The organism is Candidatus Delongbacteria bacterium, assembly GCA_041675285.1.
GTDB lineage: Bacteria > CAIWAD01 > CAIWAD01 > CAIWAD01 > CAIWAD01 > CAIWAD01.
On record JBAYTZ010000012.1, the window covers coordinates 1 to 57,187 of the forward strand.

Sequence of the window (57,187 nt, forward strand, 5' to 3'; positions counted from 1 at the left end):
CCGTCCTGCGCCCACTCGTGAAACCAAGTCGGGATTCGCTCAACGCCTTCATCTCAAAGAACCGAAGAATGATCGGAAGGAATCTCTGCGCCCCCTTGACTCTGGAGACCTCATAAGTGTTAGATGCGCGTTATCGTCATTAGCATTAGGCGATGTCGAAGACCACTAATTACACTATCAAATCGCCGATTTCTTGCTCAGCTCATCTGAGCTGGCACTTAAATTAAATTTTTTGATAACATTTACGGAGATGTTCTCATGAAATATCATCTTTAAATCATCCTCCACTTTCCTCCAAGTGTCACGCTGAAATGACTGCGCAACACCACGCTCCAGCTTTCCATTATCGCTTTTATATGTGATATCTCCAGTGTCTATCCATTCAACAATCACTTCACCGCTGCCCATAACCTTGATAGATTTCAGCTCAATTTTATACGAATTCACCATTACTATTGATTCGATCGCTTTGAGCTCTTCCGAAATCGCTTGATCCCTCGTAATTAACTTGCCATTTATATCCTTTTCTTTGTAGTCAAAGGATAAATCCTTCTGCTTCTCTTTCAAATTCATCTCAGCTACGGCAATTTCTCTACTTTTATAGATTCTTTCAATTTTATTTTCAATTGATTCTTTTGTCGATTTTAATGTTGCCATACCAATTGAAATCAACAACAAAGCGAAGAGTGAAATTCTTTGCATTCGCTTTGATGCTTGACTTTTCAAATTCTCATGAGCCGTCAAGGAATACCTCCAGCTGCATCTAACATCCTTTTCGATCAACGCTCGTCGCCCCGCTGCAACTTCAGGCGCTCGTTCCGGGGTCTGGATTTGCGGCGTATGTCCGCGGGGAGGGGCGAAAAGCGTAGGCAAGCTACAATCGAGGCTGTTCGGATTCAAGGCATTTTTGATGTTCTGGACGGTTGGTCGTCGTTGGTTGTCAATCTCTTCGGTCAGCTTGGGCCGGAGTCTACCGTTCATTCTCGTCGGCCGGCACTTCTTGCGCGTGGATGCGTTATCCGTGCCCTTATCGGGGAGGGAACATGGACGGTCCCCCACGCCTGCTGGAGCAGGTCAGCCAGGAATTGCGCAAGCGCCATCGCAGCCCGCGAACGGAAGAGGCCTATCGCCACTGGGTCCGCCAGTTCGTCCTCTTTCACGGAAGGCGGCATCCGCGGGAGTTGGACGCCCGGGATGTGGAGGCCTTTCTGGGCTGGTTGGCCACCACCCGTCACGTGGCGGCGTCCACGCAGAACCAAGCCCTGGCCGCCCTGCTGTTCTTGTACAAGGTCGTGCTGGAGACTCCCCTGGGACCCGTGGAGGCCTTTTCGCGCGCCCGCGTGCCGGATCGGCTTCCCGTGGTACTTTCCATTGAGGAGGTCAGGCGGTTGTTGGTGCTGTTGCCGCGGCTGCCGCGCCTGATGGCCTCGCTGCTCTACGGATCCGGCCTGCGGGTTCAGGAATGCATGACGCTGCGGATCAAGGATGTCGATTTCTCTCGTCGGCAGATCATCGTACGGCGCGGCAAGGGCGCCAAGGACCGCTCCGTGCCCCTGCCCTCTGCGGTGCAGGACTCCCTTCGCAACCAGTTGCAGCGCGTGGAGACCTTGCAGGCCCGGGATCAGGCCGCGGGAATCCGGGTGCCGCTGCCCGACGACCTGCGCAGCAAGTACCCGCGGGCGAGCGGCGAGCTGGCGTGGATGTGGCTCTTTCCGTCGTCCGTCACCCGCCCAACCCCGACGGGCGAGACCTTGCGTTGGCACCAGCCGCCCGATCGCTTGCAGCGCGCCGTCCATTTGGCCCTGCGCCAGGCCGGAATCCACAAGCACGCCAGCTGCCACACCCTGCGCCATTCCTTCGCCACCCACCTGCTGGAGGGCGGGGCGGACATCCGCACCATCCAGGAGCTGCTGGGCCACCAGGATCTGCGGACCACCATGATCTACACCCATGTGCTGGCCTTGAACCGCTCGGGTGCCGCCAGTCCGCTGGATCGCCTGGCGCTGGCCCCTCCGGGGGATTGAGGGTTGGTCTAGGCCTGCAAGGTCGATGGCTTGAAAAGGAAAAGCCCCCGTGGCGCGGGGGCTTGAAGAGCGGACCGGACGAGACTCGAACTCGCAACTTCCAGCGTGACAGGCTGGCGCTCTAACCGATTGAACTACCGGTCCGGAAATGGGCGATACTGGGCTCGAACCAGTGACCCCCTGCGTGTAAAGCAGGTGCTCTGACCAACTGAGCTAATCGCCCTTGCTCTTCACAAGGATGGCCGCCGGCAGCACCACCAGGTAGGCGGCCAGCAGCAGCAGGGGCGACAGGGTCAAGGAGACGAAACCGTCGTGCGGGCCTTGGGCCGAGCAGACGAAGCCGATCATCAGCAGCGCCACGCCCAACAGAAACAGCAGAAAATTGACTCTGCCGAACGGCAGGGCGCTCTTCATCATGCTCTCCAACGCCAACAAGGCCCCAAGTCTATCTTACCTGAATCGGTTTGTCAAGTCCGCCGCCCGAAAGTCCCTGCCGGCCCTCGGGATCGGCCGTTCTCAGGCCTCGAAATCCAGCAGGTCCCACTCGCGGCCCAGCTCCCGCGCGGCGGGCGTCAGCAGCATGCCGCGGCTGATCCGGATCCGCAGGCCCTGCTCGCGCGCGGCCCGGATGTCCTTCTCGCTGACCAGGCGGCCCGTGGCCAGCCGGCCCACGCCGCCCTCGTTCAGCCCGCCGCCCAGCAGGCGCGCCGTGTCGCCCTCGGCCAGCCGCAGCGCGTGGGCGTCGTCGCTGTCCAGCAGCAGCTCCAGTTCCCAGTCGTCGGAGACGTGGACGAAGATCTCGCCCAGGATGGCGTCGCGCACGGCCTCGCGCACCTCCGTGCGCCGCCGGCTGCGCAGGGCGCAGAGCACGCGGTCGCCCTCCAACAGGCCCAGCCGCCGGGCGTTCTCCCGGCTGCACTCCAGGCGGCGCGTCAGGCTGATCACGCCGTGCTCCAGCTCCAGGTGGCCGCGCGGCCCCAGCAGCGTGATCCGCGGCGCGCCCTCCACGTCGCCGCTGTGGCGGACGGGCGGCTCCAGGCCCAGCGCCATGGCCGCGCCCGCGGGACACTCCAGCCGCGACGGACCGCCCAGCGGACCCACCACAGGGATGCCCGTCAGACGGCCCAACGGCGAGGCGGCGGCCACCTCCTGCACGCCCAGGAAGCCCGCCTGCGCGCCCAGGGCCTGGCGGAATTCCAGCCGGGCGTCCGCGCCGAACAGCCGCGCGAAGTGCTCCTTGCTCAGGAACACGCGCGGCCCCAGGATCCGGATGCGCGGCAGCAGACTCACCAGGCGTCAGTCCTTCAAAAGCTTGAGAATGTGTTTGGCCAGACTTTCCTGGATTTCGCGATGCCGTGGAATGGGCTGGCTGATCTTTGTGGTTGGGTTCTGATACCAGTCATGTCGACCACCGTGGCGAAGCAGCACACAGCCGGCCTGCTCCAGCGTTCGGATCAGGTCCTGGCGCTTCATGCAACCTTCAACTCCCCTGCGTGCAATACGTGGGGAATCTCACCGGAAACCAAATCGTGAAGCAGGTCACGCAGGTTCTCCTGCAGTTCGTCCAGTGTCTCCGCCTGGGTCCGATAGCTCGGAAACTCATCCAGCCAACCGATAAAGGCCGGGCCTTCTTGATACCACGTGAATTTGCGCGTTTCCATGACTAATACTCCACAATCATGGCTGCGTTCAGCGCTTGAATTCCTTGACGATGCGGTCGATCTCCTCGTCGGACATCCCGCTCTTGCCGTACTGGTGCGCGGCGCTTCCTGGAGTCGGAGTCGCGACCCCGGCGCCGGCGGCCTGGGCCTGCACCTCGGTCTTGGGCCGGAAGCGGAACTGCTCGTCGTAGCCCCACTTGGTCTCGGCGCCCTTGGCCGGCCCGTCCAGCGGGTTGATCTCCCAGGCCACGCGCTTGATGTTGACCAGGTGCAGCGGACCCACGTTGTCGCTGGTGATGCTGCCGCCCCAGGTGCCCGGCCCCAGCGTCAGCGAGGGAATCAGGCCCGTGGTGTAGCCGATGGCGCCGTGGGTGGAGGAGGAGTTGACGACGATGCGGAAGGCCGGCTTGTGCAGGCCGAATTCCATCACGATGTCCGGGTCCTGGCAGTGGATGGCGAAGGTGTGCCCCACGCCGCCGTACTCCAGGATGCGCGCGGACAGGTCGCAACCAGCCTTCCAGCCGTCCACCACGTAGAAGCCCAGCACGGGGCTCAGCTTCTCGCAGGAGAGCGGATCTTTGGGGCCCACGTCGTCCAGCATGACGATCAGCGCGCGCGCGGCGGGCGGAATCTTCAGGCCGGCCAGGCCGCCGATGTGCTGCGGGCTGCGCCCCACGATCTCGGGGTTCAAGTGTCCGCGCTTGTCCACCATCACGGCCTGCAGGCGGGCCTTTTCTTCGGCAGTGAGGAAATGACCGCCGGCACGCCGCAGCTCTTCCATCAGTTTGCCGGAGATGGGCCGGTCCGCCACCACGCTTTGCTCGCTGGCGCACACGGTGCCCCAATCGAAACTCTTGCCGGCGATGATGTCCCGCGCGGCCTTGGGCACGTCCGCCGTGCGATCCACGTAGGCGGGCACGTTGCCCGGCCCCACGCCGTAGGCCGGCTTGCCCGAGCTGTAGGCCGCGCGCACCATGTCGCTGCCGCCCGTGGCCAGGATCACGCTGGTGAGCTTGTTGCGCAGCAGTTCCTGCGTCCCTTCCAGCGTGGGGATGGTCATGCACTGGACCAGGTCGCGCGGGGCGCCCACGGAGCAGGCGGCGTCGTGCAACAGGCGCGTGGTCTCCAGGATGCAGCCCCGGGCCTTGGGATGCGGGCTCAGGACGATGGCGTTGCGGCTCTTCAAGGAGATGATCGATTTGAAAATGGCCGTGGAAGTCGGATTGGTGCAGGGCACCAGCGCGGCCACGATGCCCATCGGCACGGCGATCTCGTGGATGCGGCGCTGCTCGTCGCGCGAGATGACGTCGCAGGTCTTGAGCGGACCCACGTACTCCAGCAGGTTCTTCGAGCTGAAGGTGTTCTTGACCGTCTTGTCCTCGATGCGCCCGAAACTGGTCTCTTCCACGGCCATGCGCGCCAAGCGCTTGGCGTTGGCCAACGCGGCGGAGGCCATGGCGTGGACCACGCGGTCCGTTTGGTCCTGGGAGAAATGCTTGAAGACGTCCGCCGCGGCCCGGGCCCGCGTCAGCATGTCCCGCACTTCCTGGATGGAGGCCAGATCTCGGTCCATGGGAACCCTCTTGATCAGCTGGAAAGTCGGGGCTCAAGGTAGGAAAGGGCTCCGGCAGAGCGGAGCGCGGCGGCGGGGTTGTGGGAGCCGGCGCGGAACCTGAGCTTGCCCGCGTTCGCCCGGCTGCTTGTCGCCGCCGGCTTTCGACGGTCCAGCGGAAGGGATGGGGCATGCACTCCACAAGCGCGCCGGCCACGGCGCTGATCACCGGCGGCGCCCAGCGCGTGGGGGCCGCCCTGGCCCGCCATTTGACTGGCCGGGGCTGGCGCCTGCTGCTCCACTGGCACCGCTCCCGCGCGGCGGCCGAGGCTCTGCGCGCCGAGCTGGGTCCCGAGCGTGTGACCCTGCTGCAGGCGGACCTCGCTTGCGCGGCCGGCCGGGTGGATCTGCTGCGGCAGGTCGGTGAGACATTGGGCGAACAGCCACTCCAGCTGCTGGTGCACAACGCCTCGCTCTTTCCCCACGTCCGGCTGGAGGAGCTGGACGACGAGCTCTTCGACACGCTCTTCACCCTGCACGTGAAAACGCCCCTGCTGCTCAGCCGGGACCTGGCGCCCCGCCTGGCGGCGGGCCACGGGCTGATCATCACCATGCTGGACGCCGGAGCCGGCCTGCACTGGCCGGGCTATCTTCCCTACGCGCTCTCCAAGCAGGCCCTGCGTGAGGCCACCATCGCCCTGGCCCGCCAGCTGGCGCCGGGCGTGCGCGTGAACGGCATCGAGCCCGGCTTCATCCTGCCGCCCCACGACGCCCCCGACGCCTACCGCCAGGCGGAGACGCGGCGCCTGACGGAGGAATCCGGCGGACCCGCGCACATCCTCAAGGCCGTGGACTATCTGCTGGAGGCCACCTTCGTCACCGGCGAGCTCCTCACCGTGGACGGCGGGCGGCGCTGGATCCGCCCCTAAGTCTGTGACACAGGGTCTAGAAGGGCTTGAGGTGCGCCAGCGCGATCGCCGCCAGGCCCAGCAATCCGACCACCGGCGTGAACCAGACTCCACCCAGCCGGCCACGGGCCATCAGCACGTGCAGGACCACCAGCACGGCCGCCAGCGTCAGCTTCACGTGGAACCAGCCCGTCAGGGTGCCGGAGTGCGCGCGGGCCATCAGCCCCAGTCCGCCCAGCACGGTCAGCACCAGGCCGGGCAGGGCCAGCGAGTTCATCAACCGGCGTCGGCTGGACGGTTGCCCGGCTTGCTCGGGGCCGCGCACCAGACCGGCGGCCAGCAGGGCGCCCAGCCACAACACCACGCCCAGCAGGTGAAGCACCCATTCCATGAAAAACTCCTTCGCCTATGGCAATATTTGATTGTATCAATTAATTTGCGGGCCGGTCAAACGAGGTCCACCATGCCCTTCTTCGTCTACCATTGCCCCGACTGCGAGGCCGAGATCGAACTGCTGCGGCCCGCCAGCCAGCGCGACGAGCCCGTTCGCTGCGAGACCTGCGGCAGCGGGCGACCCACCCGCAGCGCGGCGTCCTATGCCTCGGCGCTGGGCTCCGGCAGCGCGGGCGGCCGCGCTTCGGCGTCCTCGTGCGGCGGAGGCGGCGGATTCACCTGAGCCTGAACCCCGTCCGCGGCGCGGACGAAGGATCCTCTCAGGGCTGCGCCGGGCTGGACGGCTCCGGCGGCGCGTCCCTCAGCCAGGTGTCACACCAGCTGCTCAACTCCCACAGGACGTGGCCCACGCTCTCCCGGGCACGATAGCCGTGTCCCTCCGCCGGCAGGCGCACCAGCCGTACGCTGGCTCCCAGACCTTTCAACGCCTCATAGAAGCGGTCGCTCTGCAGCGGGAAGGTCCCCGGGTTGGGATCGTCCATGCCGTGTACCAGCAACAGGGGCCGCGTGATCTTGTCTGCGGCCAGGAAGGGCGACATCTGCAGATAGGTGTCCGGGGCCTGCCAGAGCGAACGATCCTCGCCCTGGAACCCGAAGGGCGTCAGCGTGCGGTTGTAGGCGCCGCTGAAACAGAGGGCCGTGCGGAACAGCCCGGTGTGCGCCAGCAGGTTGGCCGCCGTGAACGCGCCGTAGGAATGCCCCCCGATGGCCAGCCGCGTGGTGTCCCCCACGCCCAGACGCGCCACCTCCTCCACGGCGGCCCGCGCGCCCGCCACCAGTTGCTCCAGATAACTGTCGTTGGGCTCGCGGCCCGCTTCGCCCAGGATGGGCAGCGCGGGATCGGCCAGCACGGCGTAGCCCTGGGTGAGCAGGAAGAGCACCGAGGTGCCCACCGGTCGGCTGAATGTGAACTCGGACGTGGTCACCCGGCCCGCCGCCTCGCGGTTGCGGAACTCGCGCGGATAGACCCAGAAGACCATGGGCAGCGGCGGGTCCACGCCCCGCCGATAGCCCGGCGGCAGGTAGAGCGTTGCGGAGAGCTCCACGCCGTCGGCCCGCGTGTAGGTCAGCACGTCCTTGGTCAGGCCCGCCAGCATGGGGGCGGGATCCGTGGCCTGTGTCACACGGCGCGCCCGGAAATCCGCCGTGCCCAGCGGCCGCTTCCGCCCCGCCCGGGGCCGGTCCAGCAGCCAGCTGTTCTCGGGCTCGTCCGGCGACTGGCGCGAGACCAGCAGGCGTTCGCCCGTGTCGTCCAGCAGGGCCTCCACGCTTTCATACCAGGGGTCGCGGCACTCCCACAGCCGCTCGCGCCGCCCGTCGCGGATCCGCATGCGGTCCAGGAAGGGGTGCACGCCGGCGGGGCCGGCGCCGCGGCCCGACCAATAGAGCCAGCCGCCATCGGGCGAGCGGCGCAGCACAGAGCGCCCGTTGGCCGTGCGCCGGGTCAGCGGTCGGCCCGGCTCGCTGAAGGCGTCGTCGCTGTCGCGCTGCAGCAACAGGCTCTTGCTGCCGGTGGACGGATTGAGCTGCCAGATGCGCTCGCGGCGTTCCTTGAACCAGGACTCCCAGGCCAGCGCCAGTTCGTCGTCGCCCCAGACCAGCCCGCTGAAGCGGTCCTGGAAGCGCGCCAGCTCGCGCGGCGCGCTGTCGAAGGGTTTGGCCAGCTGCCAGAGGACGTCCCGCTCCGCGGCCGGAACGCCGGCGTCGCCGCCATCCAGGGCCTCGGCCCAGCAGAGCGTGGCCGGCTGGTCCGCCCGCCAGTGGACGAAGCGCGGCCCGGGGCGCACGGAGCCGAAGCGGATGGAGACCTCGTCCGCCAGGGGCAGGTCGGCCACCAGGTGGAGTTCGCGGCCCTGGCGATCCAGCACCACCACGCGCTGGGGAAAGTCCTCCAGCGGCAGGCTGCGCGACCAGGGCGGATGGGCCGTGGTCCAGAGGATGCAGGAGCCGTCCGGCGAGACGTTGAAGTCCAGCGCGAGCTGCGGCCCGGCCAGCACGCGCTCCTGGCCGTCCAGCGAGACCTCCACCAGTTCGGCCGTGGCGTGGTGCTCCAGCAGGCGCTCATCGTGCTGGCTGCGAATCAGGAAGGGATAGGTCCGCGCCGCCGCCGCCCGGCCCTGGTTCTCCAGGATCACCGGGCCCTCCGGCGGACCCGCGACGGGAGCGGCGCCGCGCCCGGGCGGAATGCGCAGGCAGAGCAGGCCGCGACTGTCGGGCAGCCACTGCAGGGGCGTGGTCACCGCCGGATTGAGCAGCAACGTACCCAGGCGCGCACTCAGCCCGCTGGCCACTTCCGTGTGCCAGAGTTCGGTCCCGGAGTCCGTGGCGCGGCACCAGGCCAGTTGCCGACTATCCGGCGACCACTGCAAATCGTGCAGGCGCACGTTCTCGGGCAGCGTCAGGACGCGCCGCTCCTGGCTCTCCAACTCCAACAGGGTCAGCCCGGTCAGGTGGCCTTCGTCCAATGGCCCGCCCGTGAGCGGGTTCAGGCGCAGGCCGGCGGTCTCCACCGCGGGAATGGCCAGTTCAGCCACGGGCGGCAGCCGGCGCCGGGTGCTCTCCACCGCCCGGCGGCCATCCGGCGCCAGCGTGAGTCCGGCGGGCTGGGGCGCGTCCAGGATGGCGGGAATGGGATCCGGCGGCTGGCGATAGGTGGCGGCGTCCTGGGCGTGTGACACGGCGGTTCCCAGCAGGCCCAGCAGCAGCAGGCCCGCGCAAATGGAAGATTGTGAAGGGTGGTTCATGGCTGCAATATAGCCAGCCGCCAGGCGGCTTGGGATCGGCGCCTCATTCTCCCCAGCGCCCCACCACGCCGTCGGCCTGGACGCTGACGCTCTCGCCGTCGCAGAGGCAGCCGGGCACCGAGCGCACGGGCTCGCCGTCCTCCTTGATCTGGATCCAGAGGCCGGCATTGAGGTTCGCCGAACGGGCCAGGACCATCACGGGCGTGCCCTCCTTGGCCTCGAAAGCCACGCGCCAAGGCAAGTCCACCGCGCCGGCCTGGTGGAGCCCGGCGCCGTCGCGCCAGAACAGCGTGGCCCGTTCCACGGTTCCGTCCACCACGAATTCCACCGTGGGCAGCTCAGGCTCGATGGCGCATCCGCCCAGCAGCCACAGCGGCAGCAGGAGCGCGAGCCAGCGGGATCGCGTCTTCATGTGACCTCCCAAGCGGGTTCGTCCAGGATGCGCCGGTCCCGGGCGGAAAAGCCCAGCCGCGCGCAGTCCGCCGGCTCCAGCCAGACGCTGCCGGCGGGGGCCTCGGCTTGGCCCGGCTGCTCCAGTCGCCGGGCCAGCACCTGGGCCTGGAAGTGGCTGTAGACGTGCCGGAAGCGCAGGGCGCCTGTCTCACGCACGTCGGGATCGGCTACCAACGCGAGGCGCAACTCCGACTCGAGCACCGACCAAGCCTCATCCAGACCGACCGGATCCACGGGCCGCTCGGCACTGGGCAACTCCCACAAGCCGCGCAGCATGCCCTCGTCCCCGCGGCGGCGCGCCAGCACGCGCCCGGCGGCGTCGCGAACCAGCAGCACCAGGACAGCCCGCAGCGGTGTCCGGGGCCGCTCCGCGCGGCGCGGCAAGTCCTCCTGCCGGCCTAGGGCGCGGGCCCGGCACTCCGGGGCCAGCGGACACTCCGCGCAGCGCGGGCGCCCGGGCAGGCAGACCCGGGCCCCCAGCTCCATCAGCGCCTCGTTCCAGTCGCCGGGCGCCCCGGTTTCCAACAGCCCGTCGGCCAGTACCTGCAGCCGCCTGCGCACGGCCGGGCGGGCGGGCGGATCCTCCAGTGCGAACAGCCGGCAGAGCACGCGAATCACGTTTCCATCCAGCGCGGCCAGCGGCAGACCGAAGGCCAGGCTGCCCACCGCCGCCGTGGTGTAGGGCCCGAATCCGGGCAGGCCGCGCAGCGCTGCCGGGTCGGCCGGAAACTGTCCGCCGTAGCGGGTCTGGACTTCGCGCGCACAGGCCATCAGGTTGCGGGCTCGCGAGTAGTAGCCCAACCCGGCCCAGCGCGCCATCACTTCGTCCTCGGGCGCGGCGGCCAGCTGGCCGAGCTCGGGAAAGGCCGCCAGAAAGGCCGCGTAGTAGGGCAGCACCGTCTCCACCCGGGTCTGCTGCAGCATGATCTCGCTGATCCAGACCCGGTAGGGCGTGCGCTCGCGTCGCCAGGGCAGATCCCGAGCCACGGCCCGGAACCACTCCAGCACAGCTTGGCGGACAGGGATAGAAAGTTCTTCCATCCTAACTTCGCAACCCGAAAAAGGGCCCCGCGAAGGGGCCCGGATGAGTCAGTTGCCCTTGTCGTCCTTGAGCTTGTCCTTCAGCCGCTCCAGCTCCTTCTCGGCCTGCCGGCGCTCGGCGCGGATCTTCTCCAGCTCCAGGTCGAGGAACTCGGCGCTCTGGTCCTCGGCGCCCAACCAGTCGATCATTTCACGCTCGGTGACGCCGATCTTCTCCCGCATCTCCCAGTCCCGCTCGCTCTGGGGCCGGACGGTGGCAAAGGTCTCCACCCGCCGGAAGGCCGTGGAGGGCTGGAAATTCAGCCGGGCCGCCAGCCGCCAGGCCGGATAGTACTCGGGGTAGTCGGCGTTCAGGCGCTCGCGGTTGCGGTGCACGCCCACCGGGCGGGGACCCTCGTCGGTGAAGTAGATCTTGGGCCCGTTCTCCATCAGGCGGACATCCACGCCCACGCTGGCCGAGAGGCCGCGGAAGAAGCGGTAGTTGAAGCCCGGCTGCAGCCAGACGGCATCGGCCTGGGTGAAGGCCCACTCGGGCAGGTCGCTCAGGAAGACGTTGCCGTAGAGTTCCGTGTAGAAGTCCCAGCGCAGGGTGGGGCGACGGTAGGCCAGCGAGAACTCCAGGTCGTGGGTCACGCCGGAGAAGATGTTCAGCGCGTCCTGACCGCCGTCGTTGTGGTTCAGGTAGCCCAGATTGAAATGGGCGCTGGGGCCTTCGCCCGGGTAGAGCTGGTTCTGGTACCAACCCAGCCCGAAGGACAGGCTGATCTCGTTGGCCGAGGCGTTGTAGGGCTCCAGGTACACGTTGGACACCTTGGAGGAGTTCAGCCGGAAGCCCAGCTGGGTGCCCCACTCGATGGGCGTCTGGAACAGGCGCCCCTGGAAGCGGCCCATGCGAAAGCGCATGTAGACGTCGTCCGGCGCGTTGTAGGTGACGTTGTCCTGGCTGCTGAAGTTGAGGTCCTGGTAGAGCATGGGGACCAGTTCCAGCTCCAGGTGCTTCCCGAAGCCGAAGTTGATCGCCAGGGCCTGGGACACGTCGCTCACGCTGCCTTCGGGCACGGAGCCCGCCCACAGCCGGGTGTGCCACTGCACGGTCATCTGGCCGGGCTCCAGGCTCTGGGTGGTCCAGGTGTGGAACAGCGAATTGCCGCCCAGGAACTGGGTGGCCGCCATCGCCGCGCCGTGCAGCAACAGGGTCGCGCCCGTCACAAGAATGTGCAGACCTCTCATCGGCTCCCTCCACCTCTCCGCGTCGCTTGCTGGTGCCCGCTCAATCCAACCGCTGCATGAGAACCACGGCATTCAACAGGATGCCCACTTTGGCCACCACGTCCACTGCGTTGGCGATCCAGTTGTAGGCACTGCCCGAGACGACGACTGTGTCACCCGGCTTGAGTTCCGGAATCAGGCTGATGTCGCCCGTGTTCAAATACCGGCGGACGTCGATCTCCAGGATTTCCTCCCGTTGATTGACGAGCCGCACGATGCGCACGTTGTCCAGGCGCGAATAGCTGCCGGGTCCGCCCGCGGCGGACAGCAGCGTCAGCAAATTCGTGCCGCTGGGGACGTTGTATTGCCCCGGCTTGTTCACTTTTCCCCAGACGTTCACCGTGATGTAAATGGCGTTTTTATCGCCCAGGAAATACTGCGCCGCACGTCCGCCTTCCGCCCCCACGTCATCCACCGGCGGGGTGGCGACATCCTGGGCGATGGCGTGAAGCGGCAACAGCAGGGCGCTGAACAGAATCAGAACGCGGGCAAGTTTTCCAAGTCGGGTCAATCCCCCTCCTGCCGACTGGCATCTGGCTGGTCAAAAAGTAAAGGAAATCCAATAGGATTCCGAGCCGGACAAGGGACAATCATTCGGATTGGATGGCACTTCCACCAGCAGGGAATCCACCTGGGCCACCCGCCCGATGACCGTATCCACGCGCAGCGAGTAGCTGCCCGGCGCCAGGCCCAGCTCCGCCACCGGCCAGGCGGCGCTCATCTGGGGTTCCAGGTTGAACAGCACGTCCTCGCTCCAGACCAGGGCGCCGGCCGGATTGGCCACCAGCACGCGGAAGCCGCGGAAGCCCAGCGCGAAGTAGTCCACGAACTCATACTGCCAGGCCACGCGCAGGGTGTCGTGCTGGACGGCGACCTGGCTCTCCAGCACCCGCGGGCTGGCCCAGAGCCGGTAGGTCACCGTGTCCGAGGGGGCGCTGGCGTTGCCGTCGCCGTCGATGGCCCGCACGTAGTACCAGAACCGCTCGCCCCAGAAGGAGGTGGGCCGGATCAGTGGATCCTGGTCCACGAAGTGGTAGAAGTCCGGCCGACCCTCCAGGAAGCGCTCCGGGTCCAGGGGCAGCTCCGCGAAGAGCGAATCCGGATGCGGGGCGCGGTAGACCAAAAAGCCGCTCAGGTCCGCGGGCTCCTCGGCCATGTCCCACTCCAGCCGGATGCCGAAGCCCGCGCTGCCGTCGGCGTCCACGCCGGTCTCCGGCAACACGGCGCCATTCTCCACGCAATTGGTCTCCCGCATCCGCGGCGCGGGCGGCGCGGTGCGATCCTCGTCGCCGGAATCCTCCCCGCAGGCGAGCAGGCCCAGCAGCAGGGCGCCCAGCCCGGCGGCCAGACGCGTGCGGCGCAACAGGTCAGAACGCATAGATGAAACTCATCCGGTGCAGCCGCCCCAGATCGTGATCCAGGCCGGCGTAGTCCAGGTCCAGCGGGCCCACGTGGAAACCCGCGCCATAGGTGAAGCGCCCGTCGCGGCCCTGATGGCCGGCCCGCAGGGCCAGCCCGCCGTAGCGCAGTTCGAGCCCCGTCCGGGCCTGGGTGTCGTAGTGGTGGTCGTAGTCGCGGGTCAGCGTCCAGGACAGGTCGCCCAGCCCGGCCCGCCAGGCCGCCCCCAGCACGTGGTAGTAGTGGATGGCGTCCTCGCCGCCGTCCCACTTCAGGCCCGTGTTGGTGAAGTTCTCCAGCCGCGCGCCCACGGAGATCCGCCCCAACTTCTTCACGCCGGTCAAGTCCACCAGTTCGGCGTGGAGCTGCGCGCCGGCGTCCAGCCCGATGCCGCTGCCCGCGCTGGCGTCCAGCTCGCTGCGGATCATCTTCACGTTGATGCCGAAGGGCACGCTGAGCGGGATGTCGTGATACAACCAACCGAAATGCAGCTTGGGCTCGTTGCGTTTGGCGAAGCTCAGCAGCAGGGCCTGGTCCACACTCTGGAAAAAGCCCAGCGGACTGCCGCCGGCCTCCTCGATCAAGCGCCGGCGCTCCTCGAAGGTGTAGTCCGCGTCGTCGTAGCCGGGAAAGCGCGGAATGTCGTCCACCTGGAAGCGCATGTAGTTGAGCGCCAGGTTGCCGCCGCCGATGGGCCAGACCAGTCCGGCCTGAGCGTGCACGCCCAGCGGATCGGAGAAGCTGCCGAATTGACTGGCCGCCATGCCCGACACGCTGCGCCGGTCCACCAGGGCCAGCCCGGCGGGGTTCCAGAAGCAGGAGAAGGCGTCGTCGCTGGCGGCCACCAGGGCCTGCCCCATGGCCAGGCCGCGCGCGCCGCCGCCCAGGGCCAGGAACTCGCCGGCGTAGCGGCCGGCCCGGGCCGCGGGCGCCAGCAGGGCCATGGCCAGCCCGAGCGTCGCCGCGCCGCGGCAGCTGAAGATGCGGGAACGCGTCGTGCTCATTTCAACCTCGCCACCTTGCCCGTGTGCTCCACGCGGCCTTCCGGGCCTTCCGCCGTCAAACGGTAGAAATACACGCCGTTGGCCACCACGTCGCCCACGCGATCCCGGCCATCCCACAGCGTCTCCACGTAGTTGATCAGCGGGCCGGGGATTTCCAGCCGGCGGATGAGCCGGCCGGCGACGGTGTAGATCTCGATCTTCGCGCCGTTGGCCACGCCGCTCAGGCTGAAGACGAAGCGGGTCTCGCGCTGGAAGGGGTTGGGATAGGTGCCCATGTACTGCAGCGCCAGGCGCTCGCCCACCATGAATTCCGACTCGTGCAGCGTGCCGTTGCCCGCCGCGTCACGGACGAAGAGCCGCAGGGCCAGCGGCTCGCCGCGCGGCGCCGAGCCGTCCAGCGCGTAGCGCACGGAGAGCCGCCCGCCGGCGGGATCCGGCAGTAGGGCCAGCTCCGCGCTGGAGATGCTGTCGCCGTCCATGGTCAGCTGGATGTTCTCCGGGCGCGCGTCCAATCCGCCGGGATCGGTCAGGGTCCAGCTGAAGGCCGCCCGGGGCGGCACGAACCCGCCGCGATCGAAGACTTGGCCGTCCACTTCCAGTTGGACCACCGGCGCGCCGGTGTCCGCCAGACGTCCCAGCGCGAATCCCTCCGCGGAATTCAACGTGAACGCCGCGCGCAAGGTGTCGGCGCGCTCCAGCTGCACTTGGCCGCCCAGGCGGGCCAGCAGTTGCCTCGTCGCCCCGTCGTACTCCAGCAGCTCCGTGTCCAGCCGGCGCAGACTGTCCACGGTCGTCAGCTCCAGCTCGCCCTGGACGGGGCCGGGCACGCCATCCCGCCACTCCAGGAGCCAGGGCCCCGCGTCCAATCGCCGGCCGACCTGCTCAACCAACAAACTGTCGACGGGCAACTCGCGCACGGCCAGAATCCGCCCGCTCTCGCCGTGGCGGATCCGCAGGACGCCACCGGCGACGACGTCCGTCCAGCTCTCGGCCGGCACGGCCACGCGGGTCAGCGCGAACTCCAGCGCATCGGGCAGCGGGCCGCCCAGCGCCGGATCCCAGTCGGCCTCGACGCGGAAAGTCTCACCCAGTGTCCCCACCGGCAGGGGCAGGGACACCCGCCGGCTGCCACCCCGGGGCACGGGGGGAATCCGGCCCGCCGTCGCGCTGCCGTCGAGCCCGCGCACCAGCCGGCAGGTCAGCGTGTCCGATTCACTCTCGCCGTCGTTGCCCACCACCGCTTCCGGTTGGCCCGCGGCATCCGTACCGGGCAACAGGGTCCAGCTCAGGCGCGGCCGGGCGTCCTCCACCCAGTACCAGCTGGTGGTGGTGCTGTCCGGGCCGTCCGCGTCGTAGAGGGCGAAGCGCAGGCCCACCAGCGTGCTGTCGGCGAAGGGCCCGGCCGTGCCCGCGCTCTGCCAGCGCTGGGGATCGCCCGCCAGCGGCGTCAGGCTCAGGCGCAGCTGGGTGGCAGCCTGATTCGGCGGCTGGATGCTCAGCAGCGCGGCTACGCTGTCCACCAGTTGGGCCGAGGCCACCAGCACTTCCGCACGCAGCGGCAGGCCGGGCCGCGGCGGATCCGGCAGCAGGCGCGCCTGCCAGGCCAGCGTGCCGGACAGGCTGTCCGCCGGATGGAACCAGCTCACACCCGAGTGGCCTCCGCCCTCGGCACCGGGCATCCAGACCCGCAGGGAGCCCGTGGCGCCGCCGCCGGGCAGACTAGCGGGCAGCGGCACCGCCGCCGTCCAGGCGCCGTCGTTCCCGGCGCTCACCGGCACGCGGATCACGTCCGTCACGAAATTGGGGCCGGTCTGGGCCGCCCGCTCGGCGCTGGAGTAGACTTCCACCAACCCCTGGCCGCCGGGCGCCGCGCCGCTGCCGGAGAACTGCAGCACGCCGCCGGTCTCGATCACCGGATTGGCCAGCGCGGGCTGGCTCTCAAGGGGGAGCGCCAGCCGCTGCCAGGGCAGGCCGAGGATCGTGTTCATCACGTTGACCGCGTGCACGTACTTCTCTTCCAGGCTGCCCTCGTGGCCCGGCACGCGCCGCAGCCAGAGCCGCTGCTTGGCCTCGCGCAGGGCCTGACCCACGGCGAGTTCCGGGTTGCCCAGCAGCAGGGTCCAAAAGTCCGCGACCAATTCCATCCCTGTGTCACGGAAGCCCAGCCCCGTCGAGCCCAGCACGCCGATGGCGCCCACCTCCGGAGTGTTGAGCAGCGCGCGCCCCAGCGAGCCCTGGTAGTCCAGGCTGGCGATGAAGCAGGTGGCGTTGGTGAAGAAAGCCAGCCGCTGGGCGTTGTCCAGCAGGGCCACGTCCTCGCTGCGGAAGAGCTGGTTGTCCTCCCAGACGGCGCCGCCCCCGTGCCCGGCGTAGTTCACCAACAACTGGCCCTCGTTGACCAGGGCCAGCAGCTCGGGCCGCGAGCCGATGTAGGCCCCGCCCTGCTCGCCAGCCAGGATGCGCCGGATGAAGAAGCGGTCCGGCACCTGCAGGCGGATCAGGTTTTCCGTCTGCTGCATGAAGATGCCCTCGTCCTGGGCGCGGGCGCCCGCGGCCAGCAGCAGGCTGTTGTTCCAGGCGCCCGGCGCGGCCGTGCGATAAGCCGCCTCCTTGGCCACCAGGTTGGCCAGATCCTCCGGCGTGGCGGCCGGCCAGCGGCTGACCACCACGGGCAGCTGGGCGCCGTTCTCCTCGCGGGCGAACCAGTCGTCGCTGGAGGCCGCGCCCCACTTGTAGACCTGCTCGTACATCAGCGGCAGCACGGGTTCCAGGCCCGGCGTGGTCAGGCGCGGGGCAGGCGCTCCGTCGCCCACCAGCAGGACCCAGCCGGGCGGCGTGCTCCAGTTGCGCCAGGCGCGCAGGATCAAATCCCGCAGGGCGTGGGGCCGCACCTTGCCGTGGCTGAATTCGTCGTAGACCCAGCGATCGCTCACCAGCAGGACCTCGCCCTCCCGACTGGCCACCTGCTGCAGCAGGGGTTGCAACAGGTCGGCGCCGCCGGAACGCCAGAGGCTGTCCGCCAGCACCACCAGCACGCCGGCGCCCGCCACCCGGTCGGCCAACCCGTGGTACTCCACGCGCTCTCCGGCATCCGGCGCGCGCAGGGAGCGCTCCGTGGCCGCCACGTAGCGCGTGCCCGCCAGGAACTCGTCCTGGAAGCGCAGCCGCCAGGCGCCGGCCAGCGGCCGCACGATGACGCTGCGGAAGTGCGACTGGCCCAGCTTGAAGACCCGGATGTCCTCGCCGCTGAACCCGCTGACCTCGAAGTTCACCACGCGGCCGTCCAGGGCCGGGTCGGCGCTGAAGAGCAGGCGGTCCCCCTGGGCCTTGTACTCGCGCTGGTAGGTCAGCTCCAGCCAATTGAGCAAGCAGGAGGAAAACTCGCCCGCCGGCGGCTCGTCCACCCCGGCCAGGATCAGCGTGTTCTGGCCCTCGACGAAGGAGCTGTGGTCGGGAAAGGCCTCGGCACCGAACTCGGCGATCCGCAATTCCTGGTTGCGCCAGCTGCCGTCCGCGCCCACCTCCAGCGCGCCGCCGCCTGTGCTGTTCACGTAGAGGCGCAGCCGCTGATAGACGTCGGGCTCGCCCTCCTCGGCCGGCGCGCTCAATCCGCGCAGGCAGACTCTCATCTGCACCGGCAGCGCCGAGTAGGGATAGAGCCCCGGTGCGTCGAAGGTCACGTTGCGCAGCGTGCCGCCGTAGATGCCCGTGGTCCAGAACATGTGGTCGGGGTGGGGCTCGTCCAGCACGTAGGTGAGCCGGCTGAAGTGGTTGTACTCCTCCACGTGCACCGTGGCGGGAAAAGTCAGCGGCGCGGAGTAGCGCTCGGGATCGGTCTCGATGATCTCGCCCGTCTCCTGGGCGAAGCGCGGGCCCGGGGTGCCGTCGCTGGCCAGGAACCAGACCTCGCGCCGGCACCAGGGATCCTCCTGCGTGTCGACGCCCAGTTCGGGCACGGCGGGCCGGCTGGGTTCGGCCCAGAAAATCAGCTGGTCGTCCGGATCGAAGGAGCCGTCCTCGCAGCCCTCGGCCAGCATGGGCTCCGGCACGCCATTATGAACCAGGGTCCACGTGCGTGGATCGGGCAGCACTCCCGGCACGTGCTCGGCCAGCCAGGCGCCGGTGACCCGGATCAGGCCCTCGCCGCCCACCTCGAGCCGGGCGAAGGCGTGGCGCGCCCAGGGGTCCGGCGGCGCCAGCGCGCGCAGGCCGGCGCTCCGGCGCTCCGGGGTCCGGCCCTCCTCGCGCAGCAGCAGCCCGCCCTCGAGCACGGCCCGCGGCACCAGCAGACCGTCGCAGCGCGTGTCGCCGGCACTCTCCAGCGCGTGGACAGGCAGATCCAGCCGGGCCCCGCCCGGCGTCTCCGGCCGCAGCGTCCGGCCCTGGTGGCGGACCACCAGCGGCCACTCCGCCGGCAAGTCGGCGGCGCCGTCCAGCCGCAGCAGCAGGCCGCCGTCGGGTTGGATTTGTTGCAGCAGATGCGGGAGGGCGCTGACGCGCACGGCGGCCCGGGAGAGCCCCGTCAGGCCCAGCAGCAGCGCCAGGGCCAGGCCACCCGCGCGCACGGCCCGGCTAGTCGAAGTTTCGAATCTCGTAGCGATAGCCCTGCTCCGTCAAAAAGAGTTGCCGGTTCATGGCGAACTCCTGGTCGATGGTGTCACGGGTGACCAGTGTGTAGAACCAGGCGTGGTTCTCGCCGCTCTTGGGCCGCAGGACGCGCCCCAGCCGCTGGGCCTCCTCCTGCCGGCTGCCGAAGGTCCCGGAGACTTGGATGGCCACATTGGCCTCGGGCAGGTCCACGGCGAAATTGGCCACCTTGGAGACCACCAGCACGCGCACGGCGCCGGTGCGGAAGCGTTCGTAGAGATCCTCGCGCACCTGGTTGCGCACGCTGCCCGTGATCAGCGGCGCATCCAGCAGCGCGGCGATGGTGTGCAACTGGTCCAGGAACTGCCCGATGATCAGCACGCGGTCGTTGGGGTGCAGCGCCAGCAGGTGTTCGATGACCTCGAGCTTGGCCGGGTTGCAGGAGGCAACCGTGTACTTGCGCCGCGTCTCGGCCAGGGCGTACTCCAGCCGCAGGTCGTTGTCCATGGCCAGCCGGTATTCGATGCAGCTGGCCTGAGCGATCCAGCCCTGGCGCTCCAACTCCTTCCAGGGGACGTCGATCTTCTTGGGCCCGATCAGGGAGAACACGTCGTCCTCCTTGCCGTCCTCGCGCACCAGCGTGGCGGTCAGGCCCAGCCGCCGCCGACTTTGGATCTCCGCCACCGCGCGGAAGACCGGCGCGGGCAGCAGGTGCACCTCGTCGTAGACGATCAGGCCCCAGTCCTGCTGGTTGAACAGGGCGAAGTGGGCGAAGGGGCTCTTCTTGTTCTTGCGCCAGGTGAGGATCTGGTAGGTGGCCAGGGTCACCGGCCGCACTTCCTTGAACTCGCCCGAATACTCGCCGATCTGGTCCTCAGGGATGTCGGTCTTGTCCAGGATCTCGTGTTTCCACTGCCGCAGCGCGGTGACGTTGGTGGTGAGCACCAGCGTGTGCATGCGCACCTTCTCCATCACGCCGATGCCGATCACGGTCTTGCCCGCGCCGCAGGGCAGCACCAGCACGCCCGAGCCGCCGCGCTTGTCGCCGCCGGCCCAGAACACCGAGATGGCGTCCTTCTGGTAGCGGCGCAGCTCGAAGTCCCGCCCGCTGCGGCACTGCTCGCGCCAGCCGATGGCCAGCGGCGCGCCGTTGGTGTAGCCGGCCAGGTCCTCCACCGGGAAGCCGATCTTGATCAGCGACTGCTTGAGGTGCCCGCGGTACTCCGGCCGCACCAGCACGCGCCGGGCGTCCAATTGCTGCCCCAGGTAGGGCACCACGGTCTTGTGGCGGGTCAGCTCCATCATCAGCAGCTCGTCGTCGGACTCCAGCAGGAGGCCCAGCACCTCGTCGCGCATCAGGCGCACGCGTCCGTAACGCGACACCGTCTCCCGGATGTCCTCCACCACGTTGGTGGGGACCTCGTACTTGGAGTAGCGGTTGAGGATGTTGATGATTTCCGCGGCGCCCATCCCGCTGGAGGCGGCGTTCCAGAGCGAGAGCGGCGTGATCCGGTAGGTGTGCAGGTGTTCGGGGGACTTGTCCAGCTCGGCGAAGCGGCCCAGATCGTCCCGGGCGTCCTCGAAGAGTGGATTGGCGGTCTCCAGAAAGACCGTCCGATCCGATTGGATGATAAGCGGATTGCTAGGGTTGTACACCAAGGCCTCCCGGGATCCAATCCACCCAGACCTGTCGCCGCCGGGGGCCGTCGAACTCGCAGAACCAGACGGACTGCCAGCATCCCAGCTTCAAGCGCCCGCCCCGCACCGGAACCAGCACCTGACACCCGCAGAGGCTGGCCTGCAGGTGGGCGGCGGAATTCCCTTCGGCGTGCCGGTACTCCGCATCCTGGGCCAGCCGATCCAGGCGCATCAGCAGGTCGCGCGGGACGTCCGGATCGCCGTTTTCGTTGAAGGTCACTCCGGCCGTGGTGTGGGGCACATGAACCAGGAGCAGGCCGTCCCGCCACCCCGCCCGCGCCAGGAGTTCCTCAAGCCGGGCGTCCAGCCGCAGGAATTCCGCGCGGTTTCGCGTGAAAATCTCTTCCTCGACCATGCAGAATTTCTTGATTAACGGTGTGAAGTCAATGTGGCAAATGCCCGTCGCTCATTTCCTATGTTGCAGCATGCTGGAACGCCCCCTCGACCTGGCCTGGAGCCACTGGCCGCCGCGCTCGCGTCCGCGGCAGTTCATCCTCTTGCTGGCCATTGTGATCCTTTCCGCCTCGCTGGTGTATTACTGGCTGGGCCTGAGCTGGGAGAGCAATGCGCTGGTAGTGGCCTTCATTTTCTCTCTGCGCAATCTTCTGTTTGCCCGTAGCGTCCTGCTCGCCGCGGACGGCCTGTCATTGTCCCACCCCCTCACGGGAGCGCGACGCTGGAAGTGGCCGGAAATCAGCGGCTTGGAGCTGAAGGACGAGTTGCTTTATCTGTCTTTAGTGAATAAACAACGAGTCGAATTACCGGCTCCTCCCGGCGCCCTCCACGCCAAGGTCCAGGAGTGGAGCCAATGGCTGACCCACCCGCAGCGCGCGGAGGAGTGAGCGACCGCCCGCAACCGGACCCTGGTTCGCAATTGAGCGCAGCGGAGTGTGAACTCGCGCGCTGGCTGGCCCGGGAATTGGTGGAGCGCCGGCTGGGCGCCCCGGCTCTCTTCCTGCTGGAGAGCCTGCGTCCGCTGAACTTCGTCATCAGCCAAGCCATGGCCTTTCTTTCGCCGATTATAAAAATCATTAGTGACCAATCGAAAATCGACCAATTCCAAGAACTGCTGGAAAAACGCGAGTCGATCCCGTACATTTGTAACGAGATTCACCAGCTTGAAGAGGTGCGCCGTGGCTGATGCATCCAAGAAGTCCCGACCCGTTGCCAAGCCATCCACTGCCAAGAGCAGCAAGCTGATCGCCGGCAAATCCGCCGGGACGGGGGCGAAGACGCCCCTGGCTCCGCCCCCCCGGTCTGCCGCCGGGGCCAAGGCGGCCAAACCCCTCGCCCGGCCCGTCGTCAAGGCGGCCTCCAAGCTGGCCGCCCGCCCGACACCCAAAGCCGCCGCCAAGCCCGCGCCCGCCTCTTTGCCCAAGTCCGTCGCGAAGGCGGCGCCCAAGCTCGCCTCCAAACCGGTGGCCAAGCCGCTGGCCAAGCCCGCGCCCAAGCCGCAGCCCGTCGTCGCCGCCAAGTCCGCGCCCAAACCCGCGCCCAAGACGGCCGCACCGGCCAAGTCCGCCGCCGTCTCCGTGCGGGAGATCAAGCCGCCGGCGGGCGCCAGCCTGCTCCTCCAGGGAGCCAACTGGGTGACCCTCAACATGGTGCGCGAAGTGCTGCAGGGCGACGTGCGCATCGAGCACGGCCGGATCACGGCCATCGGCGAACGCCTCAAGCCCCGCAAGGACGAACAGGTGGTGTCCGTCCACGGGCTGACGGCCTTCCCGGGTTTCGTCCAGCTGCACGTGCACCTCTGCCAGACCCTCTTCCGCCACATGGCCGAGGATCTGGCCCTGTTCGACTGGCTGCGCAATCGGATCTGGCCGCTGGAAGCCGCCCACAACCCGGCCTCCCTGGCGGCCTCCTCGCGGCTGGGCATCCTGGAGCTGCTGCTCTCCGGCACCACCACGGTCTTCACCATGGAGACCACGCACCACACGGAAACCGTCTTCCAGGAATTGATCGCCGGCGGCCAGCGCGCCTACTCCGGCAAGGCCATGATGGACAGCGGACGCGGCGTGCCGCCGGAACTGCGCGAAGACACCACGGCCTCGCTGGATCTGGCCCGCCGGCATCTGGCGGACTGGCACGGCAAGGGCCGCCTAAGCGTGACCCTCAACCCGCGCTTCGCCCCCAGCTGCAGCGCGGACCTGCTCAAGGGCGTGGCCGGGCTGGCCCGGGAGAGCGGCGCCTGGATCCACACCCACGTCGCCGAGACCCGGGACGAGGTCCAGCTGACCCGCGAAGTCTTCGGCCGCAACCCCGTGCAGCTCTACGAGGCCCTGGGCTACCTGGAAGGCAAGTTCCTGGGCGTCCACGCCGTGCACCTGACAGAAGCTGAGAAGCTGATCATCGCCGCCCACCGCAACGCCGTGCTGGCGCACTGCCCCAGCGCGAACCTGAAGCTGGGAAGCGGGATCGCCCCGCTTTCCGACCTGCTGGCGCGGGGCATCCGCGTGGGGCTGGGCGCCGACGGCGCCGCCTGCAACAACAACCTCAACATCCTGGAAGAGCTGCGCCTGGCCGGCCTGCTGCAGAAGGTCAGCCGCGGCGCGGCCACCTTAAGCGCCGAGACCCTGCTGGAGCTGGCCACCATCGACGCCGCGCGCGCCATCGGGCTGGAGGAGGAGATCGGCTCCATCGAGCCGGGCAAGAAGGCGGACCTGGTCTTCTTCGACCTGAACCACCCCAGCATCCAGCCGGCGGGCACGCCCGCCCAGCAACTGGTCTGGTCGGCCTCGTCCCGGGACCTGGTGCACACGCTGGTGGAAGGCGAATTCCTGGTCAAGGACCGCCGCGCCACCCGACTGGACCACGAAGAAGTGCTGAAGAACGCCAAGTTCGAGGCCCGCAAGCTGGTCGCCCGCGCCGGGCTGGAGGGCAAGGTCCGGCTGTAGCCGCCCGGCCCGGCCACGTCCTCCACGGACCTGTCTGGTCATGACACACCGATCAGGGGCAAGCGCGATCTTGCCCCTGATTTTTCAGGAGTCCCCATGAAGGAAATCCGCTCCATCCTGGCCACCGACTGCGGCAGCACCACCACCAAGTGCATCCTCATCGAGAAGATCGGCGACACCTACCGCCAGACCATCCGCGGCGAGGCGCCCACCACGGTGGAAGCGCCCTTCGAGGACGTGACCATGGGCGTGATCAACGCCGTCACCGAGGTGGAGGAGCTGTCGCGCCAGCGCCTGACGCTTTCCGACGGCGCCGTGCGCGAGGCCACACCCACGAGGCGTTTCCTGCGCCAGGTGGCCGGCCCGGACGGCGGCGAGCAGTGGGAGATCATCGTGCCCCAGGAGGGCGACGAGGGCGTGGACGCCTACATCTCCACCTCCAGCGCCGGCGGCGGCCTGCAGATGATGGTGGCCGGCGTGGTGGCCTCCATGACCGGCGAGTCCGCCCAGCGCGCGGCCCTGGGCGCCGGCGCCATCGTGATGGACGTGATCGCCTCCAACGACGGCCGCCTGCCCCACGAAAAGATCGACCGCATCCGCCGGCTGCGGCCGGACATGATCCTCTTGGCCGGCGGCACCGACGGCGGCAGCAAGCTGCCCCTCGACCTGGCGGAGCTGATCGCCGCCGCCAAGCCCCGCCCGCGCCTGGGCCAGGGCTTCAATCTGCCCATCATCTACGCCGGCAACAACGCGCTGAAAGTCGAGATCCACGAGATCCTGGCCCCCGTCAGCGCATTGACCGAAGTGGACAACCTGCGCCCCGTGCTGGAGCGCGAGAACCTGAACCCGGCGCGGGACAAGATCCACGACCTGTTCATGGAGCACGTGATGCAGCAGGCCCCCGGCTACGACAAGCTGATGGGCTTCTGCCGCTACTGGGACGACAGCCCGACAGGTGGCGGACCCGTCCAGGTGCCCATCATGCCCACGCCCGGCGCCGTGGGCAAGATCATCGAGAAGGTGGCCGAGATCCAGGGCATCAACGTGGTGGGCGTGGACATCGGCGGCGCCACCACCGACGTCTTCTCCGTCTTCGGCGGCGTGTTCAACCGCACCGTGAGCGCCAACCTGGGCATGAGCTACAGCGTCAGCAATGTGCTGGCGGAGGCCGGCCTGGAGAACATCCAGCGCTGGGTGCCCTTCCCGCTGGATCCGGGCGAGCTGCGCAACCGCATCGGCAACAAGATGATCCGCCCCACCACGATCCCCCAGACCATGGAGGACCTGCTGATCGAACAGGCCATCGCCCGCGAGGCGCTGCGCCTGTCCTTCGTCCAGCACAAGGAGTTCGCCGTGGAGCTGAAGGGCGTGCAGCAGGAGCGCACCATCAGCGACGCCTTCGACCAGGACTCGGGCAGCCGCACGCTGGTGAAAATGATGGAGCTGGACCTGCTGGTGGGCTCGGGCGGCGTGCTCTCCCACGCGCCGCGCCGCGTGCAGGGCGCCTGGATGCTGGTGGACAGCTTCCTGCCCGAGGGCTTCACGCGCCTGGCCGTGGACTCGATCTTCATGATGCCCCAGCTGGGCGTGCTGGCCAGTTTCCACGAGACCGCCGCCACCCAGGTCTTCGACAAGGATTGCCTGATCTACCTGGGCACCTGCGTGGCCCCGCTGGGCCGCGTCAAGAACCCGGGCAAGCCCTGTCTGCGGATGACGGGCGAGCTGCCCTCCGGCCCCGTGGACGTGCAGATCCCCCAGGACGAGCTGCGCCTGTTTCCGCTAGGTCCCGGCGAGGAGGCGGCCCTGCATTTCCAGCCGGAAAAAGGCTTCGACCTGGGCGCCGGTCCGGGCAAGGAGATCCGCCGGGTGGTGCTGGGCGGCGTGGCCGGCCTGATCATCGACACGCGCGGCCGACCCTTCAGCCTGGCCGCCGACACGCCGGGCCGGCTGGAGAAGCTGGCGCGCTGGGACATCACCAAGAAATAGGGCGACCCCAGAACCATGACAGTCGGCAGTTCATGACTGCAGAAAGCGACCCCATGCAGCTCGGAGCCTTTTCCATCAGCCTGGCCGTCAAGAACCTCGCAGCCTCACGGGCCTTCTACGAAGCGCTGGGCTTCTCGGCCTTCGGTGGTGACCCTGCGCAGAATTGGCTGATCCTCAAACAGGGCAGCACGGTGATCGGACTCTTCCAGGGCATGTTCGACCAGAACATGCTCACCTTCAATCCCGGCTGGGATTCGGACGCGCAACCGCTGCAGGACTTCAGCGACGTCCGCGAGATCCAGAAGCATTTGCAGGTCCTGGGCATCGTGCCGACCCAGGCGGTGGACGAAGCCGGCCAGGGCCCGGGCTACTTGATGCTGCTGGATCCGGATGGCAACCCGGTGCTAATCGACCAGCACGTCTGAGGCGACCCGCGCGGCCGGCCCTTCAGCCTGGCCGCCGACACGCCGGGCCAGCTGGAGAAGGCGCGCTGGGACATCACCAAACCCGCCTGATTGGAGCCGGAGCATGCCACTCGATCTGCAGCCACTGGGACTTGCCGTCGAGATGCTCAAACAGGCCGTGCTGCTCTACGACTCACATCACGGGCCTGAGGCCGAGCGATTGTTGCTGCGCGACGGCCTGATCCAGCGCTTCGAATACGTCTACGAATTGTGCTGGAAGTACATCCAGCGCTGGGTGGGTCAGAACATCAATGCCGAGTCCGCCGTCCCCACATGGTCGCGCAAGGAGTTGTTCCGCCTGGCCGCCGAGCGCGGCCTCTTGGTTGATCCCGCCGAGTGGTTCACCTTCACCGAAGCACGAAATCTCTCGGCCCACACCTACAATCCCGCCAACGCCGACACGGCCCTGCAGGCCGCCCGGCTGATGGCCACGCGCGCCGAACAGCTCCTGGAGCGACTTCAGCATGACTGAGCCCGGGCTCGAATTGCCGGCGGCATGGCGGGACCAGGTCCTTGGAATCCTGGCCGCTCAATGTCCGGAGCTGGAGGTTTGGTGTCACGGCAGTCGCGTGCAAGGCCGCGCCCGGGAATGGTCGGACCTGGATTTGGTGTTGGTATCTGATCAGCCGATCAACCCGGCACACCTGAACGCCCTGCGCGAGGCCTTTGCCTGCTCGAATCTGCCCATCCGCATTGATGTCGCCGACTTGCGCGCGCTGCCGATCACTCTGCAGCAAGGCGTCCGGGAGGCACACGTCGTACTTTGGAACCCCCGCTCCGGCAACCCCTTTTGACGGACAGCGGACTGTGCGCCGCGTCCAGGGCCTTCATCAAAGGTTCAGGCTCATCTCCGATGTCGGCGCGAAGCCCAGTTGCTCGTACAAGGGCCGGCCGTCGGGGCTGGCGTGGAGAAAGAGGCGCGGCATGCCCCGGGCCCGGCTCCAGGCGATCATGGTTTCCAGCAGCTGGCGGGCCAGGCCACGCCGGCGGTGCTCCGGCTCCGTGTACATGTTGACCACCCAGCCCCGGCGCGGATCCGGGAAGGTGGGGCCGGGCAGGACGTCCAGCAGGATGATCCCGCCGCCGGCCACCACCCGGCCGTCCGCCGCCTCCACCAGCCAGCCCAGGTAGGTCCCTTCCGCCAAGCGGCGACGCAGCAGCCCGGCCGCGCTTGCGCGCATGGCCGCCAGGCCGGCCGCATCCGTCCGCCCCATGTCCTCGAACATCCGCTGCCGGTGATGCACCAGGATCTCCAGGTCCGCCGGTGTCGCCGCCCGGATGTGATACGCGTCCATTCGACCACCTTGTCGATGGGTTTCGATGCGCCGGGGCGCCGTCACTCGGTCGGCCCGCCGGATTCTCCCAACCCATGGTGCACGTACAAGGTCTCCACGCAGTCCGGGCAGAGGCCATGGCTGAAGTTGGCCTCCGTGCGCTGGCTGATGTAGGCCTCCACCTGTTGCCAGTAACCCCGGTCGTCGCGGATCTTCTTGCACTTGGCGCAGATGGGCACGATGCCCTTGAGGGTCTTGATCTGGTCCATGGCGGAGCGCAGTTCCACGATCACGCGCTCGCGCTCCTCCGCCGCCCGTCGGCGCTCCGAGATGTCCACCATGACGGTGAGGAAATAGTGCTGCCCCTGGCTCTCCACCAGGTCGCCCGCGAACAGGCCGGCGTGGAGCTGCCCGGCCTTGTCCCGCACGCTAAGCTCCACCTCCTCGACCTTGCCGTAGGTGCGGACCATCTCCGCCACCCGGGCCTGTTGCTCCGGGTCGGGAAAGAGCTCCAATTCGCGGCTGGTCCGGCCCAGCAGCTCCTCCCGGGAGTAGCCCAGCGCCTTGACGAAGGACTCGTTGATGTCGACGAACTGCAGCGTCTGGGCATCGTTGATCGCCATCAGCGCGGGGTTCCGGCGAAACAGCGTTTCGAATCTCTGCTGGGACTCCTGCTCCTTGCTCAGGTCCTTGCAGAGACCGAAGCGGCAAGGCTGGCCGTTCCAGGTGCCGGTCCAGAGCCGGGTTTCCACGGGGATCAGCCCGCCCTGGCGGCTGCGGAGCGGGAAGCGGCAACTCGAGCGCGTGCCGGCGACCAGCTCCTCCAGGCTGCGCGCGGCCTCCGGCTGATCCCAGGCCGGATGCAGCTCCACCAAGGTCATGGCCCGCAGGACCTCGTCCGCGTAGTCCAGCTTGCGGATGGCGGCCGGGTTGGCGTAGAGGATGCGCTCTTCGGCGCCGCTGATCAGCACCAGGTCGTCGAGGGTCTCCACCAGGGCGCGGAAGTTGGCCTCGCTCTGGGCCAGCCGCTCCTCTGCGGCCCGGCGCCGGGTGATGTCCTGGCCCGAACAGATGATGTGGGAGACCGTGCCGGCGGCCGAGATGGACGGCGTCTTGGCGATCTCCAGCAACCGCAGTTCGCCCCGGGCATCCGTCACCCATTCCTCCACCTCCACCGGAGCGCGGGTCTCCAGCACCATCCGGTTGGAGCGGCGGCAGACCTCGGCCACGGCGGGTGGAAAGATCTCCTCCAGCCGGCGGCCCTCCAGCTCCTCCTTGTCGCGCCCCAGGAAGCGGGCGTGGGCTTGGTTGACCAGACCGTAGGTGTCCTCGTCCGTCAAGTACCAGGTCTGGACGGCCATGTGGTCCATCATCACGGTCAGCTGGTCCAGGATGCGTTGCAGGCGGGTGGGGTCGTCGCTCATTTCGATCTCGACACTGGGGGGAGAATGCGGGTTGCCGAACCTGTTTTACAACAAGTTGCGGAAGTGGGGGCGGCTGCGGAACGGGTTCAGAACTCCACCGGCAGGCCCGGCGCGACCGGCGGTGGGGACCGTTGGCGGAGGGGTGGCCGCGCTCAGGGACGGGTGCCCGGCCGGCTGCCCAGCAGCGTGCCCGAGACGTTCCAGGCGCTGAAGCTGCCGCCCTCGGGCGCACCCTGGGGAATGGCCACTTCCAGGCGGTGCGGGCCGGGCGCCAGCTCGGGCAGCCGGATGGTCAGCGGTTCCGCCGCCGCGCCCGGACACCAGCCCGAGCGGCTCAGGTCCGAGGACGAGACGCCGTTCCAGAAGTTGCCCGAGGCCGGATTGAGGTGGCGCAGGCCGGCGCAGTCGCTGCGCCAGGGCGTGACCGTGGCCAGCTCGCGGCCATCCAGCAGGATCCGGTTGGGCTTGGGGTTGAACTCGTCGCCGCCGCCCCAGCCGCCGTGGCCCGTGCTCGTGTAGCGCAGGCGCACGTCCGTCAGGCCGGCGGGCAGCTCGAAGTCCACGCGCAAGGTGTCCTGTTCGAAGAGGCGCCCGTACTCCTGGCCGGCCATCTCCAGCACGTTCAGCGTGTTGAAAAGCGGCAGGCACCAGCCGTCGCCGGGGGCTTCGGGCTGCACGGTGCGCTCGCCGGGATGGTGGCGCAGGGTCAGGCTCAGCTCGTGGCCGCCGGCGTCGTAGTTGCCCACGAAGGCGCCGATCCACACCGGCCCCTCCAGCGCGGGCAGGAGTTCGCTCAGCTCCAGCCGGTAGACGGCGGAATCCGCCCAGACCTGTCCCTTCACCTGGACCTGCTCGTTGTAGTGCCCGACCCCGAAGGGCGTGATGAAGCGCACGAGCTCCAGCGGCGGCAGGTAGTCCGGCGTGGCCGTCAGGCCGCGATAGTCGCGCCCGTCGCGGGTCGTCAGCCGCGGCAGCGCGCCGACGCCGCGCTCCAGAGCGTCCAGCAGGCTCCCGCCGCGCTCTTCAGTCACGAGGAAGAGCGAGCCCGTGCGATCGTAGGCGTCGCCCCGGCTGCGCTCCACCAGCTCGGCGAAGAGCTGGCCCGGCGCCAGGCGCGGCAGCGTGAGCTTGCGCAGCAGCAGGGTGCCCGCGGCGAAACGCAGCACGGCGCTGCTGTCGGCCGCTCGGGCGGCGCGCAGGGCCAGCCGCATGGCGGCGGTGTCCACGGCGGCCGGGTTGAAACAGACTTGTTCGCGCTGGAAGACGGGCAGCGTGGTGACCCAGCCCGCCGTGACCCGAGCCCGGTACTCGGCCGCGTCCACGGCCTCGCCGGGATCCGCCGGCCACAGGTCCGTTTGGTGCGGCAATTCCTCCAGGCTGGCGGCGACGAACTCCAGCTCGCCGTTGACCAGAATGCGCAACACCAGTCCGTCGGGGTCCAGCAGGGAGAGCCGCGGCCCGCCCCGCAGACCGGCGGCGACGGTGGACCACAGCTCGATGCGGTTGGAGTAGAGCGTGGCCGTCCACTTGCGGCAGGGCAGGCCCAGGATCTCCGCCGTCTCGGCCGTCGCCTCCAGCGCGGGCAGCGCGGCGAACTCCGCCAGCGTGTGACAGCGCCGACCCTCCCGGTCCACCAATAGCTGCAGCGTGCGGCCGGCCGCGAAGTCCTGGTAGCCGGTCTCGCGCGGCGCGCCGGGAATCCACTCGCCGGCCGGCAGCTGGCGCACCCGGGCGCCCCGCGCGTCGCAGTCCAGCTGGATGACGCCTTCCTCCGGCGCCGCCTGGCCGCTGTGGCGGATTTCATACTCGATCCGGGCGGCGGGCAGAGTGCCGGCGCGCGCCAGGTCCGTGGTTCCGGCCAGCAGGAGCAGGGCCTGCAGGAGCAGGGCCTGCACAAGCAGGGTCGGCAGGGGTGCGAGGCCGTGCGAGAAAATTCTCATAAGGGCTCCTTGCGGTTCGGCGGCGCGGGCCGGTTCAGGCGTCGTCCGCCTGCAGCAGCGCCGCCAGCCGGTCCAGGTTCTGCTCGTTGGCGGCCAGGATGAACTGCCGGATTCCGGCCAGATCCTTGGCGGACTCGAAGCGCATGGTCCAGACCAGTTCGGTGCCCGCCGGTAGCGGGCTCAGCCGCAGCTCCAGCTCGAAGCGGTGGCGCGGCCGCAGGTGGCGCAGCAGGATCCGCCGGGGCCGCTCCAGCTCGACGAACTCCGTCTCGTTGGGATAGGCTATCCCGTCGGGGCCGTGCATGGTGTAGCGCCAGCGGCCGCCCGGGCGCGGATCGAAGTCGTGGAAGGTGTTGCGGAAGCCGGCCGGTCCCCACCAGGCTGCCAGCTGCAGCGGGTCGATCACCGCCTCGTAGACGCGCTCCGGCGCGGCGTCCAGGCGGCGGACATGGACGACCTCGCGCTCCGGGTCCGGCGCGGGCGTGGCGCTGTGTGTCACACCGAATCCCTTTCCGTGGCTGGAGGAAGCTGGGCGGGCGCCGGCTCCAGGGTAGACGCCGTGGTTTCCGGCTCGGCCGCGGGAGCGGGCGCGCCGTCAGCCACCGGCACAAGCGCCGCGGGAGCCTCCACGCGGATCACGATGGTCTCCGCGATCCGGTCGTGGACGGTCTGCCGATTGGGGTGGATGTAATACTGGGCGAACCCGAAGCCACCCTCCAGCACCGAGGCCGCGTAACCCAGGGAGCGCTCGACGGAGTGCCAGAGCGTCAGCCGTTCGTGGACCAGGGACTCCACCCGGATTCCCAGCCATTTCTTTCCTGGGGTCTGACCCCGCCCCCACCACGTCAGCAGGCCGAAGTACAGGGGCAGACTCAGCAGCGGCCAGCCGTGGAAGGGATCGATGTCCATCGTGAAGTCCATGTTGACCTGGCCGTCACCCGAGCCGTGCAGGGCGCCAGGCAACAAGCAGAGGCCCAGGCCCAGCGAGAGGAGCCCGAAATCCACCAGGAAGGCCAGGGCCCGGCGGCGGAACGAGGCGAAGCGCGCGCCCGCCAGGGCCTGTTGCCGACCCAGGCCGATGGGTTCGAAGTGCGCGCGGCGCGGAGTGCGAAGCTTCATGGCGCTCAATCCCGGCTTGGTGTGATACAGGCGCGGCGGGCCCAAGTGGGCGCGGCGCGCTTAAGCCAGCAGGTACTCGCCGCGGAGGCGGGTCACGGCACCGCCGCCAAAGGAGAGGTCCCAGCCGTCGTCCGCGCGCCGGGCTTTCAGGCGCACGCGGTTGGCGTGGTTGCGCCGGCCGTTCTGCTCCAGGACCAGCGGCGCGCCGTCCCACTCTCCGCTCAGCAGCAGGTGGTGCCCCAGCGCGGCGCTACCGGAGCCGGTGGCCGGATCCTCGAGGTAGCCGAAGGTCGGGGCGAAGACCCGGGTGCGGAAGGCGTGCGACGGATCGACGGTTTCCCGGCAGTGGACCAGCACGATGTCCAGTCCTTGTTCCTGGCAAAAGGCCCGTAGCACGGCATAGTCCGGCGCCAGGGCCAGCAGCGCCTCCAGGCCCGCCAGCGGCACCAGCAGCGTCTCCAGTCCGGCGTTGACCACGGCCGGGGGACGCGTGCTGTCCAGCGCGGCGGTGGGTAGTCCCAAGGCCTCCGCCAGCAACCCGGCCGGAGGCGCGCTGGCGGCGACGCGCGGCGCCGGAGCCGTGATGTAGACCGCGTCCTCCGCCGCCACTTGGTTTTCCACCGCCAGGACGCCCTTGCGCGTGACGATCTCCACGACGGGCCGGGCGCGCCAGCCCGCGTTCGTGGCGAGCAAGTCGTGCAGGGCGGCGATGGTGGCGTGGCCGCAGAACTCCACCTCGCGCTCGGCGGAAAAGAAGCGCAGCGCCAGGCGCTCGCCCTGCGGTGCCAGGAAGGCCACCTCGTTGACGTAGCCCTGCAGCTCGGCCGCCAGACGGAGCATGTCCGACGCGCTCAGCTCATCGATGGCGGCCAGCCGCACCACGCCCGCCGGATTGCCCGCCGAGGTGCTGGTTGCGAAGGCATCGACTTTGCGAAAGGGAAACGCGCGCACGGCTCACTCCTGCTGTGACCGCTGACGGGACAGGGGAATCCAGACTCCGTGGCGGCCGGCGGAGCGGACAACAAGCATCCGCACAATCGGCGCCGGGGTTCCCGTCACGTTGGACACTCATGAATGTGGCAAACAGGGGACCTCGCGCCAGAGCAGGGCTTACTCAAACACTTGCACCACGCGATAGGTGCTCTGCGGCCAGCCGGGTTCCACCTCGACGGTGGTCTGGCGGGTGGTGAGCAGACTCTCCCAGGGTCCCGCGGACACCCCGCGCTGCTCCACGCGGAAGAAGCCCGGGGCAGGGTGGCGCGACCAGCTCAGCCGCAGGCGGTGGTCCGGCAGCCGCTCCACGTGCAGCTCCGGCGAGAAGGCCGGATCGGGCGCCAGGGTGTTGCGCAGGATGGTCAGACCGCGGGCCTCCGCAGGCAGGAAAACCAGGCTGTTCGCACTGGCCACGTGTCCCGGCCAGCCGCCGGGCTCCACGGCCAAGGTTTGGACCCACTCCGGCACCCCCGCGCCGCCCAGGGCGAACACGCTCAGCTCGCGAGCCGCCGGGCCGCCCCCCACTAGGTGCGCGCCACACACCGCCAGGCTCCGCAACGCGCCCCGCAGGGTCAAGCTGCCCAGGATCTGGGGCTGCTCCGGCCGCCGCAGGTCGATCCATTGCAGGCTGTGTTCGACGATGGCGTTGGGCCCCACAGACACGTAGGCCAGACTGTCCCGCACGGCCAGGGAGTAGGACCACCACTCCGGCCAGTCCAGCTGGCCCCGGATGACCGGGTTGTCGGGGTCGGCCAGATCCACCGTGAGCAGCTGCGCGGGCTGGTTGGTGCGCACGATCGCCAGGCGGCCGAGCATTTCAACCTGTTTGACGTTCTGCAGCGCCACAGTAGAGCGCAATCGCGGCTGGTTTTCATCGGCAAGATCCCAGACCTGCAGGCTTTCGCCGTTGGTGTTCCGCGACAGGCAAACCAGGCCCCCGCCCGCCACCGCGTCCATGGAACCGGGCAGCTCGGCCACGTCGGTCAGGCGGCCATCCGCGGCCACCTGGAAGATCCAGGTCGCCACATCGCTGCAGACCGCCAGGGTCGCGCTGTCCAGGAAGGCCACGTTCTTGGCCTGGGTGTTCCAGCTGTCGCCGATGAAGACGCTGTCCACGGGCGTGGGCGCGGCCGGATCGGACACATCCAGCAAGAGGACGCGCTCCGACTGGGCCAGGCAGGCCCAGCGGCCGGACGCGGCGCTGGCGATTCCAATCCCGGGAAACGACAACCCGCCCGCCAGGACTGGAGCCTCCGGCTGGGCGAGATCCACCACGTCCAGCCCGCTGCCCACCACGACGGACAACAGGTCGCCGTCCAAGGCCGCTGCGCTGATCATGCCGGACAGCGCGAGGTCCCCCGCGTGGGCGGGTTGGGCGGGGTTGTGGAAATCCAGGACGGAGAGAACGCGGTCCCCGCAGGTGGCGTAGGCCCAAGGCGGCGCCAACCCCAGCACGCCGCCGAAGTAGCAACCCTGTAGGAGACCCAATCGCGCGGGGGCCGCCGGATCGCTGATGTCCACGGCCTGGAAACCGTGCTCCTCTTCCCAGAAGACGTAGGAGGAGACCAACAGGTCGCCGGCCACGGCGAAGGGCAGCCGCGGATCCAGCACCAGGTCGATGGTGGAAAGTTGGACCGGCGCCGCCGGGTCGTCGAGTCCATAAAGAACGAACTGGTCGCCGCTGCCCGCCACGAGACCCCGCGGCGACAATACAAGGCGCCCGGGTTCCCAGAGGGTTTGCTCGTGGATCAGCAAGGGCTGTTGCGGCTCACGCAAGTCCACCACGGCCAGCTCGCCCACCCAACGCTCCGTTTGGACTCCCAGATAGAGCAGCGAATCCGCCAGGGCCATCCCCGTGACCGGGCCGGCCAGATCCAGCAGCGCCAGCAGGGTCGGCGCCGCCAGACTGGTCAGGTCCACGATCGCCAGCTGTCCTTGGTCACTCGCCAGCGCACCCAGCGGGCCGCCGTCCCAGGCGACGTGACGCGGGGCGAAGGGAAGCCTCAGTCGTCCAAGCCGCTGCGGCGCAGCGGGATTCGCCAGGGCGTAACAGTCCAACCCCGCCCCGGTGCCCACCAGGGTGTTGCCGCCGTGCGCGGCCACACACAGGGCCGGGCCCTGGATCCACGAACCAGCGGGCACCAGCACGTCCTGCTGGGCGGACAACGACGTGGCCGTCAACAGGGCAACCAGCCCGGCGATCAAGACCTGAGATTGACGCGACATACTGGCTCCAATCACCAATGGCGGACGCACCGATCCTGTGGCGCGGAGAGCGCGGGCGAAACGACGAACGCTGGAAACATGGTTGTCCGTACGGCGCGGGGCAAGGATGAAGTGGAGGTGGAGCGGTTAACGCCGGGTGCCGCCTGGTCCTTGTATCACGATCCGCCCCGCCGGCATCCCTCCAGCAGCGGAGTGACGGGGCGGGGCGGACGGCTGGTCGGCGGCAAGGACTACTTCTTCGGCTCTTTGGCCTTGGTGTCCTTCTTGGGCTTCTTGGTCTCTTTCTTGGGGGGATTGGCGCCCTTTGCCATGGGGTCCTCCTGGTCTGACAAATGGAAGTGCCTCGGCGTCGGAGGGCGATGCCGCATCACGCGGCCCGCGTCGACGGCGGGAAAGGTCGTTCACCTGCGGCGTGTTCGCCAGCCATGGACGCCCGACGGCACCCGGGCGGGCGTCAATGCGTCGCTATTCTTCCGGACCCGTGGGAATGCGCCACTGGCCCGTGGCCGCGTCCAGCTTGTGGCAGGAGGAGCAGGCCCCGCCCATCTGGGAGGCGAAGGGATTGTCCTCACCGCCCGTCAGGTGGATGGCGTGCATCAGGCGCGTGAAGGGCGGCGCCATCTCCGAATCGCGGCGGTGGCAGTTCAGACACTTGCCCGGCACGTTGGCCGCCACGTTCACCTTGGGGTGCCGCCCCTGCAGCGTTGCGCCCGCCGGAGCCGCCGCCTGGGCCTTGGCCAGCAGGTCCGGCCGCACACTCTCGCCGAAGCCGGCCATCAGGGTGCTGAGCCGCTGGTCCATCTTCAGGTCGACATAGTTGCGGTGGCAGTCCACGCAGCCGTTGGGCTGGCGATCCTCCGCCGCGATGCCCGGCAGCGGGGCCACGAGCGGCGAAGACGCCGCGGGCGCTTCGCCTTGTGCGAACATCCGGCCCGCGACCAGCAACAGACCCAGCGCGGCGATGGTCGGCAAATGACGTGTTGTCATGCGGTGCTCCTCCTGTTGGTGCGCCACCGTCCGCTTGAGGTGCGGGTTCCGTAACGGCGGCGCGCCACAAGAGAGGGAATCGTCGGCTGGCTGGCAAGTGGGCCGCGGCTTAGGCCGGGATCTCCGCCTCCACCAGCAGCGCCAGCAGGGCCAGGGATTCCTGCCAGCCCAGGTGGCAGGCCTCGGCGGGAACCACCTCCGGCACGCCGACCTGGGTGATGGTCAGGTCCGTGCCGCAGGAGACGGTCTTGAACTCCACCGTGACCACCATTTCGCCGGGCAGATTGGAGTCGTCGAAGGCGTCCGTGTGGACGATGCGCTCGCCCGGAACCAGCTCCAGGTAGCGTCCGCCGAAGGAGTGGCTGCCGCCGCTGCAGAAGTTGGTGAACGAGATGCGGTAGCCGCCGCCCACGCGGGCGTCCTGCTCGTGGACGGTGGCCGTGAAGCCGTTGGGCGACATCCACTTGACCAGCGCGGCGGGGTCCAGGAAAGCCCGATAGACGCGCTCCGCCGGCGCCCGCAGCACGCGGTGATAAGTGAGGGTGTGTCCGGCCATGGCGCTTCCCTTCGGGTTGGAGAGGTTTGTTTGTGGCGCCTAATTTGGGTTCTGGTTGGCTGATACGCCAGCAACCATCGCGGGCGGTGCGAGATCAGGTCCGTTCGAAGGGCAGCAGATCCGCCTTGTGCCCGCAATACAGGCAGGTTCCGGTAGTCTTCTGCAGGGTCTTGCCGCAGGCCGGACAGTTGCGGATCGCCTCCTTGACCGCCTTGCCGTCCGGCCGTCCCGCTTCGGCCTCGATCTCCTTGAGTTGCGCGAGCAGGTCGGCATCCGTGAGGTCGTGGTGGCGCTTGATGAAGTCCCACAAGGCTTGACTGGTCATCAGCAGCATGGCCACGCGGCGCTCCAGGGTCTCGACGCGCTCGTCCAGGTCGCCGGCCAGTTCGCGCGCCCGATCGGCTTTATGCTCGGCCCCCCGGATGCGGATGTTCTGGAAGATGTCGTAGAGGTCGAAAAACATCGGCGGCTCCAGGCTGGTGGTTCATCACGTCAGGGGGAGACGGGCGCGGCCGGACGGCGCAGGGCCAGGATCCAGGCCGCCCACAGGAAGGGCTGGGCGCACAGCAGGATCCAGGCGCCAACGGAAACCACCTCGGGATTCCACAAGGGCGAGGCTGGCAGGGGCGAATGGATCCGCTCGAGGATCAGCGGTTTGACGGCCTCCAGTGCCAGCGCCACCAACCCATAAATCAGCAGCACGGGCACGGCTGTCAGGACCGGGCGCCGCCACCGTCCGCGCGGCCCGGCCACCAGCGCCATGCCCGCCAGCAGCGGCGCGCCCAGCACTAGCACGGCGACCGGGTTCGCGTCGATCAGGGTCGCCAAGGTCATGCGCAGCGGGGCCTCCGCCGTGCCCATGGACCACACGAGGAAGAGCGGCGCGGCCAGGCCGGCGACGAGAATGGACAGCCCCACCCACGCCAGTCCTTCCGGGCGGACGCGCGTGCCCGCGGGTGTCCGGGTCGTGCCCGTGCCACCCAGGCCGGCGCGGAACAGCGCGCGCCCCGCCAGCCAGGTCAGCAGGGGCAGGGTGAGGGCTTGCATGACGAGGTCCGCGGCGATGCTGAAGCGGCCCACGGCAGGCAGGGAGGACCACTGGGGAAGATAGATGTGCACAAGTGGGTGCATGGCCAGCAGCAGGGCGGTGGCGAGGCTGGCGAAGGCCAGCCCGCGCCGGGGCGCCAGCACCGAGAGGGTTAGCGCGACGGGCAGAAAGGCCAGAGTCAGGCCCATGCCCCCGTTCAGCTGGCGCCAGGTCACCCAGCGCCAGAGTTTAGCCGCACCAGCCAACCAGAAGTCCGGGGGTCGCGTCGGCAACCAGCCCAGTCCCAGCCCCACCCGCATCACGATCTCCAGCAACATCCAGAGCAGCAGGGCCGGCAGTACCACGCGCCACAGACCGCTCCCCAGGCGGCGGGCCAGCCGGGTCAGACGAGTGAGTCCGGGCGTCGCCACGTGTTCCATGCCACCTCCAGGACGCTGCTCCGCCGAGCGGGAAGAGTTGAGTGACCGCTGGAAGGAGGCAATCCCGCCGCTTGGCGACAACGGAAATCATGAATACACTGGGGCGGCAACTTTCATCCTTAGGGCCTGACACCTCAAGGGCCGGCCTTCCCAAAGGCCTGTCATCCCAGCGTAAGCTGGGATCCTGTCGCCCGTCCCCACGTGAAGAGTCGCCCCCTTCCCAACCGGATTCCCACGGCCCCAAACGCCGCGAGGCGTTGGGCTGATTGAATCAGCCCGGCGCTTCGCTGCGCCGGGGACATAATCGCTCGTCGGCAATGTGGAGACGGTTGCCGCTGGGCATCGGCCATGGGATCCCGTCCCGGCGCTGGTGCGCCGGGCGCTTTCGCTGGGATGACAGGCAATGGTGGGCTGGCCATGTGACAGTTAGGGGCGCCGCCCTTCGTACCTTGAGGGCAATTCACAACCAGAGGGCTACATGAGCGACCAGAAGGTCATCTTTTCCATGATCGGCGTGGGCAAGGTCCTGCGCGACACCAAGCGCCAGATCCTGCGCGACATCTACCTCGGCTTCTACTACGGCGCCAAAATCGGCGTGCTGGGCCTGAACGGCTCGGGCAAGAGCACGCTGCTCAAGATCATCGCCGGGCTGGACACGGACATCGTGGGCGAGATCGTCGCCCAGAAGGGCCTGCGCTTCGGCTACCTGCCCCAGGAGCCGCAGCTCGAGCCCGGCCGCACCGTGCGCGAGACCGTCACCGAGGGCGCGGGCGAGGCCGCGCAGCTGCTGGCCGAGTTCAACGCCATCAGCGAGCAGTTCGCCGACCCGGACGCCGACTTCGACAAGCTGATAGCCCGCCAGGGCGTGCTGCAGGAGAAGATCGACCACCTGGGCGCCTGGGACCTGGACTCCAAGCTCGAGCAGGCCATGGACGCGCTGCGCTGCCCGGATCCGGAGACGCTGGTGGACGTGCTCTCCGGCGGCGAGAAGCGCCGCGTGGCCCTCTGCCGCCTGCTGCTCTCCGCGCCGGACGTGCTGCTCCTGGACGAGCCCACCAACCACCTGGACGCCGAGTCCGTCGCCTGGCTGGAGCAGTATCTGGCGCGCTATCCGGGCACCGTACTGGCCGTGACCCACGACCGCTACTTCCTGGACAACGTGGCCGGCTGGATCCTCGAACTGGACCGCGGCCACGGCATTCCCTTCGAGGGCAACTACAGCAGCTGGCTGGAGCAGAAGTCGGCGCGCCTGGCGGCCGAGGAGAAGCAGGAGAGCAAGCGCCGCAAGGCCCTGGAACACGAGCTGGAGTGGGTGCGCCAGAGCCCCAAGGCCCGTCACGACAAGAGCAAGGCGCGCATCGCGCGCTTCGAGGAGATGTCCGCCCAGCAGACCGAGAAGGTCCAGGACGACCTGGAGATCTTCATCCCGGCCAACCAGCGCCTGGGCGGGGTGGTCATCGAGGCCAAGGGCCTGGGCAAGGGCTACGACGGCCGCCTGCTCTTCGACAACCTGACCTTCAGCCTGCCGCCCGGCGGCATCGTGGGCGTCATCGGCGCCAACGGCGCAGGCAAGACCACGCTCTTCCGCCTGATCACCGGGCAGGAGACGCCGGACTCGGGCGAGATTCGCGTGGGCGAGACCGTGACGCTGGGCTACGTGGACCAGAGCCGGCCCATGAACCCCGAGGACAGCATCTACACGGTGATTTCCGGCGGCCAGGAGACGCTGACCATCGGCAACCGCGAGCTCAACGCCCGGGCCTGGGTGGGGCGCTTCAACTTCAGCGGGCAGGACCAGCAGAAGCCCGTGGGCCTCCTCTCCGGCGGCGAGCGCGGCCGCGTGCACCTGGCGCGCACCCTGCGCGAGGGCGCCAACGTCCTCTTGCTGGACGAGCCCACCAACGACCTGGACGTGAACACGCTGCGCGCGTTGGAGGAGGGCCTGCTGAACTTCGCCGGCTGCGCGGTGGTGATCAGCCACGACCGCTGGTTCCTGGACCGCATCGCCAGCCACATCCTGGCCTTCGAGGGCGACAGCCAGGTGGTGTTCTTCGAAGGCAACTTCAGCGACTACGAGAAGAACCGCAAGGAACGCGGACTGGAGGCCGGCCCGCACCGGATCAAGTACCGCCAGCTGACGAGGTAGGCCCGCTCCGCAAGCGGGCGACTCCTTGCGGTTTGCCACCTTCGCCGGCAGCGATCAAACCCGAGGCTCCATGGCAACCTCCTTCACTCCCGGCCTGCGCGTGGCGCGCGGCACCGTCGTCATCAAGGAGCGCCGCCTCCCCCTGCTGGGCGAGGTGACGGTCCAGGTGGGCCAGCGGGTCACCTTCGATCAAGTGGTGGCGCGCACGGACCTGCCCGGCGACATCTATCCGGTCCAGGTGGCCCACGCCCTGGGCGTGGAGCCCGGCGAACTGCGCGACGCCATGTTGAAAAAGGAAAAGGACCCGGTGGCCAAGGGCGAGACCCTGGCCCTGACGCGCTCCTTCTTCGGGATGTTCAAATCCACCTGCGAGAGCCCCATCGACGGCACCGTGGAGTCCATCTCCCTGCGCACCGGCCAGGTGATCCTCCAGCGGCCGCCGGTGCCCGTGGAGGTGAACGCCTTCATGGACGGCGAGGTGATCGCCGTGCACGAGCGCGAGGGCGTCACCATCCGCACCCAGGGCGCCTACATCCAGGGCATCTTCGGCGTGGGCGGCGAGGCCTGGGGTCCGCTGGAACGCGCCACGGCGGGGCCGGCGGAATTGCTCACCGTGGCCCACCTCAAACCCGAGCAGCGCGGCAAGCTGCTGGTGGGCGGCGCGGGGGTCACGCTGGAGGCGCTGCTCAAGGCCCGCGAGCTGGGCGTCAGCGGGATCATCGCCGGCGGCTTCGACAAGGGCGACCTGACCGAGCTGCTGGGCTTCGAACTGGGCGTGGCGATCACGGGCAACGAGGAGATCGGGATCACGCTGATCCTCACCGAGGGCTACGGCGAGATTCCCATGACCCAGCGCACCTGGGACCTCTTGGGCGAGCTGCAGGGCCGGCACGCCTCCGTCAATGGCGCCACCCAGATCCGCGCCGGTGTGATCCGGCCGGAGATCGTGGTTCCGCTGCCTGAGAAGGCGCTGGTGGAGGAATCGCGTCACACGGGCGCGTTGGAGATCGGCAGCGAGGTGCGGATCATCCGCCAGCCCTGGTTCGGGCGCAAAGGCCGGGTCAGCGCGCTGCCTCCGGAGCTCACCGTGGTGGAGAGCGGCGCCCACGTGCGCGTGCTGGAGGTGGAGACGGAGGGCGGCGAGCGTGTCACGCTGCCCCGGGCCAACATCGAGCTGATTGAGAAATAAGCTGAGGACTCACCAGATGAAGCGCTTGGCGTTCGGACTGGCCGGCCTGGCCCTGCTCGCGGGCAGCGCCGCGGCCCAGAACATGAAAACCCTGCCCATCAACCAGCTGATCGACAACCCCACCGGAGGCATCCTGCAGAAGGGTGACTTCAGTTTCGACATGAATCTCTACGCGGAGGGCGGCGTGCTGCTGGCCTTCGGCGTCGGCCTGCTGGACCGCCTCAACATGGGCGCTTCCTTCGGCGGCACGCGGATCATCAGCGACCAGAACCCGGACTGGAACGGCCGCCCCGAACTGGCGCTCAAGTACCGGCTCTTCGACGAGACCGTCTCCTGGCCCGCCCTGGTGCTGGGCTATTCCGGCCAGGGCCACGGCCGCTGGCTGAAGGACGCGCCCGCCGATCCGGACGATCCCACCCGCACGGTGGACCGCTACGAGATCAAGGCCAAGGGCTTCTACGCGGCGGCGGGGAAGAACTACCTGGTGGGCAACATGGGGCTGATGGGCCTGCACCTGGGCGCCAACGTCAATCCCATGGAGAACGACGACGACGCCGGCCTGAACATGTGGTTCGGAGTGGACAAGTCCATCAACGACGAAATCATGGCGGTGGCGGAGTACGACTTCGCCTGGGATGACATCCGCACGGGCCTGTCCAAGAACAAGGGCTTCCTCAATCTGGGCGCGCGCTGGACCTTCGCCGAGCGCCTGTCGCTGGAAATGGATTTCCGCGATGTGCTCACCAACCGCCGGGATCTGACCGGCCGCCCGGTGGACAGCGTCAGCCGCGAGTTGCGCATCACCTACATGGAAAGTTTCTGATCCTTCCGCGCGCCGGGATCCTGGCTCGCGCTTGGGGCGTCCAAGGCCCGTCGAATTCCCGCCCGCCGCTCCCGCGGCGGGTTTTTCTTGCGCATGCGGCCGGAATGGGCGACACTAGCGCGGCGCACACAGTGCCGGAACGGAGGCGGTTTTGAGAATCCTGCTGCTGGTCTTGCCCCTGGCCCTGAGCCTGTCCTGCTACACGCGGCTCAACCACCCGCAGATCCTGGCGGAGAGCCGCCTGTTCCGCCCGGACTCCGCCTCCGACTGCCTGTCCTGCCACGCCGGCGAGAGCTGGCTGGAGACCGGCGCGCCGGATTCCTATTCCCACCGCGGCTCGGACCGCTGGGCGAGCTTCCAGGGCCAGGCGGCCTGGACCCGGGGTTCGGCGGGCGGCGCCAGTTCCGAACCCGCTGCGCCGGCGCTGGTGGCGCCGCCGCTCCCCGCGCCGCTGGTGGTGATGGGGGAGGGGCACGCCACGCCCCGGCTCTCCCAGGCCCAGGCGGACAGCAGCGCAACCAGCCGGGCTCCCCGGGGCAAGGACGACGGCAAGCCCCGCGAGACCCGGCCCCGCAAGACCCGGCCCGCCCAACCCGTCACGCCCAGCCCGCCCAAGCCGGACAGCGACACCCGCTGATCCGCCCAGCGCCGGAGGATCCCCATGTCCCGCATCCTGCTGCTTGCCGGATTGATCAGCCTGCCCGCCTGTCTGTGGGCGTCCTCGCCGGAGGCACAGGCCTGGCTGGACCACGAGCGCCTGCCCGGCAGCCAGGCCATGGGGATGGGCGGCGCCCTGACGGCCCTGGGCGAGGATTGGAGCGCCGCCTGGTACAATCCGGCGGCCTTGGCCTGGCAGCGCCGGGCGGAGCTCAACCTGGGCTATGAACTGGGGAATGAGTCCCTGACCCAGTCGGTTTCCACCGACGGCACGGAGCAGACCAGCGAGGAGAGCCTCGCCCACTTCAGCCACATCGGCTACGCCTATCCCATGCCGTCGGTGCGGGGCGGCTTCTGTTGGGGCCTGGGCTGGGCGCGGCTGGCGGATTTTTCCCGCCGGGCCGGCTTTCCCGACCAGAACTGGAGCGTGAGTTCCAGCCAGGCCGGCCACATGGACGCCTGGCTGCTCTCGGGCGCGCTGCAACTCACCCAGACGCTCGCCGGCGGCCTGACCCTGGCCTTCCGACAGGGCGTGCTGGAGCAGGTGGAGCAGGAATCCAGCGCGGTGGACACCATCCTCTGGCGCGGCTACGATCAGGTGAAACTGGACGGGGTCAGCCTGCGGCTGGGCCTGCAGGCGCGCACGGGTCCCTTGCAGCTGGGCCTTCTGCTGGAGCCGGCCTACAAGCAGACCGTGGACTGGAGCTACCACGTCCAGCAAGGGGAGCCGGGCCAGGTTCTGCCGGAAGGCTTGCACGGGGCCAGCACCTACTCCATCCGCTATCCGGCGCTGATCTCCCTGGGCGCCGGTTGGCGGCAGCGCTTCTGGCAGGTGGGCCTGAGTTGGGATTGGCAGGACTGGGCCGATCTGGAGTACGAGGATCTGCCCGCGGGTCAGAACCTGCTGCTCAGCGACGAACTGCTGGCGCGCGCTTTCCAGGGCCGGCACCGGCTGCGGCTGGGCGGGGAGTGGTACGTGCCGGGCACGGATCTGCGTCTGCGCGGCGGCGTCTGGACGGCGGGCGAGGCCCGCACGGACACCCGCCTGACCGCGCGGCCCGAGGGCGAGGATCCCTACAGCTACTGGAACTACCAGGTGGAAACCCCGCGGCGCGGCGTGTCCCTGGGCCTGAGCCTGCTGCTGCAGGAGGCCGTGGCCCTGGACCTCTCCGTCCTGCGCGAGAGCTGGGAGCTGCGTTATCTGGAGTACGAGCAGGCCGGGCAGCGGCTGGAGCGGCGCGAGAGCGAGGACCGCTGGCGCGCCCAGCTGGCCCTCACCTACCGCTATTGATCAGCTCTCGATGTACTCGTTCTGAAAGGTGCCGGCCTGCAGGGGCAGGCTCAGCTCTTCGGCCGCTTGTTCCGGCACGGCTTCCGCCGGCAGGCTGATCCGCAGCGCTTCCTTCAGCTGCTTGCCCGGGCGGAAGTGGGTCTTGCGCCGGGCCGGCACGTAGACCACTTCATTGGTGCGTGGATTGCGGGCCTGGGGTTTTGCCTTGGTCTTCTTGACCTCGAACACTCCGAAATCGCGGATCTCCACCCGGCATTCCGGATCGGCGGATTCCAGAATCCCCCGCAAGGAATGAAACAGCGCATCGACCATCCGGGCTACCTCCTGGTGGCGTTGCCCGGTGAGCGTGCTGATCCGCTCCACCAAATCGCGCTTGATAAAAGTCTTCACAGTCCCCCCCTCATGGACGAGAGCGCGGCCTCTCGACCGTTCTGTCCGGCAGTCATGGCGTTCATCGCGGATTAACTGCGCGCGGGGGGCTGCACGCGGTGTGTTTGTCAGCTCACGAACTCGGACGAAGCCCGGGCTCCCCGGATCTCGCCAATCAGACAGGCCGCTTCGCCGGCATCCTGCAGGCGCTGCAGCAGTTCGCCGCCGCGCTCGGGGGCAACAGCCATCAGCAGGCCGCCCGAGGTTTGCGGATCCGCCAGCAGGGCCGTCCAGAACATCGGCAAATCGCTGGGAAGTTGAAAGTACTCACTGGGCAGCGCGAGATTTCGTCGCATGGGCCCGGAAACGCCCAACTGTTCCGCCGCCAGGAGCGCGCCCTCGTAGAGGGGCAGCGAGGGCAGGTGCAGTTCCACGCCGTGGCCGCCGGGGGAGACCATCTCCCACAGGTGCCCCAGCAGGCCGAAGCCCGTGACGTCCGTGGCCGCGTGCACGCCCGCCGCCAACATGGCCTGGGAGGCCCGGCGGTTCAGCTGCGCCATGCGGGTCAGAGTGCCCAGGTAGCAGGCGTCGTCCACCAGACCCTTCTTGTGCGCGGTCAGCAGCAGGCCGGTGCCCAGGCCCTTGGTGAGCACCAGCAGGTCGCCCTCGCGCACGGTGTGGTTGCGCACCACGCGCTCCGGATGCACCAGCCCGCTCACGGCCAGCCCGTACTTGAGTTCAGGATCGCGCACGGTGTGCCCGCCCAGCAGCAGCGCGCCGGCTTCCCGCAGGCGGTCCAGCCCGCCCTCGAGGATCCGCGCCAGGGCCTCCGGGGCCGGGCCGGTCTCCGGGAAGCAGCAGATGTTCAGCGCGCCCACGGCCTCGCCACCCATGGCGTACACGTCGGAGAGCGAATTGGCGGCGGCGATTTGCCCGTAGAGGTACGGGTCGTCCGCCACCGGTGTGATCAGATCCACGGTGCTGACCAGGGCGAGGTCATCCCGCAGCCGCATCACGCCGGCGTCGTCGTGGGTTTCCAGCCCCACCAGCAGACGCTCGTCCGCCGGTTGGCTGGGCAGGAGGCGATACAGGTCCACCGGACCCAGTTTCGCCGCTCAGCCACCCGAGCAGGCGAATTGGGTCATTCGCCAGCGGTCCAGCTGCAAGGGATCCATCGCGCATCCTTCCTACTCCCGGGGCCAAGGTAAGGATGTGCGGCTCGGGTCCACAAGGCGCCCGTTTCGGCGCCCGAATCTGCGTTTTGATCATCATCGATTTATGTAGAAATCTTGTGGATAACTCGAAGCCCTTGCTGTAGCGCTCTCTTCAGATTAATGAACATATTCAAGAGATCTCGAGGAGCGCATATTTGGATTCAATGAGCCGGGAAGGAGTTGAGCCTCAACGGTCTCGATTTTATCTTGTTGTCAGACAACAAGATTCATAGCCGAATCCGGCCCCTGGCGCTCTTTTGTCGCATTTCGCCGGGAGCCTCCTTGACTCGCCCCGGACCTCCGCCTATATTTCCCACCGCGTCACCCAGAAGGCTGGGGATCTTGTGGATAACTCGTGAATAGACCCCTCTAGGACCCATGTCACAACCAGTTCGAAGTCTGGATGTGCCGGGCGAATCCGTCCTGGCGCACTGGGAGAATTTTGTCCGTACCATCGATGAATTGGCTCCCGGAAAAAAGGTGGCCGACATCTGGTTCCGCAAACTTCGCCCCTTGAGTTTCGATGGCCAGGTGCTGCTTGCACTGGCTCCCCCCACGGCCTTCGTGGATTACCTGCTGAATACCCATGGGGATCTCATTCGCCAAGCCCTCCAGCACTCGGTGGGCAAAGGCGTCGAGTTGTCCATCGTCAAGCGGGACAACGTCCCCGAGGACCAGTTGCCGGCCCTGGAGGCCGAGCAGCTGCAACTGGCCGACTCCAACGTGGGGCAGGAGCCCGTCAAGGCCAACCTGAATCCGCGGTACCGCTTCGACAACTACATCGAGGGCGAATCCAACCGCTTCGCCGTGGCATCGGCCCGCAGCGTGGCCGAGACCCCCACCACCACGCCCTTCAATCCCTATTTCGTCTATGGCGGTTCGGGCTACGGCAAGACGCATCTGATCCAGGCCATCGGCAACCAGGTGTTGCGCACGGGATCCCTGCGGCGCGTGGTCTACGTCACCAGCGAGCAGTTCGTCAACCAGTTCATCGCCTCGATCAAGACCAAGCGCACGACAGACTTCACGCACCTGTATCGCAACGTGGACATGCTCATCCTGGACGACATCCAGTTCTTCACGGGAAAAGAGCGCACCCTGACCGAGTTCTTCCACACCTTCAATTCGCTCTACCAGGCCGGCAAGCAGATCATCCTCTCCTCCGACCGGCCGCCCCGCGACCTGGAAGACCTGGACGAGCGTCTGACCAGCCGCTTCGCCTCGGGACTGGTGACGGAACTGACCCTGCCCGACTACGAAACCCGCGTGGCCATCCTGGAAAAGCGGGCCGACGAGCACCGCGCCAGCCTGGACCCGCGCATCGTGGACTTCCTGGCCACCCACATCTGCACCAACGTCCGGGATCTGGAAGGCGCGCTGCTCCAGCTCATCGCCCAGTCCCAGTTCATGCGGGCCCCCATCGACCTGGACCTGGCCCACCAGGTGGCGCGCAAGTTCGCGCCCACCCGCCGCGCCCAGGTCTCGATGGAGACCATCGCCGAGGCCTGTTCGCGTTACTACAACATCCCCCTGCTCGACCTGAAAGACCGCGGCCGCAAGAAGGAGGTGGCCCACACGCGCCAGGTGGCCATGTACATCTGCCACAAGCTGACGCGCCACAGCCTGCGGGGCATCGCCCTGCACTACGGCCGCCGGGACCACTCCACGGTGATCCACGCGGTGAAGACCGTGGAGGACCGCATCACGGGCGACCAGGTCTTCCGCAGCGAGATCGACGACCTGCTGCGTTCCATCGAACTCCACGCCTGAGCGCGACCATGCAGCCCGGCGTCCACCCCACCCGTCATCCGTCTGGACCGGTCGTCCGCTGCCCCCTGGGGCGGGCGGCCGGTCCGCGGTTCCGCCCCGCGCCCGGGCGTTCTCCCTCTACGACCCCCACCCAACCCGTCGGCCGGCCGGACTCCCGACTCTCCGCCTCGCGGACTGTTCAGACAAGGCTTAGTGGACAACTCGTGAGTGGTCGTGGACAAGGCGTGCACGAGCCTGTGGACAAGGCCCGGGGCCGGTTGCTGCGGTTGAGAAACGTGGCCTTGTTCCTTAGCTTATCCACCGGGTTTGAACGAGGATTCCTCACCGCTGCGGCGGCGCTTTCTACCTGGAACTCAACACGATCCATTGCCGACCGGGACCTTGTCCCCCAAATCCACCAGCCGGTGACGAGTACGACGAGTTGAGTCTCTAAAGACTCGAAGAGAAGAGGTCCATGACCATGCGCTTCACGGTTCCCCAAAAGGAATTCCTGGCTCAGCTGCAGAAGCTGTCCGCGGTGGTGCCCAGCAAGACCACCCATCCCATGCTGAACAACATCCTGCTCCACGTGGAGCCCGATGAGGCGCGGATGACCGCCACCGACCTGGAGATTTCCCTGACCACGCGCATGAAGGTCGAAGGCGGCCAGGGCGAAGACGTGGCCATTCCCTGCAAGCGCCTGCTGGAGATCGTCCGCGAACTGGACGAGCGCCCGGTGACCGTGCAAACGGACCGGCACAACAACGGCGTGGAGATTCTCTCGGGCCAGGGCGTCTTCCAGATTCCCTGCGAGAGCGCGGAGAACTTCCCCATCCTGCCCGGCATCCAGGTCTCCGCGGAACTGGAGATCCCCGCCGAGCGCCTGCGTCAGCACGTGGAGCGGCTGGCCTTCGCCGTGTCCACGGACGACCTGCGGCCGGTGCTCACCGGCGTGCTCTTCGAGTTCCGCGCCGAGGCCCTGTTCCTGGTGGCCACGGACGGCCATCGCCTGGTGCGCATCCAGGACCACAAGCTGGCCGGCCAAGAGAGCCTGGGCTCGGTGGTCATTCCCATCAAGGCGCTCAATCTGGTGGCCCGCAGCCTGGATTCCAGTTCCGAAAACGTCAAGCTCAGCCTGGCCCAGAACCACCTGGTGTTCTCCCTGGGCGGAGCGCAGATCTACACCCAGCTGATCAACGGCCGTTATCCGGCCTATGAGGGCGTGATCCCCCTGCAGAACGAGAACATCCTGCAGACCGCCCGGGGGGCGCTCTACCGGGCCGTGAAGCAGGTCTCCAACTGCGCCAACAACGTCACGCGCCAGATCAACTTCACGCTCTCCGAGAACCGCCTGGTGGTCACCGCCGAGGACAACGAGTACGGCAGCCGCGGGCGCAACGAACTCGACGTGGACTACAACGGCGACGCGCTGGAGATCGCCTTCAACGCCAGCTATCTGGACCAGATGCTGCGGCACCTGGACACGGATCAGGTGGTGTTCAAGTTCGGCACGGCCGAGCGCGCGGCGCTGATCCTGCCGGAGATCAACCAGGAGGACGAGGATCTCCTGATGCTGCTGATGCCCGTTCGCCTGATGCGCTAGCGGTGCGGCTGGAACGGCTTCGAATCCGGGGGTTTCGCAACATCCCGGCGGCGGAGATCGTGTTCCGGGGTCGGCACACGGTGGTGCTGGGCGACAATGGACAGGGCAAGACCAACCTGCTGGAAGCCGTCCACCTGCTCTGCCTCACCAAGGCCTTTCGCACCAACCGGTTGAATCAACTGGTCCGCCGCCCCACCCTGAGCCAGGACGAGGGTGCGGAGGACGCCGGCGAAGACGCCGGGTTCCTGGTGGAGGGGGAGTTCGATTCCCTGCGCCGGGGGCGCCGCCGGGCGCGGGCCCTGTTGCGCGACGGCGCGCTGGTCTTTGAACTGGACGGCTCCCGCTGCCGGGGCCGCGACTACTTCGGGCAACTGCCCCTGGTGCTGCTCTCGCCGGAAAGCCTGGACGTGTCCCAGGGCGGTCCCGACGAGCGCCGGCGCACGCTGGATCGCCTGCTTTCCGCCGCCAGTCCGGTCTACCTGGACCTGCTGCTGCGCTACCAGCGCGCCCTGCGGCAACGCACGGCCCTGCTGGTGCGGGACGGCTCCGCCCCGGAGTTGGATCTCTGGGAGCAGGAACTGGCCCAGGGTGGGCTGGAATTGACCCGCCGCCGCCGGCAGTTCAGCGCCGAGCTGGGCCAGCAGGTCCAGGCCGTGCACCAGGAGCACTTCGCGCCGGGAGCCGTGTTCGCGCTGGGCTACGAACCCAGCCTGGACGAGGACTGGAGCGTGGAGGCCTGCCGAGCGGCGCTGGCCGCGGGTCGCGAGGGCGACGCCCGCCGGGGCTGGACGCGCCTGGGGCCGCATCGCGACGACCTGCCCGTGCTGCTGGACGGCCTGAGCCTGCGCCACTACGGCAGCCAGGGCCAGCACAAGCTCTTCATGCTCTGCCTGGTGCTGGCCGAGACGCGCCTGCTGCGGCAGTGGACGGGGGAGACGCCCCTGTTGTTGCTCGACGACCTCTTCGGCCTGCTGGACGACGAGAAAATCCGGGCCCTGACCTCGGCCGTGGACCCCGAGCTGCAGGTGCTGATCAGCACCACCAGCCTGCGCCACCTGGACGTGCTGGGCGTGGGCCAGGTCCTGCACTGCGAGAACGGCCGCTACCGCGAAGACGCCGCCTGAAAAATGGCGAGGCGCGCAGGATCGAATCAGAGCCCGTGGTCTGACCGGCGAGGGGAGAATGGGCACGCCCCCATCCCGGCCTAACCGGCCGTGCCTTCCCCCGTTGCACGGGGGAAGGAGTTCTGCGCGACCAGGGAAGCACCGGATTTGCGAGGTGAAGCCCGCAGGGCTGAACCAGTAAATGGGTGAAGTCCGAAGGACGAACGACCTACGAAGGGATCAGGAACTACACAGCTCGGCCGTCTGTCTGACGGCGGCCGTGAGGCCGCCTAGTTACGGCCGCTGAGAAAAAGCGCCTCTTTGGCTCCACCTTTCTGGCGCAAGCAGAAAGGTGGAAATCAAGGCGTCCGGAAGATGACAGGGGCGCGGAAAACCCCCATCCCGACCTTCCCCCTGCAGGGGGAAGGGGCCGGAGGAGGAGGACCGTTGAACGGCAAGAATCCCGCGCTGCCCGGCTGGCGCCCCGCCCAGGCGCCCGGCCAGCCCTCCAGTGGCTGGACCCGCCCCTGGCGCGCCCGCAGCCTGGAACAGGTGCTGGACGGCCTGACAGGCGCCGGTCTGCGCGAGGACCGGCTGCTGGTGCGCATCGATGAACTCTGGAGTGACCTGGTGGGCGCGCAAATCAGCGGGCTGACCCGGGTCGAGGAACTGGCGGGCGGCGAGTTGCGCGTCCGCGTGAGCCACCCCGTCTGGCGCACCGAGCTGGGCGGGCTGGCGGAGGAGATCCGCGAACGGCTGCTGGAGCGGCTGGCGCGGGACGGGGTCAGCGGCGCGGAGACGGTTCTCCGCCGCCTGCGATTTGTCTAGACGCCCACGGGCGAAGGAAGGACGGGGCATGAGCGAGGAGTATACGCCGCAAGACGGCGACTACAGCGCCCACAACATCACGGTCCTCAAGGGCCTGGAGGCCGTGCGGAAACGCCCGGCCATGTACATCGGCGACATCAGCAGCCGCGGCCTGCACCACCTGGTCAGCGAAGTGGTGGACAACTCCGTCGACGAGGCCATGGCCGGGCACTGCGACGAGATCAACGTCGTGCTGCACGTGGACGGCAGCGTCACCGTCAAGGACAACGGGCGCGGCATCCCCACCGACTGGCACGAGGCCGAGAAGAAGAGCGCGCTGGAAGTGGTGATGACCGTCCTGCACGCCGGCGGCAAGTTCGACAAGGACACGTACAAGGTGTCGGGGGGCTTGCACGGCGTGGGCGTCAGCGTGGTCAACGCGCTCAGCGCCTGGATGGTCTCCGAGGTCCACAACCATGGCCAGATCCACGTCCAGCGCTACCACCGCGGCGTGGCCCAGGGGCCCGTGGAGCTGAAGGGCACCACCGACAAGCACGGCACCATCCAGCGCTTCCTGCCCGACGACGAGATCTTCACTGAGGTGGAGTATCACTTCGACCTGCTGGCCCAGCGCCTGCGGGAGCTGGCCTTCCTCAACCGCGGCCTGACCATCACCATCAAGGACGAGCGCGAGGCCGACAAGTTCGAGTCCTTCTGCTACAAGGGCGGCTTGTCCAGCTTCGTGGAGTACCTGGACCGCAGCCGCACCAACCTGCACAGCCGGCCGGTCTTCGTGGAGGGCGAGCGTGAAGGCGTGGCGGTGGAGATCGCCCTCTCCTACAACACCAGCTACCAGGAGAACGTCCTCTCCTTCACCAACAACATCAACACCATCGAGGGTGGCACGCACCTGACGGGCTTCCGCACGGGCCTGACGCGCAGCATCAACAAGTGGGCGGCGGACAGCGGACTCTACAAAAAAGAGAAGTTCACCCTGACGGGGAACGACCTGCGCGAGGGCCTGACCGCCGTGGTGAGCGTCAAGGTGGCCGAGCCGCAGTTCGAGGGCCAGACCAAGACCAAGCTGGGCAACAGCGAGGTCAAGAGCGTGGTGGAGACCCTCGTCTACGAGAAGCTCAACGACTACTTCGAGGAAAACCCGCGGGTGGCCAAGGCCGTGGTGGAGAAGTGCATCGCCACCCACCGGGCCCACGACGCCGCCCGCCGCGCCCGCGACATGGTGCGCCGCAAGAGCGCGCTGGAGTCGGGCAGCCTGCCGGGCAAGCTGGCGGACTGCAGCCTGAAGGATCCCCAGAGCTGCGAGCTCTACCTGGTTGAGGGAGACAGCGCCGGCGGCAGCGCCAAGATGGGGCGCGACCGCCGCTTCCAGGCCATCCTGCCCCTGCGCGGCAAGATCCTCAACGTGGAAAAGGCCCGCATCGACAAGATCCTGGCCAACGAGGAAATCAAGGTGATGGTCCAGGCCCTGGGCACGGGCTTCAGCACGGACGACTTCGACCTGGAGCGGCTGCGCTACCACAAGATCATCATCATGACCGACGCCGACGTGGACGGCAGCCACATCCGCACGCTGCTGTTGACCTTCTTCTACCGCTACATGGGCGAGCTGATCAAGCAGGGCTACGTCTACATCGCCCAGCCGCCGCTGTACAAGATGGGCTCGGGCAAGACCGAGACCTACCTGCAGACCGAGGAGGACCTGAAGCGCGTCCACCTGGACAACGCGCTCAAGCTGGTGAAGATGAAGGTCGGCGAGCGGCTGGTGAACCGCGCCGAGGCCACGCGCCTGCTGGACCTGGCGCACCGCATGAGCCTGGCGCTGGACCGCTTCTACCGCGAGAACCGCCACTTCCGCCTCAACCGGCTCTTCGAGCCCACGCTGTTCGCCGGCGACCACCTGGCCGACTGGAAGACCTTCTGCGCGCGGCACCGCGGCACCCTGGGCGCCACGGCCCTGATGGGCGAGGACGGCTTCCCGCTGGCCGCGCTGACGGGCGAGGAGGAGACGCGCCTCTGCGGCGTGCTGGGCGTGACGGTGGAGCGCCTGCGCGAGTGCAACATCCAGGAGTTCCACGAGCTGATCAACCTCGTGGACCGCGTTTTCAGCCAGATCGGCGAGGCGCCCCTGACCCTGGTGGTGGGCGAGAAGGAGGAGCTGCTGCCCAGCCCCTTCGCCCTCTACGAGGTGCTGATGGAGCACGGCGGCAAGGGCATCAGCGTGCAGCGCTATAAGGGTCTGGGCGAAATGAACCCTGACCAGCTCTGGACCACCACGATGGATCCCGAGAAGCGCCGCCTGGTGCGCGTGGCCCTGGAGGACGCGGCCCTGGCCGACGAGACCTTCAGCGTGCTGATGGGAGACGAGGTGGAGCCGCGCCGCCTGTTCATCGAGAACAACGCCAAGTACGTGCGCAACCTGGACGTGTGACGGACCGGGACCGCGTGAGACAAATGCTCCACGTGGAACTCTCGGGCCCGGCCTGACCCGCGGCGAGTCGCGCGTCCGGCATAAAAAGAAAGAGCGGGACGCGGGCTCAACGCCCCATCCCATCCCCGGCCGCGCCGGGGCCCTCTCCCGCGGGGCGCGGGGGAAGGGAGTCTGAGCAAGAAGGACTTGAGCTGTGACCATGCTGACCGACGGCCAACACATCATCAACGTGAACATCGAAGAGGAGATGAAGAACTCCTACCTGGACTACTCCATGTCGGTGATCGTCCAGCGGGCTCTTCCGGATGTGCGCGACGGCTTGAAGCCCGTGCACCGCCGCATCCTCTTCGGCATGAACGAACTGGGCTGCGCTTCCAACAAGCCCTACAAGAAGAGCGCGCGCATCGTGGGCGACGTGATGGGCAAGTACCATCCCCATGGCGACAGCGCCATCTACGACACCATGGTCCGCATGGTGCAGGACTTCAGCCTGCGCTATCCGCTCATCGACGGCCAGGGCAACTTCGGCAGCGTCGACGGCGACGGCGCCGCGGCCATGCGTTACACCGAGTCGCGGTTGGACAAGTTGGCCGAGGACGTGCTGGAGGACATCGAGAAGAACACGGTGGACTTCGTGCCGAACTACGACGGCAGCATGCAGGAGCCCACCGTCCTGCCCAGCCGCCTGCCCAACCTGCTGATCAACGGCAGCTCGGGCATCGCCGTGGGCATGGCCACCAACTTCCCGCCCCACAACCTGAACGAGACCGCCGCCGGCATCAAGCTCCTGCTCGACCATCCGGACGCCACGGCAGAAGACCTGATGAAGCTCGTCAAGGGGCCGGACTTCCCCACGGCGGCCTTCATCTACGGCTCCAGCGGCATCAAGGAGGCCTACCGCACCGGCCGCGGCCGCGTGGTGATCCGCGCCCGCGCCACCATCGAGTCCTCCAAGAGCGGCAAGGACGCGATCATCGTCACCGAGATCCCCTACCAGGTCAACAAGGTGCGCCTGATCGAGAAGATCGTCGAGCTGGTGCGCGACAAGAAGGTGACCGGGATCAGCGACATCCGCGACGAGTCCGACCGCGAGGGCATGCGCCTGGTGATCGAACTCAAGCGCGACGCCGTGGCCAAGGTGGTGCTGAACCAGCTCTACAAGCACACGCAGATGCAGTCCACCTTTGGCGTGATCATGCTGGCGCTGGTCAAGGGCCAGCCCCGCGTGCTGACGCTGAAGCAGGTGATGGAGCAATACATCCTCCACCGCCTGGAAGTGATCGTGCGCCGCACGCGTTTCGACCTGGACAAGGCCGAGGCCCGCGCGCACATCCTGGAAGGCCTGAAGATCGCGCTGGACCACATCGACGAAGTGATCAAGCTGATCCGCGCCAGCGCCACCACGGAGATCGCCCGGGACGGCCTGATGGCGCGCTTCGGGCTCAGTGAGCTGCAGGCCAAGGCGATCCTCGAGATGCGCCTGCAGCGCCTCACCGGGCTGGAGCGCGACAAGCTGGTGGCCGAGCTCAAGGCCCTGCGCGAGCTGATCTTCGACCTGCAGCAGATCCTGGCCGACGAGGCCCGCCAGCGCAACATCATCCGCGAGGAGCTGGACGACGCCGTGGCCCGCTACGGCGACAAGCGCCGCACCGAGATCATCCCCGACGAGGGCGAGTTCACCATCGAGGACATGATCGCCGAAGAGGACGTGGTGGTCACGCTTTCCGACGACGGCTTCATCAAGCGCCAGCCGGTCTCGGCCTTCCGGCGCCAGAACCGCGGCGGCCGCGGCATCACGGGCTCGGGCACCAAGGAAGAGGACCACATCGAGCACCTCTTCATCGCCTCGACGCACAACCACATGCTCTTCTTCACTGAGGACGGGCACTGCTACTGGCTGAAAGTCCACGAGATCCCGCAGGCCGGCCGCGCCAGCAAGGGCCGGGCCATCGTCAACCTGCTGGAGAAGCCCAAGGACCAGAAGATCGCCAGCGTGATCAACGTCAAGGCCTTCGACGCCGACCGCTACATCATCATGGCCACCGAGAACGGCATCATCAAGAAGACCAGCCTCGAGGCCTACAGCCGGCCGCGCAAGGCGGGCATCAACGCCATCGAGATCCGCGAGGGCGACCGCCTGATGGGCTGCAAGCTCACCGACGGCACCCACGAGATCCTGCTGGGCACCGACGAGGGCAAGGCCATCCGCTTCTCCGAGAAGGAAGTGCGCCCCATGGGCCGCACCGCCTCGGGTGTGATCGGCATCGCGCTGGAAGAGGGCGTCAAGGTCGTGGGCATGGTGGTGACGGCCAAGCAGGACGCGCAGATCCTGGTGGCCTGCGAAACCGGCCTGGGCAAGCGCACCAGCCTGGAAGAGTACCGCGCCACCCACCGCGGCGGCAAGGGCATCATCACGGTGAAGGTCACCGAGCGCACCGGCCGGATGGTCACCATGATGGAAGTGTCGGACGAGAACGACCTGATGATCATCACCGAGCGCGGCGTGATGATCCGCCAGCCCGTCGACCAGATCCGCCTCATCGGCCGGGCCACCCAGGGCGTCAAGCTGATCCGCCTGGACGACGGCGACAAGATCGCCAGCATCGACAAGGTGGTCGCCGAGCGCGAGATGGACGCCATGGGCATCCCCATGGGCGAAGGCGACGACGACGAGCTGAACGATCCGCTGCTGGAGAACGGCGCCGACGACACCGGCACCGACGCCGCCACCCCGCGCGATGACGGCGAGGACGACGCCCCGCCGCCCAGCCTGGCGGAAGACTCGGACGACGAGGAATAGGTTTAAGGCCATAAGCCTCTTGGGGGTCAATTTTGCGATTTCAAGACAGAAGAATAACAAGTATAGGAGAGATGATCGGTCTCTTGAAAGAGGACAAACGGGTGGTAGGTGGCGGGGTCCAGATGTGGTTTCGCGGACAAGGCAAAGAGTGTTGGGAGCTTAAGCCAAAGTTACTTCGAACACACACCGTTGAACACGAAAAATCGTTGATTAATAGGTTCAAACAAGGAGCAACAAGCCTTGTCGACAGCCCGCCAAAAAGCGAATTCGAGTGGTTGTTTGTCATGCAACACTATGGGCTGGCGACACGATTATTGGATTGGTCGGAAAATCCACTTGTTGGACTTTATTTTGCCGTAAACAAACCGGAAGAGCAAGAAGTAGACGGCGTATTGTGGCTGTTAGCCCCGGCAGAGCCAAACGAGAGAAGTGGATATCGGTCTATAGTTGATGGAGAAATACCAGCGTTTGATGACGAAATACTTAGGAATTATAGCCCGCAGGCCCTTTCAAGCGAAAGGGGGTCTCGGCTGCTCCCAATGGCCGCAATTTCGCCTAGAAATAACAGAAGGATGCAAGCACAATTCGGGGTGTTTACAATAAGCCACAGAAGTGACATCCTAATCAACCAAATTACAAACGATGGCGCAAGACAAGATCACATATGGAGATATATAATACCAGCCACAGAAAAGGCGTCGATATTGAACGAGTTGAGCATAATAGGGGTAAATCGATTCTATTTGTTTCCAGAGCTCGAGAGTATTGCTGAATGTGTGGGGGTTTGAGTGGCAACGTTCAAAACATATCCAATGCAAAACAGCGCCATCCTAAGAATCAACGCTGAAAGAGAATACATAAA

At 67.7% G+C, this 57,187-nt stretch carries 53 protein-coding genes and 2 tRNA genes (1 of these 55 cut by a window edge); 23 read left to right on the top strand and 32 right to left on the bottom strand.

Annotated features, from left to right (window positions below; translation table 11 throughout):
* Nucleotides 1-177: 177 nt before the first annotated feature.
* On the bottom strand, nt 178-981 hold the full coding sequence (locus WC326_11735; protein MFA7331732.1) for a hypothetical protein: 804 nt from the start codon (nt 979-981) through the stop codon (nt 178-180).
* Between the two features lie 62 nt (nt 982-1,043).
* On the opposite strand from WC326_11735, the gene WC326_11740 reads away from it, so the two are divergent.
* Nucleotides 1,044-2,024 carry an integron integrase gene (locus WC326_11740; protein MFA7331733.1) on the top strand — a complete coding sequence of 327 codons (981 nt, stop codon included), beginning with the start codon at nt 1,044-1,046 and terminating at the stop codon, nt 2,022-2,024.
* Nucleotides 2,025-2,094: 70 nt separating this feature from the next.
* Here the strand turns inward: WC326_11740 and WC326_11745 are convergent.
* From WC326_11745 to WC326_11775, 7 genes are all read right to left on the bottom strand, one after another.
* A tRNA-Asp gene (locus WC326_11745) sits at nt 2,095-2,168 on the bottom strand.
* A gap of 5 nt (nt 2,169-2,173) precedes the next feature.
* Nucleotides 2,174-2,247 (bottom strand) — tRNA-Val (locus tag WC326_11750).
* Complete coding sequence (locus tag WC326_11755) at nt 2,238-2,438, bottom strand: hypothetical protein (GenBank protein ID MFA7331734.1); 201 nt, start codon at nt 2,436-2,438, stop codon at nt 2,238-2,240. Before WC326_11755 ends, WC326_11750 begins: the two co-directional genes overlap by 10 nt.
* 102 nt (nt 2,439-2,540) lie before the next feature.
* A complete protein-coding gene (locus WC326_11760) occupies nt 2,541-3,314 on the bottom strand; it encodes a hypothetical protein (protein ID MFA7331735.1) in 774 nt (257 codons plus the stop codon).
* Between the two features lie 6 nt (nt 3,315-3,320).
* The gene (locus WC326_11765; GenBank protein ID MFA7331736.1) at nt 3,321-3,497 is read right to left on the bottom strand and encodes a type II toxin-antitoxin system HicA family toxin; all 177 of its coding nucleotides are present in this window, start codon (nt 3,495-3,497) and stop codon (nt 3,321-3,323) included.
* A complete protein-coding gene (locus tag WC326_11770) occupies nt 3,494-3,685 on the bottom strand; it encodes a type II toxin-antitoxin system HicB family antitoxin (GenBank protein ID MFA7331737.1) in 192 nt (63 codons plus the stop codon). The genes WC326_11765 and WC326_11770 overlap by 4 nt, the downstream gene beginning before the upstream one ends.
* Before the next feature lie 28 nt (nt 3,686-3,713).
* Nucleotides 3,714-5,258 (bottom strand): aldehyde dehydrogenase family protein, encoded by a 1,545-nt coding sequence (locus WC326_11775; GenBank protein ID MFA7331738.1) that lies wholly within the window; start codon nt 5,256-5,258, stop codon nt 3,714-3,716.
* 170 nt (nt 5,259-5,428) lie between these two features.
* Between WC326_11775 and WC326_11780 the strand changes: the two genes are divergently transcribed.
* Nucleotides 5,429-6,166: an SDR family oxidoreductase gene (locus WC326_11780; protein ID MFA7331739.1), complete on the top strand. Its 738-nt coding sequence runs from the start codon at nt 5,429-5,431 to the stop codon at nt 6,164-6,166.
* 16 nt (nt 6,167-6,182) lie between these two features.
* On the opposite strand, the gene WC326_11785 is transcribed toward WC326_11780, so the two are convergent.
* Entirely contained in the window at nt 6,183-6,536 is a 354-nt protein-coding gene (locus tag WC326_11785; GenBank protein ID MFA7331740.1) for a hypothetical protein, read from the bottom strand.
* Nucleotides 6,537-6,608: 72 nt separating this feature from the next.
* Between WC326_11785 and WC326_11790 the strand changes: the two genes are divergently transcribed.
* A complete protein-coding gene (locus WC326_11790) occupies nt 6,609-6,821 on the top strand; it encodes a zinc ribbon domain-containing protein (GenBank protein ID MFA7331741.1) in 213 nt (70 codons plus the stop codon).
* Nucleotides 6,822-6,858: 37 nt separating this feature from the next.
* On the opposite strand, the gene WC326_11795 is transcribed toward WC326_11790, so the two are convergent.
* Genes WC326_11795 through WC326_11840 form a run of 10 tightly spaced genes read right to left on the bottom strand, consistent with a single transcriptional unit; the run spans nt 6,859 to nt 21,147 of the window.
* Nucleotides 6,859-9,342, bottom strand: a complete 2,484-nt coding sequence (locus WC326_11795; protein MFA7331742.1) for a prolyl oligopeptidase family serine peptidase — start codon at nt 9,340-9,342, stop codon at nt 6,859-6,861.
* Nucleotides 9,343-9,385: 43 nt separating this feature from the next.
* Entirely contained in the window at nt 9,386-9,754 is a 369-nt protein-coding gene (locus WC326_11800; GenBank protein ID MFA7331743.1) for a hypothetical protein, read from the bottom strand.
* On the bottom strand, nt 9,751-10,836 hold the full coding sequence (gene mutY / locus WC326_11805) for an A/G-specific adenine glycosylase (protein ID MFA7331744.1): 1,086 nt from the start codon (nt 10,834-10,836) through the stop codon (nt 9,751-9,753). The genes WC326_11800 and mutY overlap by 4 nt, the downstream gene beginning before the upstream one ends.
* A gap of 48 nt (nt 10,837-10,884) precedes the next feature.
* Nucleotides 10,885-12,066 carry a hypothetical protein gene (locus tag WC326_11810; protein ID MFA7331745.1) on the bottom strand — a complete coding sequence of 394 codons (1,182 nt, stop codon included), beginning with the start codon at nt 12,064-12,066 and terminating at the stop codon, nt 10,885-10,887.
* A 40-nt stretch (nt 12,067-12,106) separates the two neighbouring features.
* A complete protein-coding gene (locus WC326_11815) occupies nt 12,107-12,616 on the bottom strand; it encodes an SLBB domain-containing protein (GenBank protein ID MFA7331746.1) in 510 nt (169 codons plus the stop codon).
* A gap of 30 nt (nt 12,617-12,646) precedes the next feature.
* On the bottom strand, nt 12,647-13,483 hold the full coding sequence (locus tag WC326_11820; GenBank protein MFA7331747.1) for a hypothetical protein: 837 nt from the start codon (nt 13,481-13,483) through the stop codon (nt 12,647-12,649).
* Nucleotides 13,473-14,507 carry a hypothetical protein gene (locus WC326_11825; protein MFA7331748.1) on the bottom strand — a complete coding sequence of 345 codons (1,035 nt, stop codon included), beginning with the start codon at nt 14,505-14,507 and terminating at the stop codon, nt 13,473-13,475. The genes WC326_11820 and WC326_11825 overlap by 11 nt, the downstream gene beginning before the upstream one ends.
* Nucleotides 14,504-19,072 carry a C25 family cysteine peptidase gene (locus WC326_11830; GenBank protein MFA7331749.1) on the bottom strand — a complete coding sequence of 1,523 codons (4,569 nt, stop codon included), beginning with the start codon at nt 19,070-19,072 and terminating at the stop codon, nt 14,504-14,506. Before WC326_11830 ends, WC326_11825 begins: the two co-directional genes overlap by 4 nt.
* 7 nt (nt 19,073-19,079) lie before the next feature.
* The gene (locus WC326_11835) at nt 19,080-20,750 is read right to left on the bottom strand and encodes a DNA repair helicase XPB (GenBank protein ID MFA7331750.1); all 1,671 of its coding nucleotides are present in this window, start codon (nt 20,748-20,750) and stop codon (nt 19,080-19,082) included.
* Nucleotides 20,737-21,147: a secondary thiamine-phosphate synthase enzyme YjbQ gene (locus WC326_11840; protein MFA7331751.1), complete on the bottom strand. Its 411-nt coding sequence runs from the start codon at nt 21,145-21,147 to the stop codon at nt 20,737-20,739. Before WC326_11840 ends, WC326_11835 begins: the two co-directional genes overlap by 14 nt.
* 70 nt (nt 21,148-21,217) lie before the next feature.
* Here WC326_11840 and WC326_11845 point away from each other — a divergent pair, with 70 nt between their 5' ends.
* From WC326_11845 to WC326_11875, 7 genes are all read left to right on the top strand, one after another.
* The gene (locus WC326_11845) at nt 21,218-21,634 is read left to right on the top strand and encodes a hypothetical protein (GenBank protein MFA7331752.1); all 417 of its coding nucleotides are present in this window, start codon (nt 21,218-21,220) and stop codon (nt 21,632-21,634) included.
* Entirely contained in the window at nt 21,631-21,933 is a 303-nt protein-coding gene (locus WC326_11850; protein MFA7331753.1) for a hypothetical protein, read from the top strand. The genes WC326_11845 and WC326_11850 overlap by 4 nt, the downstream gene beginning before the upstream one ends.
* A complete protein-coding gene (locus WC326_11855; GenBank protein ID MFA7331754.1) occupies nt 21,926-23,689 on the top strand; it encodes an amidohydrolase family protein in 1,764 nt (587 codons plus the stop codon). Before WC326_11850 ends, WC326_11855 begins: the two co-directional genes overlap by 8 nt.
* A 96-nt stretch (nt 23,690-23,785) precedes the next feature.
* The gene (locus WC326_11860) at nt 23,786-25,675 is read left to right on the top strand and encodes a glutamate mutase L (protein MFA7331755.1); all 1,890 of its coding nucleotides are present in this window, start codon (nt 23,786-23,788) and stop codon (nt 25,673-25,675) included.
* A 53-nt stretch (nt 25,676-25,728) separates the two neighbouring features.
* The gene (locus WC326_11865) at nt 25,729-26,100 is read left to right on the top strand and encodes a VOC family protein (protein ID MFA7331756.1); all 372 of its coding nucleotides are present in this window, start codon (nt 25,729-25,731) and stop codon (nt 26,098-26,100) included.
* A 103-nt stretch (nt 26,101-26,203) separates the two neighbouring features.
* A complete protein-coding gene (locus WC326_11870; GenBank protein MFA7331757.1) occupies nt 26,204-26,611 on the top strand; it encodes an HI0074 family nucleotidyltransferase substrate-binding subunit in 408 nt (135 codons plus the stop codon).
* Complete coding sequence (locus WC326_11875; protein MFA7331758.1) at nt 26,604-26,933, top strand: nucleotidyltransferase domain-containing protein; 330 nt, start codon at nt 26,604-26,606, stop codon at nt 26,931-26,933. Before WC326_11870 ends, WC326_11875 begins: the two co-directional genes overlap by 8 nt.
* 36 nt (nt 26,934-26,969) lie before the next feature.
* On the opposite strand, the gene WC326_11880 is transcribed toward WC326_11875, so the two are convergent.
* From WC326_11880 to WC326_11930, 11 genes are all read right to left on the bottom strand, one after another.
* Nucleotides 26,970-27,434 carry a GNAT family N-acetyltransferase gene (locus WC326_11880; protein ID MFA7331759.1) on the bottom strand — a complete coding sequence of 155 codons (465 nt, stop codon included), beginning with the start codon at nt 27,432-27,434 and terminating at the stop codon, nt 26,970-26,972.
* Nucleotides 27,435-27,475: 41 nt separating this feature from the next.
* Entirely contained in the window at nt 27,476-28,837 is a 1,362-nt protein-coding gene (locus WC326_11885; GenBank protein ID MFA7331760.1) for a PAS domain S-box protein, read from the bottom strand.
* Nucleotides 28,838-28,989: 152 nt separating this feature from the next.
* Complete coding sequence (locus WC326_11890) at nt 28,990-30,777, bottom strand: PNGase F N-terminal domain-containing protein (GenBank protein ID MFA7331761.1); 1,788 nt, start codon at nt 30,775-30,777, stop codon at nt 28,990-28,992.
* 34 nt (nt 30,778-30,811) lie between these two features.
* On the bottom strand, nt 30,812-31,276 hold the full coding sequence (locus WC326_11895) for an SRPBCC family protein (protein ID MFA7331762.1): 465 nt from the start codon (nt 31,274-31,276) through the stop codon (nt 30,812-30,814).
* The gene (locus WC326_11900) at nt 31,273-31,896 is read right to left on the bottom strand and encodes an RDD family protein (GenBank protein MFA7331763.1); all 624 of its coding nucleotides are present in this window, start codon (nt 31,894-31,896) and stop codon (nt 31,273-31,275) included. Before WC326_11900 ends, WC326_11895 begins: the two co-directional genes overlap by 4 nt.
* A gap of 60 nt (nt 31,897-31,956) precedes the next feature.
* Nucleotides 31,957-32,847, bottom strand: a complete 891-nt coding sequence (locus WC326_11905) for a PhzF family phenazine biosynthesis protein (GenBank protein ID MFA7331764.1) — start codon at nt 32,845-32,847, stop codon at nt 31,957-31,959.
* 159 nt (nt 32,848-33,006) lie between these two features.
* Entirely contained in the window at nt 33,007-35,115 is a 2,109-nt protein-coding gene (locus WC326_11910; GenBank protein ID MFA7331765.1) for a hypothetical protein, read from the bottom strand.
* A gap of 465 nt (nt 35,116-35,580) precedes the next feature.
* Nucleotides 35,581-36,102, bottom strand: coding sequence for a cytochrome c3 family protein (locus WC326_11915; protein ID MFA7331766.1), 522 nt, complete (start codon nt 36,100-36,102; stop codon nt 35,581-35,583).
* A gap of 109 nt (nt 36,103-36,211) precedes the next feature.
* Entirely contained in the window at nt 36,212-36,658 is a 447-nt protein-coding gene (locus tag WC326_11920; GenBank protein MFA7331767.1) for an SRPBCC family protein, read from the bottom strand.
* Between the two features lie 94 nt (nt 36,659-36,752).
* The gene (locus tag WC326_11925) at nt 36,753-37,121 is read right to left on the bottom strand and encodes a hypothetical protein (GenBank protein MFA7331768.1); all 369 of its coding nucleotides are present in this window, start codon (nt 37,119-37,121) and stop codon (nt 36,753-36,755) included.
* A gap of 29 nt (nt 37,122-37,150) precedes the next feature.
* Nucleotides 37,151-38,125, bottom strand: coding sequence for a hypothetical protein (locus WC326_11930; protein ID MFA7331769.1), 975 nt, complete (start codon nt 38,123-38,125; stop codon nt 37,151-37,153).
* Between the two features lie 478 nt (nt 38,126-38,603).
* Here WC326_11930 and ettA point away from each other — a divergent pair, with 478 nt between their 5' ends.
* The 5 genes from ettA (at nt 38,604) to WC326_11955 (ending at nt 44,231) form a co-directional block, all read left to right on the top strand.
* Entirely contained in the window at nt 38,604-40,271 is a 1,668-nt protein-coding gene (ettA, locus tag WC326_11935) for an energy-dependent translational throttle protein EttA (protein MFA7331770.1), read from the top strand.
* Nucleotides 40,272-40,341: 70 nt separating this feature from the next.
* Complete coding sequence (locus WC326_11940; GenBank protein ID MFA7331771.1) at nt 40,342-41,460, top strand: hypothetical protein; 1,119 nt, start codon at nt 40,342-40,344, stop codon at nt 41,458-41,460.
* A 16-nt stretch (nt 41,461-41,476) separates the two neighbouring features.
* Nucleotides 41,477-42,283, top strand: a complete 807-nt coding sequence (locus tag WC326_11945) for a hypothetical protein (GenBank protein ID MFA7331772.1) — start codon at nt 41,477-41,479, stop codon at nt 42,281-42,283.
* Between the two features lie 151 nt (nt 42,284-42,434).
* On the top strand, nt 42,435-42,920 hold the full coding sequence (locus WC326_11950) for a hypothetical protein (protein ID MFA7331773.1): 486 nt from the start codon (nt 42,435-42,437) through the stop codon (nt 42,918-42,920).
* 24 nt (nt 42,921-42,944) lie between these two features.
* Nucleotides 42,945-44,231: a hypothetical protein gene (locus WC326_11955; GenBank protein ID MFA7331774.1), complete on the top strand. Its 1,287-nt coding sequence runs from the start codon at nt 42,945-42,947 to the stop codon at nt 44,229-44,231.
* Here WC326_11955 and WC326_11960 read toward each other — a convergent pair whose 3' ends face one another.
* On the bottom strand, nt 44,232-44,621 hold the full coding sequence (locus WC326_11960; GenBank protein MFA7331775.1) for an HU family DNA-binding protein: 390 nt from the start codon (nt 44,619-44,621) through the stop codon (nt 44,232-44,234).
* Between the two features lie 107 nt (nt 44,622-44,728).
* Complete coding sequence (gene selD / locus WC326_11965) at nt 44,729-45,775, bottom strand: selenide, water dikinase SelD (protein ID MFA7331776.1); 1,047 nt, start codon at nt 45,773-45,775, stop codon at nt 44,729-44,731.
* 417 nt (nt 45,776-46,192) lie between these two features.
* Here selD and dnaA point away from each other — a divergent pair, with 417 nt between their 5' ends.
* The 8 genes from dnaA to WC326_12005 form a co-directional block, all read left to right on the top strand.
* A complete protein-coding gene (gene dnaA, locus WC326_11970; GenBank protein MFA7331777.1) occupies nt 46,193-47,584 on the top strand; it encodes a chromosomal replication initiator protein DnaA in 1,392 nt (463 codons plus the stop codon).
* Between the two features lie 454 nt (nt 47,585-48,038).
* The gene (dnaN, locus tag WC326_11975) at nt 48,039-49,166 is read left to right on the top strand and encodes a DNA polymerase III subunit beta (GenBank protein ID MFA7331778.1); all 1,128 of its coding nucleotides are present in this window, start codon (nt 48,039-48,041) and stop codon (nt 49,164-49,166) included.
* Between the two features lie 2 nt (nt 49,167-49,168).
* Nucleotides 49,169-50,290 (top strand): DNA replication and repair protein RecF, encoded by a 1,122-nt coding sequence (recF, locus tag WC326_11980; protein ID MFA7331779.1) that lies wholly within the window; start codon nt 49,169-49,171, stop codon nt 50,288-50,290.
* Nucleotides 50,291-50,716: 426 nt separating this feature from the next.
* Complete coding sequence (locus tag WC326_11985; GenBank protein MFA7331780.1) at nt 50,717-51,097, top strand: DUF721 domain-containing protein; 381 nt, start codon at nt 50,717-50,719, stop codon at nt 51,095-51,097.
* Between the two features lie 28 nt (nt 51,098-51,125).
* Nucleotides 51,126-53,525: a DNA topoisomerase (ATP-hydrolyzing) subunit B gene (gene gyrB, locus WC326_11990; GenBank protein ID MFA7331781.1), complete on the top strand. Its 2,400-nt coding sequence runs from the start codon at nt 51,126-51,128 to the stop codon at nt 53,523-53,525.
* A gap of 199 nt (nt 53,526-53,724) precedes the next feature.
* Nucleotides 53,725-56,325, top strand: coding sequence for a DNA gyrase subunit A (gene gyrA / locus WC326_11995; protein ID MFA7331782.1), 2,601 nt, complete (start codon nt 53,725-53,727; stop codon nt 56,323-56,325).
* 71 nt (nt 56,326-56,396) lie between these two features.
* Nucleotides 56,397-57,113 carry an FRG domain-containing protein gene (locus tag WC326_12000; protein MFA7331783.1) on the top strand — a complete coding sequence of 239 codons (717 nt, stop codon included), beginning with the start codon at nt 56,397-56,399 and terminating at the stop codon, nt 57,111-57,113.
* Nucleotides 57,114-57,187, top strand: the start of a protein-coding gene (locus WC326_12005) for a DUF262 domain-containing protein (GenBank protein ID MFA7331784.1). Its footprint extends 997 nt past the window's final position; the window shows 74 of its 1,071 coding nt (coding positions 1-74); the start codon lies at nt 57,114-57,116; its stop codon lies off the right edge, out of view. It begins immediately after the preceding gene.

Excerpts from the sequence above, each read along its gene's own strand:
- WC326_11735 (MFA7331732.1), bottom strand. The coding sequence starts at position 981 with ATGAACGGTAGACTCCGGCCCAAGCTGACCGAAGAGATTGACAACCAA.
- WC326_11740 (MFA7331733.1), top strand. The coding sequence starts at position 1,044 with ATGGACGGTCCCCCACGCCTGCTGGAGCAGGTCAGCCAGGAATTGCGC.
- WC326_11755 (MFA7331734.1), bottom strand. The coding sequence starts at position 2,438 with ATGAAGAGCGCCCTGCCGTTCGGCAGAGTCAATTTTCTGCTGTTTCTG.
- WC326_11765 (MFA7331736.1), bottom strand. The coding sequence starts at position 3,497 with ATGAAGCGCCAGGACCTGATCCGAACGCTGGAGCAGGCCGGCTGTGTG.
- WC326_11770 (MFA7331737.1), bottom strand. The coding sequence starts at position 3,685 with ATGGAAACGCGCAAATTCACGTGGTATCAAGAAGGCCCGGCCTTTATC.
- WC326_11775 (MFA7331738.1), bottom strand. The coding sequence starts at position 5,258 with ATGGACCGAGATCTGGCCTCCATCCAGGAAGTGCGGGACATGCTGACG.
- WC326_11780 (MFA7331739.1), top strand. The coding sequence starts at position 5,429 with ATGCACTCCACAAGCGCGCCGGCCACGGCGCTGATCACCGGCGGCGCC.
- WC326_11785 (MFA7331740.1), bottom strand. The coding sequence starts at position 6,536 with ATGGAATGGGTGCTTCACCTGCTGGGCGTGGTGTTGTGGCTGGGCGCC.
- WC326_11790 (MFA7331741.1), top strand. The coding sequence starts at position 6,609 with ATGCCCTTCTTCGTCTACCATTGCCCCGACTGCGAGGCCGAGATCGAA.
- WC326_11795 (MFA7331742.1), bottom strand. The coding sequence starts at position 9,342 with ATGAACCACCCTTCACAATCTTCCATTTGCGCGGGCCTGCTGCTGCTG.
- WC326_11800 (MFA7331743.1), bottom strand. The coding sequence starts at position 9,754 with ATGAAGACGCGATCCCGCTGGCTCGCGCTCCTGCTGCCGCTGTGGCTG.
- mutY (MFA7331744.1), bottom strand. The coding sequence starts at position 10,836 with ATGGAAGAACTTTCTATCCCTGTCCGCCAAGCTGTGCTGGAGTGGTTC.
- WC326_11810 (MFA7331745.1), bottom strand. The coding sequence starts at position 12,066 with ATGAGAGGTCTGCACATTCTTGTGACGGGCGCGACCCTGTTGCTGCAC.
- WC326_11820 (MFA7331747.1), bottom strand. The coding sequence starts at position 13,483 with ATGCGTTCTGACCTGTTGCGCCGCACGCGTCTGGCCGCCGGGCTGGGC.
- WC326_11825 (MFA7331748.1), bottom strand. The coding sequence starts at position 14,507 with ATGAGCACGACGCGTTCCCGCATCTTCAGCTGCCGCGGCGCGGCGACG.
- WC326_11840 (MFA7331751.1), bottom strand. The coding sequence starts at position 21,147 with ATGGTCGAGGAAGAGATTTTCACGCGAAACCGCGCGGAATTCCTGCGG.
- WC326_11845 (MFA7331752.1), top strand. The coding sequence starts at position 21,218 with ATGCTGGAACGCCCCCTCGACCTGGCCTGGAGCCACTGGCCGCCGCGC.
- WC326_11860 (MFA7331755.1), top strand. The coding sequence starts at position 23,786 with ATGAAGGAAATCCGCTCCATCCTGGCCACCGACTGCGGCAGCACCACC.
- WC326_11865 (MFA7331756.1), top strand. The coding sequence starts at position 25,729 with ATGCAGCTCGGAGCCTTTTCCATCAGCCTGGCCGTCAAGAACCTCGCA.
- WC326_11870 (MFA7331757.1), top strand. The coding sequence starts at position 26,204 with ATGCCACTCGATCTGCAGCCACTGGGACTTGCCGTCGAGATGCTCAAA.
- WC326_11875 (MFA7331758.1), top strand. The coding sequence starts at position 26,604 with ATGACTGAGCCCGGGCTCGAATTGCCGGCGGCATGGCGGGACCAGGTC.
- WC326_11880 (MFA7331759.1), bottom strand. The coding sequence starts at position 27,434 with ATGGACGCGTATCACATCCGGGCGGCGACACCGGCGGACCTGGAGATC.
- WC326_11885 (MFA7331760.1), bottom strand. The coding sequence starts at position 28,837 with ATGAGCGACGACCCCACCCGCCTGCAACGCATCCTGGACCAGCTGACC.
- WC326_11890 (MFA7331761.1), bottom strand. The coding sequence starts at position 30,777 with ATGAGAATTTTCTCGCACGGCCTCGCACCCCTGCCGACCCTGCTTGTG.
- WC326_11900 (MFA7331763.1), bottom strand. The coding sequence starts at position 31,896 with ATGAAGCTTCGCACTCCGCGCCGCGCGCACTTCGAACCCATCGGCCTG.
- WC326_11910 (MFA7331765.1), bottom strand. The coding sequence starts at position 35,115 with ATGTCGCGTCAATCTCAGGTCTTGATCGCCGGGCTGGTTGCCCTGTTG.
- WC326_11915 (MFA7331766.1), bottom strand. The coding sequence starts at position 36,102 with ATGACAACACGTCATTTGCCGACCATCGCCGCGCTGGGTCTGTTGCTG.
- WC326_11920 (MFA7331767.1), bottom strand. The coding sequence starts at position 36,658 with ATGGCCGGACACACCCTCACTTATCACCGCGTGCTGCGGGCGCCGGCG.
- WC326_11925 (MFA7331768.1), bottom strand. The coding sequence starts at position 37,121 with ATGTTTTTCGACCTCTACGACATCTTCCAGAACATCCGCATCCGGGGG.
- WC326_11930 (MFA7331769.1), bottom strand. The coding sequence starts at position 38,125 with ATGGAACACGTGGCGACGCCCGGACTCACTCGTCTGACCCGGCTGGCC.
- ettA (MFA7331770.1), top strand. The coding sequence starts at position 38,604 with ATGAGCGACCAGAAGGTCATCTTTTCCATGATCGGCGTGGGCAAGGTC.
- WC326_11940 (MFA7331771.1), top strand. The coding sequence starts at position 40,342 with ATGGCAACCTCCTTCACTCCCGGCCTGCGCGTGGCGCGCGGCACCGTC.
- WC326_11945 (MFA7331772.1), top strand. The coding sequence starts at position 41,477 with ATGAAGCGCTTGGCGTTCGGACTGGCCGGCCTGGCCCTGCTCGCGGGC.
- WC326_11955 (MFA7331774.1), top strand. The coding sequence starts at position 42,945 with ATGTCCCGCATCCTGCTGCTTGCCGGATTGATCAGCCTGCCCGCCTGT.
- dnaA (MFA7331777.1), top strand. The coding sequence starts at position 46,193 with ATGTCACAACCAGTTCGAAGTCTGGATGTGCCGGGCGAATCCGTCCTG.
- dnaN (MFA7331778.1), top strand. The coding sequence starts at position 48,039 with ATGACCATGCGCTTCACGGTTCCCCAAAAGGAATTCCTGGCTCAGCTG.
- gyrB (MFA7331781.1), top strand. The coding sequence starts at position 51,126 with ATGAGCGAGGAGTATACGCCGCAAGACGGCGACTACAGCGCCCACAAC.
- gyrA (MFA7331782.1), top strand. The coding sequence starts at position 53,725 with ATGCTGACCGACGGCCAACACATCATCAACGTGAACATCGAAGAGGAG.
- WC326_12000 (MFA7331783.1), top strand. The coding sequence starts at position 56,397 with ATGATCGGTCTCTTGAAAGAGGACAAACGGGTGGTAGGTGGCGGGGTC.